Raw genomic sequence first — 57,671 nt, 5'->3', positions numbered from 1 at the left:
GATTTTCCTGGCCTGTGACCGTAAGAGTCCGGCAGGAAGATGGATTCCAGTTCCGGCTCAATCATCCGTTTGACCACCATCCGATCGCTGATAGTGGGCACACCTAAAGTCCTTTCGCCGCAGGTCTTCTTTGGAATGGAGACGGCGAGCACCGGAGGTGGAAAGTACACCCCCGACGACATCCGATTCCAGATCTTGTAGAGATTCCCTGCAAGGTCTTTCTCGAACATCTCGAAGGTCTGTCCGTCCACTCCAGCCGCTCCGCGATTGGATTTGACCGCCTTGTACGCTTCGTACACTCGCCGCTTCTCAATCGAGAACGGCTTGTTTATCGCACTGTTCGAAGTCATCCTGTTTCCAGTTGGTCCAAGAGTACGACTACCTGACCCGATCCCTTTGCTCCGTCCCCATTACAGGGCCCTCAACGCTCCTACGGATCGGTCCGCCCCAGTCTCTTGCATCGGTACTCCCGCCTCGCGGTTGGCACCGCTTGCGCTTCTCCCTTGGCATCAAGAGCCTGGTTCCTGCAGTTCCACGCGAAAGCCTGTGTCCGACTCACGCCCCCTCTACGCCGGTCGCCGCCCGCCCAGTCGTCAGGCATCTGGCGGACGTGTCCCAGGTTGACGAGACGGTCCTGGTTTTGACGACACTTGAATTAATAACGACGCGTCTCAGGAGGGTTCACTTTCGTTCGTCTTTCGGACACTCACCTGCTCGGTATATTCCGAACTTCTGATCCGACGCTCACCACCACAGCTCTTTACCGCAGCAGCTCGGATTGGTTTGAGACCCGCCCCTGAAAGCTGATCTCGGGGGCCCGCCCCCATCTTTCTCGCAGCTTCACCATCGGTCTTAGTTCATTTGAACTCCTTCCGCTGTCTGCAGCACACTCTCATCGATGAAGACGAGCCGGCCCGGATCGAGCCCGGCCTGCCAAGATCGCCAACGCAGGCGCCTACGAGAGACGTCGGCGCGAGCCTGTTCGAGGGCGAACAGTGTTCTTTTGAACCGCAGCCCCTCCCGGCGCAGGAACAGCCAGACTGCGTTGTGTGAGACCTTGACCCCACGGGCTGCCAGCTCTGCCTTCAGACCATGCAGCGTCAGGTGCGGCGTCTCGGTGATCCGCTCGACGATGAAGGCCCGGTGCGGATCAAGCACAGGCTTGCGGTGACCACCCATCTTGCCGGGGGCTACCGAGCCGGTCGCTCGATAACGCTGAGACCACTTCACGACTGACGAGACCGCAACGCCAAACCGTTCCGCCACAGATCGGCAGCTCTCACCCTTGGCAACAGCGGATACCGCGCGCTTACGCAAATCGTTGGAAATTGGTCGGACCATCAGATGCTGGCCTCCAGCCCAGCCAGCATCTTGAATCATATTCGCCCCAGATCCGGGATCCCTTCCGATTCAATAAATCTGTGAACCGCTCTAGGTCGGAGTTCGACCCGTACGGAGCCTCCGTTTCCAACATCCTCCAATGCGGCTTTCCAGACCCGCCGTATTGCCCGGCCGAGTGTGGCGGGATCAACTGGACAGTCTGTGACGAGCGGAACCATGACATTGCCGGTCACGCCGGCCGCTTCGTAGGCTTTGATGATCGCGAGGGTGGCGCGAGAGGCGGCGACCACTGACATCGCTTCGACGAGATCGAGGGGGACGATGCCGTTGGTTTTCGGTGTCCGGACGATGGGGATTGTGGCTGTTTCGATCGTCAAGTTCGCGTCCGCGCTCGATTGGTCTGCATCCTAGTATCGGTTGGCCATAGTGGTGCAACAAATCTTTGCGTGTCAACCCCCGGTAGTGATACCGCCCTGCGCAGTAGGGCCGCGTGATGCTGATCGATCGCGCAATGATGTATTGTCGTGTGGATGCGCCGTCGGCGGCTCCATCACCGGGGCACCGAAGGTGCGCTCGATGGAAATTATTGCGGAAATCGAGCGCGTGGCGCGAGAGGTATATTGCGGGGCGATCGGCTTCAACGGGCACATGGACACGAACATTGCGATCCGCACTGTCACGATCGACGACGACCTGGCCGTATTTCATGCCGGCGGTGGAATAACGGTGCTGTCGGACCCAGAGGCCGAATCGAGGAGACGCTCGCCAAGGCTCAGCGGATCTTTGATGCATTTCGTGCTGAAGCAGCTGGTGCACTTTGATTGCCATCATTGACAACTACGATTCCTTCGCCTTCAACATTGCCCGCTATTTCCGCGAGCTTGATCAAGCAACGGAGGTCGTCCGAAACGACTTGGCGAGCATCAGCGATCTTGTTGGCCTCAAGCCGCGCGCGGTCAGCCTTGTACTCAAGTTGCCGGTCCTGAATTTGGATCCGCAAGGAACATCGCCGCTGCCGGACCTTCAATTCGCTGGACTGATAAGCGTTCACAGGGTAAGTGCCGGCAAAGGGGGCAAACGTGAACGAAGACTCACCGGCACCGCGTGACATTCATCTGCTTACTACCGACACACTGCTCGCCGATTTGATCGGCGGGCGAGCCGTCGCTGTCGCCGCGGGCGACCATCTTTCGATAGACTCAGACGATGCCCGCGCGGTGTTGGATTGGTATCGCCGCAATCGGGGCAAGTGGGCCGGTAATCTTTCCGCAGGCGACGTCGAGGCAATCATCAACGTCATTGGGACGGAGCCGCCGACGCTGGAGACCGCGGCTGATGATGGTCAAGCTCGCACTGTCAAAGTGTTGCGGCTGGTAAAGGTCGTCGCACACCGGTTTGCTGGGCTGCACGTTTACGGTCGTTCCACCGCGCCTCCCGACACGTTCGTCTTCGAATCTGGCAAGACTGTCACCTAGGGCGCCGATGGTTCGGGCAAGACGTCCATCGCCAACGCCATCGTCTGGTGTTTGACCGGTCACCTCATCCGCTCCCAGCGCCCACCCGAGGAGGGACCGACCGAGTTCGTTTGCGAGGCCGCGCGCAACGACGACACGGTAACGACGCACCCGATGTCGGCAATCACGCCTATGCCACACAAAGCTAGCGATCTGCCTGCGGACGGCGAGGCGATTCCAGCCGACAGTTGGGTCGAGCTAACCTTCGTCGACGCCCACGGTGACCCGCTGCCACCCCTCCGCCACCAGGAGGGCCGCACCCCGCGCGGCAAGATCACCGAGACACCGCCCGATCTCGACGCAATCGGCATCGACCCAATTGCCTCGCGCATTGCGACGACCATGCCCGCGCTGCTGCCGTTTCTGGCGGTCGGCTCTACGTCGCAACTCGGCGAGGCAGTCGCCCGCCTGACCGGCCTCGCTGACCTCGTCGATCTCGCCAAGCATGCCGGTAAAGCGTCCGAGCGGATTGCCAAGCGCACGACCAAGGAACTCGAAGCCCAACGCATCAGTCGTAGAACGCTACCAGCAGGCTGCCGACGACCTCGCCGGCGCCGTCGCGGAATTTCCCGCCATCGCATTCGAAGGAGATGCACCTGCGGTCGATGCTGAGGATTCCAAAGGCGGAATCCAGAAGATCAATGAGCATTTCGCGGCCCTGAAGGCGACGGCACTGGCCAAGGCGCGCGAAGTATTGGGCGAACAATTCAACCCCGAGGACAAGAAGGCCCGCGACGACCTCGAGGCGAGCATTCGGCCAGCCATCGAACAGCTATCGAAGCATCTCAGCGAGTTGCCCTCCATCGCGCGGCTCTCGGCCCTGTCGGCGAGCGCCGACGAGATCGCGGTGGTCGCCAGACTGTTGGCGCAGATCGATGCCGAGGCGGCGACGCTGGCCGCGCTTGCTGCGAGCCCCGACCGCGCGCGGCGGGCGCAGCTGTACGCTAGGCTTTCCGCCTGGATGCACGAGCATGGCCATGCCGATGACGGCATGTGCCCGGTTTGCGTCGGCCCGCTCCACGGGGAATGCGATCCGGTTACTGGTAATACGGTCAGCGACCACCTAGCGGAAGCCACGCGAGACCGCGAGGTTATCGCGCGCACCGTCGCCGAATGTCGTCGCACTGGTGCAGTCGCCTCCTCCAAGATCTTCCGCCTACCCTCGCGAAGGAAACCCGCGGCGACTTGCCAGGGTCACCCATCGACTTATTGAGAGCTGGATTGATTGACGAACTGTTCGGGACGGAATCGTTCCGCGGTGCGCTATCGGCGCTTCGCGCCGATGCTTCGGCGCTCGTGGATGAGCGCCTCGCGACTTTGCCTGCCTTCGAAGAACCGGACACTCGTGTGCTGCCTGCCGTATTGGTGACTGGAACGACGGCGTTGCAGCGGATAGTCGACCGCACTGTGCGTGCGTTGGCGTTCGCCGAATGGCGCGGAGCCAACGCCGCAGCACTGAAGAGTTTCCTCCAGCCGTTCGGCGCGGCCAGGACGGTGCCGCCGACGCGAGCCGGGCGATCGGCCGCCGATTGTCATCGCTGCTCGCGATCGTTGAGGGCGTCGCGCCGCTTAATACCGCGATCGAATATGTTCGCCGGATAGAAGCCGCCCGCGTGGAACATGCATCGAAGCAGGCGCGTATGGACGCCTGCTGCAGGGCCGTATCCGCGCTTGATCTGCTTGTGCCACTCGCCGAGCTCGCCCAGTCTCAGGTTGAGGCGCTACGGGCGAAGCTGCACAACCGGTCGGAGCACTGGCGGCGCGCGATCTACCGCAACGCGACCGGCTTTGCTCCCGACCTTACCGGAACTGGTATGGACGCACGGGGCGTACTTGAGCTCAAGGTCGGCCGCGAGGGCGTGACCGCACCTGCCCAGCATGTCTCCAACGCTTCTGCGCTGCGCGGCGCGCTGCTCGGCTTCTTTCTCGCCTTCCGCGAGCACGTCCTCACAACCCGCGGCGGTCTGTCATTGCTGGTGCTCGACGACCCGCAGAATGCTCGACAACGACAATCGCGAGCGCCTCGCGCGAGGTTTGGCTGGGCTCGCCGAGGCGGGCGCTCAGCTTCTAGTGACCACCCACGATCGCAAGTTCGCCCGCTCGCTCGTTGCCGAGAATCGTGCCGCCGACCGCGTTGAGCATCTATCTGTCCACCCGGTGAACGCGGTGCGGCCGACTCTCATCGTCTCGCCAGCGATCGAGGAGATCGATCGCGGGCGCCACGCGTTTCATATGAACTCCGATTCCGCTTCTGACGCACAGAACTATGCGGCCTGCGCGTCTTCCTCGAATCGCGGCTCGGTGATCTATTCGATGATGTTGCTCATCCCGCGTATGCCACATCGACGAAGCCGCTGACGCTCATCCCTCTGATGGACAAGCTGCGCGGGCTCGTCTCGATCGGGACAGGCGAACTGTTTGCCAATCCGGTCGTCAAGCGGTTCGCGGAGGATACCGCCCTCGCCGAAGGGGCGGAGCCGCGGCGTGTCCTCAACACGTCGCACCACGACAAGGCGTCGATCAGCTACATGGACGTAAAGGCTGTCGAAGCCGACTTCGCGCGGCTGCGGACCAGCATCGAAAAGGTCCACGAACAATTTCGCTTGTACCGGTGGCGCGAGCCACTCGCGCCTTCCGAGAGCAGAACGGACGTCGCGCCCTTGCGGCCGATCATCCGCCCCACCTTTTCCGTTCCGCTCTGCCCAGAAATCGCCGCGTTCGTCGGCGAATTGCCCGTGGGCGGGACGCAAGATGTTGCTGTCGAACGGCTTAGTGGCGAATGGTTCGAGGGCAAAGCGCTCTTCTACGTCCGCGGCGACACGTTGGGCTTTGCTATCCCCGGCGGCGCGGTCGCGATCGTCGAGGTTGAACCTTATCCTGGCCGCGACCAACATCTTGTGATTGCTCAGTATCGCAATCGAGTGCTGGCACGACGGCTGGTGACGTCACGTGGCGCAATCGGTGTCTCGCTAGCTGCGCAGATGCCCGACCCGCGGACCTCGCGCCCGACACTGACGTTCGACGAGAGCAAGCTGCGCGTGCACCGCATTGTCGGCGCAATCTTCACCGATATGCCGCCGCCGCCTGGAAGTGGCGAGGCAACGCCTGTCGATATGGTGCCGGAGCTTGCGCACGTCGTCGTCGCTTACCGCGTCAGAGAGGACAGCGCCGTTCCACTCGCGCTTCCCGGTCAGATCATTTTGGGCGGCGCCGAGCTAACAATTGGCTATCTCGATCGATGGGAGAACACACTTGTCGCAGTAACGCTCGATGATGGTACGAGCATTCTCAAGCGGGTCGGTGCCCGTCTGCCCGGTAAGTTGGCTCACCTCCGCCAATTCGAGACGATCGGCGGCCTCGGTTCGTCGATTGTCCTCGCGACCGAGGCGACCGATATCTTCGGCGTGATACCGACCTTGGTCACTGCGCGAGGAGTCGTTGGCGTGCTGTATGATTGCGCGTGATCAGGCGACGGAGTCGTTCGGATCGTTCGCAGGTACACCGAACGCCCGTTTTCTAACAGAGAGTGCAGATAGTCGCCTCACTGCTATCGGCCAGTCTTTGCAGTTCCCGAAATTGAAGTCGCCCGCAATCTCATCCAATTTCAACCTCGCCCATCGAGATCCTAAAGAAGATCAACGCCGCTGCGGTGCTTTGTCGGCGATGCGATTACCATCGGCAAGGCCCCTGCATAGCCGATGGCGGCTTGAGGAATAGCCTCGGCAGCGCGCTCCGCGTGCTGGCTCACCGGCCGGGCTCGTGAACGAGCCCACCCGCCGTCCGGCTTCGATCCCTCGCGCTGATGCCGTCTACCCGTCAGGCCACGTTCTTTATCGGAACCCCGCGGGGTTCGAGAACCGCGGTCGCCACATGCCCGTCGAAAGCTGTGCGGGCAACGCCGACCAGATGCTGATGATGAGTGAAGAAGAGCACTTGCGTCTTTTCCGCCAGCTGTTGCAGGACTTTGAAACCAGCCGCAGCCCGCGCATCGTCATAATTGATGAAAAGATCATCGGCGATAAATGGCGCTGGCGCGGAATGCGTAAGATACTCTTCTACGGCAGCGATGCGTAAGGCCATCAACAACTGATCGGCCGCGCCTTCGCTCAGTCCTGATACTGGGACGGCGCCTCCATCCCCGCGCAGACCCGCTAGGTGCGGAACATCCTTCTCATCGTATGCGAGCGTAAGCCGTTCGAAGGAACCGGCGGTCAGGATCGAGAACAATTCCCCGGCTCGCTTGAGCAGCGGCGCCTGCTTTTCACGCCGGAACCGCTCGATCGCCCATCTGAGGATCACCGACGCCGAACGAACGCGCGCATATTGCGCGGCAGCGTCGCCGCCGACGGCCTCGAATACGCGCTCGGTATCTTTACTGTGCTGGATATTGGTCAGTTGCCGCTCCCGGACCTCTTCGAGCGATTTCTTCAAAGTCTGTTCCCGCGCCGCAGCCTGGTCGGGATCGTTGCTGTGGCACTCCTCGGCGAGAACCACTAGGCCAAGACCGTCACCATCGGCTTCGAGCGTCGCGCAACCGCGCCCGTTCATCCTTGAGCGCGCGTTGTTGGTCAGACCGCTGAATAGCTTCGCGCAACGCGTCGATCGTTCCAGCGCCGGCCGCCCGTTGGAGCCCTGTCATAATGACCCGCGCGTCATTTCTCGACCTGTCGCAGTCGTCCAGCTTCTTCTGAAGATTTTCAACCGCTTCACTCTTCTCGTTAAGTGAGTCACGCGCCTGCTTCGACGCATTCAATCGTGCATGAAGCTTGAGGGCGGCCTCGTCTGCGTCCTCACCCGCCAGCTGCACCGACACCGATGCAACGAGCCTTTCGACCTCCGTTGCAAACGCCTTGATGTCGCGCTCGATCTTTCCGATTCGCTCGTGCTGCAAGTCCGCAATCTTAACTGACGTCTCGCGCATCTGGTCGATCGCGTCGATTTGCTCCTGAATGGTCTCAATGGGACCTTCAGCCGAAAGACTGAGCGCCGCCAAGGCGTCCTTCCACTGCGCATTCCAGGCGGCGCGTTCTTTCTCGGCGCCCTCGACCACACCGCGCTTGCGCTCGACGTCGGCCTTGAGCTTCCGCTCATCGAGCGCAAGCTCGGTCCGCTTTTGCGCATTCGCCTCTTCCGTGCGGATGCGCACTTCCGCCGTCGCCAAAATGCCGTTCAGGGGCAGGCTGCCTGCCGAGGCCGCAATCGCCGTATCCTGCAGCAAGCCCACTAGCTGTCGCTTGGCTTCTGCGATTTCGTGTTGCAGCGACGTTGCCGAGCGAGCTGCGCCGTCGCGCTTGGCGATCTGATCCAGCAGATCGGCCCTCGCGTCGAGCCAGTCGAGCATCTCGTCAGGGGGCAACGGGCCATCCGTGACACCGTTCCACATGCCGGCCCAGGCATGGCCAAGGCGCTCCGCTCTGCAGCTAACGAGGCAAGTTCTTGCTTGTTGGAGTCGAGAGCGTCTTGCTGGTCGGCGATCTGCCGAGCCAGCACCATGGCCGCAGCCGTCGACTCTGCGTTCTGAAACCGCTGATCCGCCGCCGCATCGGCATGGCCGACAGCCGTTTCATAGGCGTGGAGCAGCGCGTCGCCATCTGCGAAGGCGCGCTCTTCCGATTCCGGCACTGCGATATTGTCGACATGCCGACGCCTGATGATAGGCCATCCTGCGTCCCGGCGTTCCCGCAGCTTCGTCAAATCCTCGGCCGACACGATCTTTTCATCGGATACCAACCGCGCGTAGGACTTTCGATTGTTCTCGACAGCCCGAGTCGGATCGCGGATAGCCGCTTGCTGGCTTTGAGTACGGCCTTCAAGATCGCGCACCGCGTCGCGATGTGCCTTCACTGCGGCTTCGACCAGGATTTTCATGGCGCGCAAACTCGTCTCGTCAACGACCGCGGGATTCATCATCGCCATTTGCTGCCGACATAGTTCATCCGCGTCCCGATACTCTCGCTGGGTAGCCAGGAGAGGAGCGTCAAGATCGCCCAAGGCGGAAGTGGATTTGACCACGCCCGCCAAGCCCGACAGATCCTGGGGGGTCCCGATCGCCTCAATGCGAGCCTGGAGATTGGCCAGCTTTTCGCCCGCGTCTTCAAGGGTCTTCTGGGCATTCTCGACGGCCGCAAAGCGGCCGCCGCGAGAGGTCAGCAAGCCTTGCACGGCCGAAGCTTTGGCACGCGGCGGGATTCTATCAACCAGCTCGGCGGTCTCACCCGTCCAAGCCAGTTCGGACGCGGCCCACTTGAGAGCGTCTTCCGCCGCTGCGAGCTCCGCCCGCCGCTTTGGCAATCAGCTCTTCCCGAAGCGAGCTGGATTCTGAGCTTGGACAGGCGTTCGATCTCCGCCTCATGGAGCAGAACGTTATCGTCTATCGCGATCGCGGCGCGCTCAGCGCTGAACGTTGCTATCTGTTTCTGAAAGGCTGTGATGCGCGCCTCCGCGGCGGCGTTATCGGCCGACGCCTTGTCGAATTGCTTCGCGGCATCAGCGGGCAGATCGGCAACGACGCCGAGGGCCGTTATCTCGTATTCGATTTCGCCGAGACGCCGTACGTTGCGATAAACGCGCCGGACGCGCACGATTTTGGCGAGCTCGGCGACTTGCTCTTCGATCTCTTTCTCGATCTGGACACAGCGTCGCGCGCCTCTTCATAGGCGGATTTCAGCTCCTGCCATTTGGTCGCGGTGACCGTGTGTTGGCGCAACGTCGCTTCGGCCTCTTTGAGACGTTCCTCCGCCTGGTAATATTTCCGGTGCCCCGCCCTGCGGCTGCCCCACAGCCCGTCCGCTTCTTCCTGCATCGCCGCCAGTCGATCGCGAAGACCGGAGACGCCCGCCCCCGCGGCGAACAAGGTCGCGCCGACATCGTCCTTGGCCTGGATGATGTCCCGGCCGCCATCGCGCAGGCGCTCATGGGCGAGACAGAACATCCGGCAGAAGAATGCGCGATCTATCCCGCCGACCAACGGTCCAAGCAGCCCGTCGCCCGCAGGAAGAGGCAGCTCGTCAAGGCCGAGCAGCGTGTCCTTGTTGCCCTTGCGCCGCCGGATCGATAGCTCCGTTCCCTCACGTTCCAACGTCGCGCCGATGCGCAACGCCGCGTTCTCATGAAGAACGTTTCTTGCAGACTGACCCGGAATCCCGAACAGCAGCTCTTCAATCGCCGACATCGTCGTCGACTTGCCGGCCTCGTTCTCGCCATACACGATATGAAAATCGGGCCCTTCAGACGGAATATGAAGCGAGGCTTCGGTGAAGTGTCCGTACCGGATCAGGTCAAGGGAACGGACACGCATGGATCACCGCCTCTCTCGCAGCCAAGCGCGCGCTCAGATATGCGCCTGCCTGCTCAATCACCGCGCCAAAGTCTTTGTTGATCGCCGCCTCCAGAAGCGGATCGTCGATATCCAGCGCGGCATCATGCGGAAGCCTGCGGACGAGATCGCCCAGATCGCTCGCGATCTCCGCCTGCAAGTCAGCGTCGTCCGCAGCATGAGCCAGCAGGACAGGGAGATCGTTGATCGCGCTCCCATCCGACAGAATGCAGACCGCCGATGCCGATCTGGTCACATTGATAACGCGTTCGATCCAGGCGACCTCTTCACCGAGCGCGAGGGCTGCGGCGCGCGCTTCCGCCAGCAATTGCAGCCCGGAGGCCAGCAACTCGCCATGGAGAGCGGTCGCGCCGCTCAGCTGGATGCGGCAGGCCAGCAACCGGCCCTCTGCGTTTCTGGTGGCCTCGCCGATGATGCTCTTGATTTGATCGATGACGTCCCCAAATCGTGCGCGTTCGCCAACCGGCACGTCGAGATATATCCATCGCACGACGTCGGTATGCAATGGCTCAATGCCTTGCAGCGCGCCGTCCCTCACCGTGATCAACTGCGCCGACTTTGCGCCGGCTTCGCGGATATGGCGGCCTTGCAGGTTGCCGCAGAGACGTGCGGCTGCTCGTGCAGCACGCCGCCCTGATGCACGTGTGCAAGAGCCCAGTAGTCGTAGCCCTTGTTTACCAGTTCATCGAGCGTACCCGGTGCGTAATTCTCATGGGGGCCTTTCGGTCCTCCACGGGCGGTGTGTAGAACACCGATGTTGAAATACCCCTTCACGGGCGGTGGATAAGCCGCCGCCGCGTTATCCGTCGTCGCCTGCATACGGAAGCTCTGACTGTGGATCGCAACGCGAGGATCGTCGAGTTTGAAGGTCTGGGATTTGCGATAGCTGAACACCTGCACGTTGTCCTGGAGTGGCAACCGTTTAGTGATCTGACTTTCAACGTCGTGATTGCCGTGAAGAACGAAAGCCGGGATGTTCGCCGCGCGCAGGCGCCCCATCTGCCGGACGAAAAGGAGCCCGGTCTGAAAATCGCGCCAGTCGCCATCATAGAGATCGCCGGCGATGATCATGAAAGCAACCTGTCCGTTGATCGCTTGGGTGACAAGGTCCTCGAAGGCTGCTCGGGTCGCCGTTCGGATTCTTTCAGCCGCGGGACCTTCCTGACCGCTCAGACATCCGACGCACCGTTTGGATCTCAGCCGGTCGGCGTCGAGGATGCCGCATTCAGCCTGTCGGACAACGATAACAGCGAACTTGCGCTCAGCCCCTGGAGATGGCCGATCAGGATGTCTTCGCCTGAGAGAGCGATTCTCGAAATGCTGGATGAGCTCCCTGCGGATGAAAGCTTCCAAAAGGTCGATACGCTGTTCGAGGGCTTGGTGAGCCTGCGACCAAAACTGCTGAACCAACTGCTCGAGGAGTGCCGCAGCATCAAAGTCAAGCGCTTGTTTTTCATTTATGCGGACAAGCATGTACATCCGTGGCGAAAGCACATCGACACCGCCCATATAGAATTGGGCCGCGGTGACCGCAGCCTTGTGCAAGGCGGGCGGCTTCACCCGACCTGTCGCATGACAGTTCCGGCCGAGCTCGTGCCACAGGAAACGGTCGATGGCGCGTGAACGATACATGCGCCAGGTGGAGCTGCTGGTCCGGACATTGCCCTACATCGCGAGTCAGGACAGCTTCGCTCTGAAAGGCGGCACCGCGATCAATCTCGTTTATCGCGACATGCCACGACTGTAGGTCGATATTGACCTCGTCTACTTGCCGATCGGCGACCGCGACGCAACCCTCGCAGGGATCGACGCCGCTCTTGATCGCATTCGCGAGGATATTCAGCGTGATCTCCGCGGCGTCAGCGTTCAGCGCATCGCCGGCAGCGACAATAACGACACGCGGCTCCTCGTCCGGCAGGCTGGCGCCGAAATCAAAGTCGAGACGTCACCTGTCGCATGCGGCAAGGTTCACGCTCCCGAGCTTCGCGTCGTCAGCGATCCGGCCGCCGAAGCCTTCGGATTTGCGGAGATGCAAGTGGTGGCATTCGAGGATCTCTTCGGCGGCAAGCTCAATGCTGCTGTCGACCGACAGCATCCGCGCGACCTCTTCGAGGTGAAGTTTCTGTATGACAATGAAGAACTGACCGACGCGCTCTACCGCACGTTCCTCGTCTACGTCGCAAGTTCGGGGCGTCCTCCGCATGAACTCGTCCGTCCGTCATTGTCAGAACTTGATGACATCTTTGCCAAGGAGTTCGAGGGAGTGACGGTGCCGCCCGTCGGCCTCAACGAGCTCAAGGCAGCGCGGTCGCGGTTATTGTCCGATATGCTTGCACGGCTCGACGACGCGGCGATGCGCTTTCTGCTAACGCTCCATGACGGCGAGCCGGACTTCGAGGCCTATCGGCTTACCGCAGGCCGCGCAATTACCGGCGGTTCGGCGGAAGCTGCTCAATATCGCAAAATTGAAAACGCAAAATCCTGAAAAACATGCGCAGTTGCGTTCGGAGATCGAAAAGCTGCGGTCATAGCCCCTATAGCGGGTGTCTCTTCGTGCCTCGGCGAGATGCATTTCGACCAAGGCGTGACCAAGCCATATAAATGCGCGACCCACCCTGAGACGAACTAGTGGTCGCCGCCGACAAACTTGGGTACACCAAAGAAGGCGTCCCATTCGAATGACCTTGGCCGCGTAACTGACCTGGTCCCGGTTGTCTGAACAGCAACTGCGCGTCGATAAGTGGAGCCTCTGCCGGGTTTAGGCTGCCGTGCGAAGCGGCAGCGAGGTGAAGTAGGCTTGATCCGGTGTGCCGCCGTCAAGGCTCGAATGTGGACGGCGGCAATTGTAGAAGTCCAAATAACGGCCGATCGAGGCGCGAGCTTCGCTGACGCTGTCGTAGGCCCGCAGATACACCTCCTCGTATTTGACGCTGCGCCACAGCCGCTCGACGAACACGTTGTCCCGCCAGGCGCCGCGGCCTCCATGCTGATGGCGATGTCATTGTCAGCGAGCACTCCGGTGAACGCCGCGCCGGTGAACTGCGAGCCCTGGTCGGTGTTGAAGATCTCCGGCTTGCCGTGACGGGCCATGGCATCTTCCAGTGGCGCGACGCAGAATGCGGCCTCCATGGTGATCGACAGCCGCCACGACAGCGCCCGGCGGGTCGCCCAGTCCAGCACCACGGCCAGATAAACGACGCCTCGTGCCATCGGGATGTAGGTGATGTCCATCGCCCAAACCTGGTTCGGACGCGTGATCTCCATACCGCGCAGCAGCTATGGATAGATCTTGTGCCCGGGCTCGGGTTGGGTGGTGCGCGGACGGCGGTACAGCGCCTTTATCCCCATCCGCCGCATCAGCGGTTTGAAATGCCGGCGGCCGATCTTGCACCCCTCTGCAGCCAGTAGGCGTCGCAACATACGCGAACCGGCGAATGGAAACTCCAGGTGCAGCCGGTCGAGCCGCTGCATCAGCGCGAGGTCTTTGGGCGACACCGGACGCGGCAGGTAATCGACGCTGCCGCGGCTGATGCTCAGGGCTTCCGCCTGCTTGCTGATCGGCAGATCGTGTTCACGGTCGATCATCGCTTTGCGCTCAGCAATCCCGCCTTGGTGAGCGCTCCTTCTAAAAACTCGTTCTCCAGCGTCAACTCGCCGATCTTGGTGTGCAGCGACTTCACGTCGATGGTGGGTTCGGCGATCCGACTCCCGCCGTCCGGACCGAACACATCGGCAGCGCCGCCTTCGAGCTGCGCCTTCCACGATGTGATCTGATTGGGGTGAACGTCGAACTGCTCCGCCAGTTGTGCCAGCGTGCCGTCACCCTTGAGGGCGGCAAGCGCCACCTTCGCCGTGAAAGCCGCAGTGTCGTTCCGCCGTGCTCGTCTGCTCATCGTCGCTCCTGATTCGCGGGTCAATCTTGCCCGCCGTCAGGCAGAAACTCCACTTATCGCGCTGTTCAGATTTGCGGGACCAGCTCAAACCTCGCAAACTCATGCTGATATCGGATTGATCACTCAAATCGTCAGTGTCATCGAGGGTCGCCGACCTCTGCCCAGAGGAGGCGCTCCTGCTCGGCCTTCAGCTCTTCGAGAGATACCGGGATCGGATGGAGGTCGAGATTGTACATCGGCAATGGCCAATGCCGATACAGTACATTGACATGATCCTGGGTTACGGATTCGTCCGGCAAACTTTCGGAAATCAGCCGGTCCAGAAGTTGCTCGGTTAGACGTTCCGCGTCTTGCAGCGTCTCCTTCTCCCGACACTCAAGCTGCTCCCAAACCTCTGATGTGGCTCGTAGCCCCTCTACTGTGAACATTCCGCAGGCGGAGCAGCCCGGATCACGAGCAATCAGTTTGTCAAAGCCTTCTATCATTTCGGTCATCGACAATGATCCATCCGTTCGCAGTGCAACGAGCAATCTTCTGGCATCGTACGGATACGCGGTCCTTGCCTTTGCCTCCGCCGAGGAGTTCCTGCGCGCTGCGGCATTGGCCGAGACGACCTGCGTGATTACCGACGTCCAAATGTCCATGATGAGCGGAATTGACCTGCTGATGCATATGCGAAGCCCCGGTCATCGTATGCCGTTCATCTTCATCACGGCGATGGGGTGCGCGCACGAGCGATCAAGGCTGGCGGGATCTGCTTTCTTGCCAAACCGTTTTCCACGGCTGCGTTGATCAAGTGTTTGACCATTGTACTGCCGGGGTCAGGCGACACACACGCGTGAGGACCTTGGCCCCCTCCCCACGGCCTTCAGTCCCAAAGCGGGGATGCATTGCGAGATTCCCGTAGGTTGCGCTGCCGCGGTTATTTTGAAGGTAACCGGCATGAGCTCCCACGTCCGCAGTGATCAGTGAGCGCGGGCGTAGCGGATCGGCATCCAGTATTGCCGCAAGGCTTCGACCGCCGTGGGAATATCGGCGTGGGCGTTACGCAGAAGTTTCTTGGTCTCGCGGCCGCTTCGTGGCGGTCCAAGCAGCGGTCGGCCCTGATCGTCGCGACAGTGCAGCAGGATAGGTAGAAGTAGGCCGTGATTGACGTTGCCGATGTCCAGCAACGGTGCCCACGCCAATAGCTTGAGCCGCATCGCGGCGTAGAAGCCTTGGCACCATGGTCGCGGATCGACGTCTCCACTGGGTTTACGCCGGTGCATCGGCGCGAACCTGTCGGGTGCGGTCGAGAGGGTGTTGCTGATGTCGTTGTGACGCAGGACGACAGCCGATATGGCTGCAAACTCCGGGGTGCCGCCGTGGTTGAAGGCATCGGCATCGATGGCGAGCAGCGGGCAGATCCAGTCGAGTGGGCTCATCGACACCGGTCCGGCCACGATTGCGGCGACGTAGCCGTCGAGCATGGGGAGATTGGTGGCGTCAGGATGCTGATCGACCCTAGCCTGCAGCCATCGCTCGAGCTCCTCGAGTGGCATCGCGGCTGCCGTCATTGACGACGCTGCTTTATGACGACCCGGGCTCATGCCGCGGCCTGTGCGGTGCGCTGGCGCGCCGCCTTCCAGTGCCAGGCGAGCAGTTCGCGCAGTTGATGGCTCTTGGTTCCACCGGAGACAATGCGCTCCAGCACGTCGGTCAGATAGGCTTGCGGATCGAGCTCATGGAGCTTTGCGGTGTTCATGAGCGACGCGAGGATGGCCCAGCTCTCGGCACCGCCTTCGCTCCCGCTGAACAAGGAGTTGCGTCTTCCCATGGCAATCGGGCGCATGGAACGCTCGACCGTGTTGGAATCGACCTCGACGCGGCCATCGCTGAGAAGCAGCGTCAGTCCGTCCCAGTGATTGAGCGCATAGTTGATCGCCTCTGTCAGCTTCGATTGGGAAAACAGCTCATCTCAATCAGTAGCGCATTGAGCGCCACCATCAACGGGGCGCTCCTGGTGCGGCGGGCGGCCAGCCGCTGCTCCGCACTGCTGCCGCGGATCTCTGCCTCGATCGCATAGACCGCCTGCAGCCGTTCAATCACGTCGCGCGCGAATGGCGACTGCGTGGACTTGTACACCTGGACGAATTTGCGTCGAGCATGGACGAGACAAAAGGCGAGCTGGATCGCGCCGCCATGACGGCGGGCCACGGCCTTGTAGGCGGCATAACCGTCCACCTGCAGAACGCCGCAAAAGCCCGTCAACTGTCCGGCGATCTCCTCGGTGCCGCGGCCGTCGGCGAATACGTAGGTAACCGCCGGCGGCGAGGGGCCACCCCATGGCCGGTGATCCATAGCATGCGCCCAGAACTGGCAGATGCGGGGACGATGTCGTCCTGGATCAAGCACCGGCATCGGCGTCTCGTCGCAGAACACGCGCGGCGCAGCCTGAATGATCCGCAGCTACAGCTCATAAAGGCTCCTGAGCCACCAGGCGGTACGTTTGACCCAACCGGCGAGTGTCGCGCGGTCAAGATGGATGCCGTGGCCGGCCAGGATCTGAACTTACCGGTACAGCGGCAAATACCAGGCGAACTTCGAGACCACCATATGGCTCACGAGGGCCGTCGAGGCCATACCGCCCTCAATCAGGCGCGGCAGCACTTTGGCTGGACCGCGCCATCGGTGCAGCCGCGGCAGCCGTATTTGGGACGGATCGTGCGCAGCACGCGCAGGAGCGCCGGGATCACGTTCAACACCTCGCTGACGTCCTCGCCGATCTTGTGAGGCTGGCCCTGGCAGCACGGGCAGGCCGTCACCTCCGGCTCCAGGACCTGCTCACAGCGCGGCAGATGCTTGGGCAACGCGCCGATGTTGCGGCGCGCCTTCTTACGTAGCTTATCGGACGGCTTCACCGCAGGTGCATCGTCGTTGGCAGCTGCAGGCGGCGTGACACTGGTCTCAAGATCGTCAAGCTCAAGCGCAAGCTGTTCGGCCACGAGCGTGGCAAGGCGTTCCGAGCGCTTCCCGAAGATCATCTCCTTGAGCGTCTGCACCGCAACACGCAGCTTCTCGTTCTGGGCGTCGAGCGCGAGCACCATCTCCGTTAGAGCGGCTGGATCAGTCGGGAAACGTCCCGGGGCGTATCGCCATAAATGGACCATACCTCCGCGCGCCGCAGGCTCCAGCGAAATCCTCTCCTCTCAGCCGACAATTGCCGGCTGCTTCACGAGCTTGGCCGAGACGCGCGTCCACTCGAGTCCGTCGAGCAGCATTGCGAGCTGTGTCGCACTGAGATGCACCACGCCTTCGCGGATCAGCGACCAGGTGAAGTGCCCCTGGTGCAACCACTTCGTCACCAGCACCATGCCGCTGCCGTCCCACGCCAGAAGCTTCACTCTGTCCGTGCGTTTGCTGCGGAACACGAAGACGTCACCACAATACGGATTCGCACGCAGCGCTTCGCTCACCAGTGCCGACAGTGTATGCACCGACTTGCGGAAATCGACCGGCTGTGTCGCCAGCACCACCTTGAGGTCAGAGCGTAGCGCAATCACCGGATACCCCGAAGCGCCGCCAGCACGGTCGACAGCGTCGCCAGCTCAACGCCCGGCTCGACCCGGATGCGCGCCCCGTTCACCTCGATCTCGACAACTCCGCAAACCTTGGCCGGCGGCGCGGCGATCTCCAAAGGCCTCGTCTGTAGCCCGGAAATACGTTCATGCTCGCCCGCTGTCCCGCTATCGATCCCGGGACCAATTTCGATTGGCTCGAAGTTCGGTGCCTTGCCCCCCACCGCCGCCGCAACTTGGCGGCGCCACACCGTAAGCAGCCCGCGCGAAACGCCATTGCGCCGCGCAACCTCGGAGATGTTCGCACCCTCCTCAAAGCTCTCTGCCACGATCCGGGCCTTCTCCTCGCTAGTCCACCGACGCCGTCGGCGCTCCCCGGTGATCACCTCGACGCGACGATAGGCGTCATCTTCCTGCCTGGCATCAAGCATGGCATTTGCCATCGTTCCACCTCCACCGATCAGCTCATGCCAGGCTTTATCGAGCGCAAACCGAGCGGCGGCTCGGTGGGGGCCACATGCCGGTTACTGTTCAGTTACACACCGCGCCGTCGCCGCAGATGAAGAGAGCAAAACGGTCCCATTCTAGGCCGCGCTCTTCTTGATCGATATCGACTGATGTCGCCGGTGCTGCAAAGGGGACGTTGAGTTTCCGACTTATGTCGCGATGCTTCGACCGCTAAGGCGACGCAAATCGATCGTCCGCCCTTTCTCAAGCATTTGTCGCCTGATTTTCTCAAGCCCCCAACTGGCATGCGGCTTGCTGGTTAGAGATTGCGATCTGGTCGTAATACGGAGCGCCTAAAACATGAACCACGATACGTCAGTGAAGCTATCCGAGCGCGAAAAACAATGCCTCCAGTTGGGGGCAGAAGGGAGATCGTCATGGGGAAGGAACTGAAGATCACCGAGAATACGGTCAATTATCATGTTAAGAACGCCCGGCAAGAGCTTGATACGAGGACCCGCGTCCTGGGTATCATCAAGGCGATACGCCTCAAGCTGATCTCAGATCCGTCGCAGGAGCGCGACGAGGATAAGGACTAGCGCGACGTCGAGCTTTCGCGACGGCCTCAAGTCCCGGGAATGCTGCGTGGATGGCATCATGCGAGCCTTGGCAACTAGTTCGCGTCGGCTCTCACCGGGGCCTTCATACGCGACACCCGGGACGCCCGCGCTGACGAAGTTCTCGTGCTAGCAGGCGCGCATTATTGAAATTGCCGAAGGAGCCATCACCGTGAACGCGCACAGGCCGTGCGGTCGAGTCGACGATCCGCTCGACCATGTCGATGAGTTGGCTCCATGATCCTTATTGGCGTCTCGCGAGCCGAAAGAGCAGGCAGAATTGGTAGGCCCGCCGCCCACGGGCTTCGAACCCTGCGTTCTTGGGATCACGCTGGAGAGCGCATCGTGAGCTTCCATGGAAAAGGAGAGTTCGCTGGTGGAGCATATCTGAGCGCGCGGCAGTTCTGTAGGCGACGGCTCAGCCCGTCGATCACGGCGTTTTGGGCGGATCGTGTTCCGTGGCGTGGTGTAGCTGGCGGCAGGTCACCGCCGATGTTCCGGCGGGTCGGAAGGCATCAGCCTGCCACAGCGGGCAGAACGACGATGATCGCTCAATGACGCGATGGTTTCCAGTGTCATGTAGCGGGCGCGCTGGAGGACCCATTGGTCGTTTTGCTCGAGCAAAAACGCACCAACGAGGCGACCGATGGCGTCTTCATTGGGAAGATGCCGACGACTTCGGTCCACCGCTTATTCCGCCGTTGAGGCCCTTGATCGGATCGGTCGAGTGGAGCTTGGCGTGGTGCGGAGCCGGGAAGCTCATATAGGCTCGCACGCCGAGCTCGGCTTCGTCCATGAGGGTCGCGAGCTTGGACAGTTTGAGGCCGGAGCTGATCGGCGACCTTGCGCCACTGCGCCCTGGCCGCTTCAACATTGTGTTGGGCGAACGCGGTGGCGATGAAGGCGGACACGACGCGCCGGCCGGCTCTTGCCGCATGCGCGAAGACGTTGCGCATGAAGGGGACGCGCGGCAGCGCTGCCGGGTCGCGTTGAGCGCCTTGCTGACGGCGGCCTTGATGCCCTCATGGGCATCGGACACAACCAGCTTTACGCCACGTAGGCCGCGGTGGGCGAGCTTGCGCAGAAAAGTCGTTCAGAACGCCTCGGCTTCGGACGGGCCCATGTCCATGCCGAGGATCTCGCGCCGGCCGTCGCCGTTGACACCGGCCGCGAGGAACACCGCGAGCGAGACGATGCGGCTATTCTGGTGCACCTTCAGGTGGGTGGCGTCGGTCCGCAAATACGGCCAGTCGCCTTCGATCGGGCAGGCGAGGAAAGCCTTCACACCTTGTCTTCGATGTCACCGCAGAGCCGGCTGACCCGGCTTTTGGAGATCCCGGTCATGCCCATGGCCTGCACGAGATGATCCACCGAGCGGTTCGAGACGCCCTGCACGTAGGCCTCCTCGTCACTGCGCTCAGCGCTTTCTTAGCCATGCGGCGCGGCTCCAGGAACCCGGGAAGTAGCTTCCTTGCGCAGTTTGGGAATGCGTAGTTCAACCGCTGGCACTCTGCTCGCCGTAGGCCGCTCCGGTCTGTACGGCGACCTCCAGCTTCATCAGCCGTTGGCGGCAAAGCCAATCATCTCGCGCAGGTCTGGGGCCTTCTCCACGGGCGCGCGAAGCTTCATCATCTCGTCGTTTCGGAAGTTGCGGGTGGTCGTGCGCAAGTGAATCCCATGTTCGGCTAGAGAGCCGTAGAAGGTTAGCAGCGCGGCACGATTATTGATAGACAATCTGATCACCTGGCCCTACTTGGCGCGGTAATTTTCCACTAAGACGTCGATCGCCGCTTCGCCGGACGCCGGTTCGGCGCCAGACAAACCTCACGCAGGAATCAGCTCGCCATCTCGAGCCGCCCCGCGGTTGCGACATTCGGCCGCGCTACTTCGATCGGGCCGCTGCCGGCCTGATCGTTCGCGACGGACCATAACCATGCCACAGGACACGGCGCTTTCGTCGGCTTCAACTCCTTTTACCGTGGCAAGATAATTTCGTGATAGCTTGCCCAGAAGTTGCCGCGGCGCGCAGGACATTGGTCACTGGGTCGTCGATCTCGTCGGGCTGACGAAATGGGATATGTTTGCAATCTCCTTCGCGGCATATCGCTCTCCTTGAGAGCTTCTGGCATGCTTCGGCACTGGCCTCGTTACCCCGCTTTTCTCATGCCGTGCGTAGCTCCCTTCTGCATGCCTTTAAACCTAAGACGTGCAACACAACGAAGTCGCGCGCTGGTCGGAGCTATCGAAGCAAGCCATGCTGGCGGACACACTGTTCGTCTTTGTCGGACCATCCGTCTAGCTCACCAGCTATACTTGTAAGTCGGCTCACAACCGCCACACCAGTGTTTGTAGGCGGCGCAAGGCGCGATCTGTGTCTAGTTTGTGACATTGGCGCCAAACGCGTCTGGTTCAGAACACTGCCCGAATTGGGCGCCGGGGGGTTTTCAAAAGTGCGATCATAGGCCTAACGCGCTCCGACCGCTGGCACACTCATTGCAAACACGCAGTACTAAGAGTGCTGAGTGCACGCACGCGATCGATGCTCTCCACCCGTTTCTTAGAGACAAGCGGTCAAAATAAGTCGCGTAGGGTTTGATAATATGTCGGACAGCAACGTGGCGCTGCGCATGGAATCTTTGGCTCCTCCCATCAAGGTGGGGAGTTGGCTGCGTGGCCAGCCCCTTGCGAACTTCGAGTGCGGGAAAGTCTACATTGTCGAATTTTGGGCAAGTAGGTGCGGACGATGTATGACGGCGGCGATGCCCTATCTCGTTCAACTGCAGGAGAAATATAAAGATTGCGGAGTTGAGGTCATCGGAGTCGCATGTGGCGAAGAAGCACCAACGGCGGACGAGGCCAGAACCAAGTTGGAGGCGTGGTTGACCGAAACGTCTCCGAAACTGAACTATCGGATTGCGTTCGACTTCACAGGCGAGATGAAGCAGCTTTGGGGAGACCCCAGTTTTGCTCCGGGATTCCCATCTCTTTCGTCGTCGATCGCGACGGCCACATCGCGTTCATAGGACATCCAATGCAACTCAATGATGTTTTGCCGAAGGTTCTTCAAGGGGTCTGGCGAACCAGCGAAGAAGCTAAAGCCGCCGACGCGAAGCGGATTGAGCAGAACCAACGGGTAGCCCGCGAGCTAACGCCCACCTCGCCAATCTACGCTAAACTTCGGGCGGCGCTGTGGGCAAAGGATTGGACGACGGCGCTCTCGGCGGTCCAAGAGGGGCTCGTCTTGATGCCGGACGAAATCGACCTTCGTGAGATTCATGTCAATCTGTTGCTTCACAAAATTCGCGACTTACGGGCCGGCTTGCCCGTCATGCGCCAATTGGTTCGTGACGCGATCGATAAAGGGTCCGAGGAATTGATGACGGTGGCTCTAACCCAACTCTTCGATCCGGCAAATGATGCCTCGCACCTCCCCCTTGCCGAGCGCTTTGCAATGGGCAGGGATTTGGCTGAACACATTTTATGGCTGAATCCACCGCAAGCCGATGGCTATAAGTTCCGGTCTTATGGGGCGATCGCTGAGTACTATTACGAGAGCGGCAACAAGGAACGGGCGATCGAGTTGATCGAACTGGCACTGACCTCGCTGAGCGATTCGAAGCTCATACAGGAAGAAGAGAGACAGTATTATGTGCGGCCGTTAATTCAGGCCCTGGCCAAGTACAGCACTGAGAAGGCTTTAGAGGCGCTTTTGTTTGGCTCCGCCTCACCGCCAAAGCTAAGGGCGAGTATTCAGACGCGTGAAAATGACGCATGAGCGACAATAAAATCACAGAGGCCGATCTGGCGCAGCTCGCCGGCACCGGGCATCGCCTGATGTACCAGATCGTCGAAATGCCCGCCCCCGGGACATTCGTGCCGTTCGTCGACGGTGCCAGCAAGGCGGCGCTAACCATCGCAGAGACGCGGGGGTCGAAAAAGATCGGGCTTTCCAATACCCTCAACCGTAAACTGATCCCGCGCAAGGGACCGGACCCGAACTGGCGCTGCCGCGAGCAGGCCCGCTTCGACCGGGGCGAATATCAAAAACCATTCTTTGCGTCCGGCGTCTGGTGGGCCGACCAGATTCCCAAAGACCATTTTCTGCATGTTTCCAGGAAGGACAAAAGCAAGATTGCCTTCACCGAGAGCGTGGAAAATGGTGAGCGAGACCTCCACACTCAGATGAAGGTCGGAACCTACCTGCAGAAGTACCTTGCCGACTTCGTCGGCGCGGACGAGATCACCCAACTCGCCAACCTGTTCGCGGCCGATCAGCAGGGCCTCGAACTGAAGCTAGCGCGAACACCGGACGAGATCGAGCATGTCTATATTGTCGGCCCGTCCAGCTGCATGTCAGGACCGGTCGAAAAGCTCGGCAAGTATGGCGGCTACGGCAATGCCACGGAGCACCCGGCGCGCGCCTATGGCGCCGGCGATTTGGCCTGCGCCTATGTGGAACGCAAGAATGAAATCATCGCCCGGTCGATCGTCTGGCCGAAGCGCAAGATCTTCACCCAGATCTATGGCGAGGATCACATGCTGCTGCGCTCGATGCTGATTCGTGCCAGCTACAAACCAGCCCATAGCGGCAAAGACTTCGAAGGCGCTCGCTTCCTCGAGCTTACGGTGATGCCATACCTCGACTTCGACATAAGCATGGAGCCACTGTACGAGGACGGCAGCACCGGCCGGCAATCCGCCAAGAGGCGGGCGCGGCTCCGCAACTACAAGCTTTACGTCGGCCGCTATAGAACCACCAAGTGGCTGTTAAGGGAGTATGCAAGCGGGCAGCGCTCGAGCGGCAGATCGGCGAGTTAATCAGGGCAGGTGCGATGTTAGGGCTTAACCGAACTCCCCGAAGTATCCCACAGCGCTCGCCAATAATTTGGTCGTTCGGTCAACTGCCACGTCTAAGCATTTATCTAGATAATGCATGTCAGCTATCGCTTGAGCCACACGAGCGCGATCGGCTTACCTCGATCGAGAACTGGCAGAACATCCCGAGAATGTCCGCCGGTCACATGTCCCAACAAAGGAGTCGCGATGCAATCACAGTCAGTTCTCGGCAACCGCCCTAAACCATGCGCCTCACTTGCAGAAATGCTGCGCGCTCAGATCTGCTCCAACCGCGACCTCTCCTTCCTCATGGAAGCTCACGATGCGCTCTCCGGCGCAATCGCCAAGCGCGCGGGATTCAAAGGTCTGTGGGCGTCGGGCCTCGCAATCGCCTCCTCTCTTGGCTACCGAGATGCCAACGAAGCATCATGGAGCCAACTCGTCGACGTGGTCGAGCGGATCGTCGACTCGACCGAACTGCCTGTGCTCGTTGACGGTGATGGCGGCTTCGGGAACTTCAACAATGCACGCCTGCTGGCACGGAAACTCCGTCAGCGCGGCGCTGCCGGCGTCGCGCTTGAGGACAGCTGCTTTCCGAAAATGAACTCGTTCATTGGCGATCGGCATCCGCTCGCAGATATCGATGAATTCTCCGGCCGTCTGCGGGCAGTGAAGGATACAGTGGCGGAAGACTTGGTCCTCGTGGCTCGGATCGAAGCCCTGATCGCCGGCCATGGAATGGACGAAGCACTGGTACGCGCTAGTGCTTACGCCGCTGCGGGAGCCGACGCGATCCTCATTCACTCGCGTAAGAGCACGGCGGACGAGATACTCTCGTTCGCGAGTTCCTGGCAGAACCACCGACCTGTCGTAATCGTTCCAACAAAATACTATCGAACGCCGGTCTCGTCATACCGTGATGCCGGCATCTCTACCGTGATCTGGGCCAATCACTCCATGCGAGCTGCGACTGCGGCAATGCGGCACGTCTGCGGCCGCATTATCGCTGAGGAAGGCGTTGCCAGCATTGAGCCAGCTATCGCGACCCTTGAAGAGATCTTCGAGTTATTAAGGTACGACGAACTCGCTCGCGCGGAAGAGCGATATCTTGACCCAGGATAGGTCTTCATCCACCCGATATCTCGTTCTCGATCGATTGTTGCGGTTCAATCGCCCTTGTCGATAGTCCCGCTTAAAGTATCTGATGATCGGCCAGGCAACGGATGTCGCCGCAGCAGCTCCGTTAATGAAAGGGTCGATCGTTTCTCCTGTCGGATCGTGGCTCGATTTCCGGGTTTCCGCACGAAACAAACCGCGGCAACCCTCTCGCCAATAGACCACGACCATTTAAGACGATGAACCAGGTGCAATTCTGGGCGCTACCCCGAGGTCGACAATCGTTGCGGCCCTGCACGATATCATCGAGTCCGGAGCTACAAGGCCCGCACAGAAAAGCTTCTTGCTTGTCTGTTCGAAAGTTGCAGCTCGCAGCCATGCATGCGACGATCTCAGGCGTTACGCCATCGACAGCACCGAAGATCTTTGAATTGCAGAGCGCATTCCACTGAAGCCAATGCCTTACAGGTTGTGCGATCAACTACCACACTTATCAATTGATATGGTGGCGTCGGTGCATCAAATATTTGACCGACGTGCGCCCGACTGCTCACACGTCACTTGCAAGGAATTCCGCATGCGACCCGAATCACAGTCTGTTCTTGCCAATGCACGTGATCAATGCGCTGTACAATCGACCGCAGAAATGCAGCACGGTCAGTGCGTCCTCTCCTTTAGCGTGGAAGGGCGTGATCGGCTCGCTGACACGATCATCCGGCGCGCAGGTTCCACATTCCACCGATGTGCCACGCCGATTGGCCACGACGGAGTCGCTCGCGCGCTGTTGGTGAACACCGCCTCAGTAGCGGTTTCGAGCACATTGGTTTGGCGTTGCGGTTTCCGATACTCCGGCGGGAGGACGTTCTGCTGCCCTTTTCAATCGAAAGGACGCATTGCCTGGATTGAGGAGGGAGCGCCTATCTCGAGTGGCTATGAGGCTTCATCTGCTGCGGAGTTCGCCGTAATCGAAGCGCGACCTATGACTGAGCAGATCGCGAAATGCGGCCGAGTGGTTCGATCGTGAAAGACCACAATCAGCTCAGGAGGAGCGCCTGCTGGCGCAACCACTGTCTTTGCTTTTAGGTTCGGGCACTGCCGCCGCTCGTGACGCAGCTAAGTTAGCTGCCGATGGCGCCGTCCGATCATCGATCTGGCGGCGGGTGAAGTGATCATCGATCCACCATCATCGGCCCGCGAGGGGGCAATTGCCGCCATCAAGGCCAAGATAAACCGCTATACGGATGCCATCGGCCTGACGCCGCTTCGCAGCGCCGTTGCCGAAAAGCTGTCATCGGAAACCGGCATCGGCTGGCATTTGAACGATATCGTTATAACTGCTGACCTGCCACTGAATGTTCATCCAGCGGCAGTTAGAGTCTCGAAGCGGATGCAAAACAAGGGCTGCTCAATGTTGCGTTGGCTCTGCTGGATCCGGGTGACGAGGCCATCGCCATTCGTCCCTGCCGGCCGACATTCCCGTCCCAGGTTCTTCTCGCTGGCGCAAAACCCGTGTTCGTTGATGCCCGCCCGCCCCGATATAATTCCGATATTGACGCAATCCGCGCCGCTGGTACACCGCGCACGAAATCCATTATCGTCAACTCGCCCAACAATCCTACTGGTGCAGTCTATGATCGAAGTACCCTTCGAGCTATCGGAGGCCTCGCATCAACTACCAGTTATGGATCTTTTCCGACGAATGCTATTCCAGCTTCGTATTCACTCGTGAGCGCCATGAATCGATTGTCATGGCGCAGCCCGGCGTACGTTCACGGACGATCCTGGTCAACGCTTTCTCCAAGGAACTGGCGATCACTCGCTGGCGACTGGGCTATTTAGCAGCCCCCCGGAGATCGTTTCTGCGGCCAGGAAGTTGCAGGGACATATGACCTCGAACGCCAATGTGATCGCGCAGCACGCGATCATGCACCACCTCAAAATCCATGACGGCTGCTCTGAGCGGCTGATGCATCGGCGCCTTTCTGACGCTCGTGAGATAGGACTTCTGCACCTCCTCCGAATAAGTGGACACCTGTAGTAGCTCAGAGAGCCCGGAGGTATCGAATGCCAGAACGTCAACTTCGATGGTTCACAGAGGACTACAAACGCTAGGCCGTTGAACTGGCGGTATCGAGTGGTCGATCGATCGGATCGGTCGCCAAGGAGCTCGGTCTGCGCGGTGCTGCGCCGCTGGATAGACAAATTCCGGCAGGAGCCGGCATCGGCGGCGTGGCGGCCCACCACGCAGGCGACGCCGATGCCGAGATCCGGCAGGTCCATCGCGAGAGCAGCCAGCGGCAGTTCTCGAGTCCACGCCGCCCTGCGGACGCGGGGACGTGGGCCAGCCGTGGCCGGATCGAACGGCTGATGCGACGGCATGGCATTCGGGCGATCATGGCGCCGCCATGTCGCGTCCGCACCACCGACAGTCGCCACAATCTGCCGATCGCACCAAACCTGATCGCGCGCGACTTCACCGCCGCGGCCCCAAACCGGGTCTGGCTGGCCGATATCACCTACGTCCCACGGCGGAGGACTGGCTGTACCTGGCAGCCGTCATGGACCTCTTCAGCCGCAAGATCGTCGGTTGGGCGATGCCGGATCACATGCGGGTCGAACTCGTCTCCTCCGCACTGACGATGGCGCTTCGCCAGCAGCGGCCGGACGCCGGATTGGTCCATCATTCCGATCGCGGAGTGCAGTACGCTTCACACGAGTATCGCGCGGCCCTTACCGCCGCGGGCCTGACGCATCGACTGCTACGACAATGCCCCGATGGAGAGGTTCTTCCACACCCTCAAGACCGAGCTCGTTCATCATCGTCAGTACCAGACCCGTGCCGAAGCCCGGCGCGACATCTTCGCCTTCATCGCGGGCTTCTCCAATCGAACCAGGCTCTATTCCGCCATCGGATATATCCCTCCGATCGAGATGGAGCTAAAAGCCGCTTAAACCCGTCCGCTTTCTCGGGGGAAGATCAGAGCGCAAAAAGAGGTCAGTCTGACGCACTATCGAGATTGAAGACCGCGTTGAGCGGGGCGACTAACGGCGAAAATCGAAGCATTGTTGCTGATGGATGTTAGGCTCCGAACCACATCTTTCGTCTTGTCTGCAATGTTCTTTGTCCGTCACTTGCGCTCGCTGTCGTGACAATCGGCATTTCTTCTCTCCGCACAGCCGGGACACCCGAGGACCCAACAGCATACAACCTATCGCCACGGCCGATTCAACCCTCATGCGAGCCATCCTGGTGTGAGATAGTTGCAGTAGCTACGCTATCGCCTTGTTTGCTACCTTCAAACTCGCGTCACCAATCCTCTCAAGGTGATGCGGGGGCGGACTCGGCGTATCCCCCGATCCAGTCGTGTGCCGCCCCCACTCTTCGCGAGCGGTCTGAAGAAGATGCGGTGAAACCGGGGGCGTTGCATCTCGTTGCCTCCCCGGAAGCCCATCTCGTCGCAATATAAGACGCGAGAAGCATGCGTATACGATCATCAGCATCACCGCGGAAGAAGGGCGGACGAAGCGCGATTGAACTTTGCGTGAGCGCTGATCTCGTCTTGATTCAGTTCTCCCGCGCGGGCGTTTCGTTCAGCTCCTTGAAGAGGTCGCCGCCGGCCCCTGGCCGCTTTCATCCAGCTCCGGTCAACTGCCAAGGTTAGCGATGGAGCGAGATGAAAAAAGGCGCTATTTTTCAAGATCGGCTTGCCTAGAACGAGACGGCATCCCGAACCTGTTCACACTCCTTGGCTGTTGCGGATGTCGCGGCTAACTCGATGAGAATTCCGTCCACTGAAGCAAGCCCGGCGAACTCCTGTTACGTCGCGCGTTCATCAGCGCTAGGGTTCGTTTCGGCCGGAGCCGTATCCGAGCAGTCAATGAGACCAAGAATGGCTTTAGCAACTACTAAGACTCTCGAGCGCACCAATGTCTGAGCGTTCTTCCAGGCCAAGAGCATCCGCCGCGAAATCGTGCAGACCTCGGCCGAGCAGGGCAACCTCACACTGCGCTAATAGCGGCCGGGCCAGTTAGCTACGATAAATGATTCTGGCAGAGACGACTTCTGAGTGTGATTTTTTGCTGGAAGCTCTTGCTCCTGTAGAAGCCCCGTCCTATTTCAGCTGCGTCTGCGCTAGCACTCGTAGGCATCGATTGCTCACAAGGTTGAAGTCTCAACTCGTGCAAATATTAGGAGGACTGCATGAAATTCCGTCCGCTTCACGACCGCGTCGTGGTCAAGCGCATCGACGCAGAAGAGAAGACCGCTGGCGGCATCATCATTCCCGACACTGCCAAGGAAAAGCCCTCCCAGGGCGAAGTCGTCGCCGTCGGCCCCGGTGGCCGCGACGAAGCTGGCAAGCTGATCCCGATCGACCTGAAGGTCGGCGACCGCGTGCTGTTCGGCAAGTGGTCCGGCACCGAGGTCAAGATCGACGGCCAGGACCTGCTGATCATGAAGGAGAGCGACGTGATGGGCGTTCTCGAGGTCGCCGAGTCCAAGAAGAAGGCGGCTTAAGAGCCTCCCTCCTCCCTCCAGTCAAACACCTTAAGGAAAATTCCAGATGGCAGCCAAAGAAGTCAAATTCTCGGTTGAAGCGCGCGACAAGATGCTGCGCGGCGTCGACGTCCTCGCCAACGCGGTGAAGGTCACGCTCGGTCCGAAGGGCCGCAACGTCGTGCTCGACAAGTCGTTCGGCGCTCCCCGCATCACCAAGGACGGCGTCACCGTCGCCAAGGAGATCGAGCTCGACGACAAGTTCGAGAACATGGGCGCCCAGATGGTGCGCGAAGTCGCCTCGAAGTCCGCTGACGCGGCCGGCGACGGCACCACCACCGCCACCGTGCTGGCCCAGGCGATCGTGAAGGAAGGCGCCAAGTCGGTCGCCGCCGGCATGAACCCGATGGACCTCAAGCGCGGTATCGACCTCGCGGTCGAGGCTGTGGTTGCAGACCTCCAGAAGAACTCCAAGAAGGTCACCTCGAACGACGAGATCGCCCAGGTCGGCACCATCTCGGCCAACGGCGACCAGGAGATCGGCAAGTTCCTCTCCGACGCCATGAAGAAGGTCGGCAACGAGGGTGTCATCACCGTCGAGGAAGCCAAGTCGCTCGAGACCGAGCTCGACGTCGTCGAGGGCATGCAGTTCGACCGCGGCTACATCTCGCCCTACTTCGTCACCAACGCCGACAAGATGCGCGTTGAGATGGACGACGCCTACATCCTCATCAACGAGAAGAAGCTCTCCTCGCTGAACGAGCTGCTGCCGCTGCTCGAGGCCGTGGTGCAGACCGGCAAGCCGCTGGTCATCGTCGCCGAGGACGTCGAAGGCGAGGCCTTGGCCACGCTTGTTGTGAACCGTCTGCGCGGCGGCCTGAAGGTCGCGGCCGTCAAGGCTCCGGGCTTCGGCGATCGCCGCAAGGCCATGCTGCAGGACATCGCGATCCTGACCGGCGGCCAGGCGATCTCGGAAGATCTCGGCATCAAGCTCGAGAACGTCACGCTCAACATGCTCGGTCGCGCCAAGAAGGTGATGATCGACAAGGAGAACACCACGATCGTCAATGGCGCCGGCAAGAAGGCCGACATCGAGGCGCGCGTGGCCCAGATCAAGGCGCAGATCGAGGAGACCACCTCGGACTACGACCGTGAGAAGCTCCAGGAGCGTCTTGCCAAGCTCGCAGGCGGCGTCGCGGTGATCCGCGTCGGCGGCGCGACCGAGGTCGAGGTGAAGGAGCGCAAGGATCGCGTTGATGACGCGATGCATGCGACCCGCGCGGCTGTCGAGGAAGGCATCGTCCCGGGCGGCGGCGTCGCCCTGCTCCGTGCCTCCGAGCAGCTCAAGGGCCTGCGCACCAAGAACGACGACCAGAAGACCGGCGTCGAGATCGTGCGCAAGGCGCTGTCGGCTCCCGCTCGCCAGATCGCGATCAACGCCGGTGAAGACGGCTCGGTGATCATCGGCAAGATCCTGGAGAAGGACCAGTACGCCTACGGCTTCGACAGCCAGACCGGCGAATACGGCAACCTGGTCTCCAAAGGCATCATCGACCCGACCAAGGTGGTCCGCACCGCGATCCAGAACGCAGCCTCCGTTGCAGCGCTCCTGATCACCACCGAAGCCATGGTCGCCGAGCTGCCGAAGAAGGCCGCTGCCGGCCCCGCGATGCCCCCCGCCGGCGGCATGGGCGGCATGGACTTCTAACGACGAGTCGTCCCGGACGCGGTGCAGCGCGCAAGCGGTGTACCGCCGATCCGGGATCTCGCTGAGCAAAATCCAACAGCACAAACCCTGGCAGCAATGCCGGGGTTACCCTTTTTTAGGCGTGGACCGTCTAAACGGCCGGCACGATTGGTTCCGTTGCGCATTGCCTTCGTGCCTTGGCTGATCGTCAGATCAGGTTTTTGTTTACCCACACGGCAGGTCGCAGATGAGAAACGTTAGCCTTATAATTCTCGGACCTGAGCATTTCGTTTAGACTCGCGGACGCATGGTCGCGCGGCTTATAGAGCTATGCTCGAGCGCGGCGCAGCATTATCGAGGCATATCACTCGGCCAAAACTCGTGGGCGCTGGCGGCGACGAGATGCCCGACGACACGGGCTGATACCGCAACAGGTGTTTACCTGGCGCCGGCAACAAAAGCGGACGTTCCGCAGTTCGTACCGGCGGTGGTCGACGCCATGGCGCCAGCCGTGGCTGCGCGCCATGACGTAAAGACAGCGATGCAAGGCCAAGACAGATTCGAAGGGCTTAATTGGCGGCGGATAATTGCTGCGCTGCGGCGAACGAATCAGGCGCCTTGAGGTCGTTGCAAAACGACGGCGCATACGATCTAATCTGTGGGTGTCACCGCTCATTAGCCCGTACGCAATGTTGGCCTGACGTTTCTTGAGGTGCTGTCGCCTTCGCGCCCAGTCCGTTAGCCAAGACCTCTTCAAATTGAACCTCAACATCAAACCTGCGACGGCCCGAGCCGCTGGGCCCAAGAGACACTTACCTAGACTAGCCGTTAGGCCCTTCGTTTTTCGTGCAGTCGTGAGTTGATCTGCGCCATTAGGATTGGCCCGAGCGAGAATTCGCCGGCCTCGGCTTTTCGCGTCAGCCCCCGCAGATATCCGCCGGCTGAACGGATGACCTCCCCTCGCTGCAGGATGCAGCCGACCACAATTGCAGCCTGAGTCTCCCCCATGACGCTCTGCGCCTCCTCCCACGCGCTGGGACTGATGCCAAGCATGGATCGAACGACCGCCGCAGTCGCAATGAAATCGCGCCAGTTTGAAATCCCTCCCTTGGCGTAGTCGACGATGTCTGGACATGCGCTCAAGACCATACCCAAAGGATAGGAGCCTTCCGCAAATCGCGCCGGTTGTGGTTGCGGCTCGGTACTCGCCGCCCTGCCTTCTTGGAGGCTAGGTTCAAGTTCAGTAAGAGTGTTTGGGTTTGAATTCTGTAAGTGACGCTCAGTATGGGACTCATTGGCGCTCATATTTGCTGCTTGGACGTGAGTTTCCAGCAGATTGAGGACGTCGTCGGCAAGCTGCGATAGTTCGTCGGCGATCGCCTCAAGTTCTTGGCAGGTCGCCCGGCGTGGAATCGTCTCGACGATCGAACGGAATGCCCGATGCACCTCGTCCCAATCAGCCGGCCCCTTCCATTCCCTGTGGGTCGGCACGTTTTCCTCGATGCCCGTTGCAATCATCTTGGCGATGTCACGACGGCAGAGTGTGATGCGCTCGCGCGCATGTTTGATAGCACGAGCCTCCGCTTTGATTTCCTCAGCCAGCCTCTCGAACTCTTCGGCGCGAACGACGAGTGGCGACAAGTCAAAGCCAAAGGCGCGCTCGATGTCACCGCCGCTGCCTTTGCGAGCGTAGCGCTTGCCGTTCGGACTATCCCTGCGAACGATGAGCCCGGCGTCGACAAGCACAGCGAGATGACGCCGCAACGTGGACACCGGCATGCCGTGAGCTCGCAGCGTCAGCTGATTGTTTGACGGAAACACGATGAGGTCACCCTCACCCGTGAGCGTAGTCTCGGGATGAAAGCTGAGCAGAGCATCCAGCACCGTCAGCGCACGCTCAGAGATACCGAGGCGCGGCCTTGCGATGCAGATGGCCTGAAAGATCTTCCATTTATGGACGATCTTTTCCGATGGCCTGGTCGATACTGCGACTTGTGTTGCCACATGGGCAAGCTTCAACGAGCGCCGCCCAAAGGGCGTCGTTGGGGCACGTGATTGCATGTCTTTGCCTTATGCGGGCAAAGAAAATCTGCTCGCCGAAACGGCGCCGTCTCTCACAAGACTCTTGACTATGGTGCGCGGAAGTGATTCTCTTTAGTCGCCAAACTACGAAGAGAGGCTTCCGGGACGGTGACGTTGCGGGGGCCTTTTTTCTTTTGCCGTGCTGCTCCTGGTTCGCGGTTGTTCATGAGGCGGCTAAGCCCCGGTGGTCTCCTCGGATCTGTCCGATTTGCAAAACGTCTCGAACAGGTTCGGAAGCTGGGTGATAAGAAAGTCCGCGAACAACGCCGGGACCTTCTTGTCGATGGTCAACTTGAGTTCTCGATCGCCCTGACGGACCTGAGCGATGCGCTGTCCATCTGAGGCGAGCACAGCAGACGATCGCGCGAATTGGCGAGTTGCAGCAGGTTTATTCGCGGCCGAGAACACCGTCAGAAATCTGTCGTCTGACTCACGGCCGGCGAACTTGTCGTCCCCGATCGCCGCCCTTACGCGGTCGATCACCGACGCATCCGCCAAGAGATCAGCAAAGCTCTGCCATCGCCCGCGGCCAACCTTTGGGGCCTTGCCAATAGCATCGATAATGTCGGGCGGAATGGATCTCGCAACCGCAATCAGTTTTGACGCTTCGGCCCTATCGACTGCGAGCGCGTCTTGAACGACTGCGCGCTTGTGCCCGGCATCTTCGATGCGCATTGCGAACATCGCGCGCTCGATGAAGCTCAAATCCTCCCGCGGCGCGTTCTCAAGGCCTTGTGCCACGACGAGGGCTTCGTCGGAGAGCGGTTTTAGGATCGCTTTGACGGCAATACCCAGCTCGCGCGCGGCACGCACCCGGCGATGACCATAAGCGCTCTGATATCGTCCCGGCATTGTCGGATGCTTGCGGACGAGGACAGGAACCTCCTGGCCGATCTGCGAAATCGATTGCTTGAGAAGTTCGTAAGAAGCCGTGTCGTCGTCGCGAAAACGATCAGACACGGGCGAGGGATCTATCAGACCGGGATCGATCTCTACGATCGTCGCGCCAGATGTGAGCTTGTCCCGAAGCTCCTGATTCTCCTTCTCAACTTCTGAGAAAGATTCCTTCAGCGAGCGCACAGCACCTGACGACACCCGCGCCAGCGGCGCTGGTGCTGTGTTGTCAGCTGACAACGGACTCGTCTGAGGTGCGGCAGTAAAAAGCCCCCTGATAGCATCCGTGCGCTTGCTCATCGTCCCCACACCTTCTTCAGCAGCTGCACGATCTCCGCATTGATAGCATCGACAGATTCAACCGCCCTGTCATAGGCGCCGCGTCCGACGGATCCGCGGTCAAGCTCATAGAGCGATTGTTTTGTCAGGCCAGCATTGGAGATCGCAGTGGATTTCCAGGCTGTCGCTTGCAGCACGTTTTCGCGGAACAGATTGCGCAGCAGCGCAACGATCTGAGCCTCAGGCACGTCATTCGGATCATGGCGCGTGATCACATAGCGGATGAAATCGTGATCGAGGCGGCCGCCCGCCTCCTCGATGACGGACATCAAATCCGACGTCATCAGAAGGAATTGGCTCATCGATGCGACATCGACCATCTGCGGGTGGATTGTCACCAGCATCGCCGTCGCCGCATTCAAAGCGCCCATCGTCAGGTAGCCGAGCTGAGGTGGGCAGTCGATCACCACGACATCATAGTCGTCGCTTACCTGATCGATTGCGCTCGCTAGGCGGCGAAAAAAAAGATCATGTCCACGTTCGCGGCGCTCGACCATGGCGCGCGGCGTGTGATGCTCAAACTCCATGAGTTCGAGATTGCCAGGCACTAGGCCTATACCCTCGAAATAGGTCGGCCGCACAACTTCACGCATGGGGCGGCGCTGGTCGTCATAGCGGATGGCGCCGTAAATGGTTTCGCTTTGCCCAATGTCGAATTCCGGCTGATAGCCGAACATGGCCGACAAAGAGGCTTGCGGATCGAGGTCGATGGCCAGAACTCGAAAGCCGGAAAGGGCGAGATATTGGGCCAGATACAGGGCGGTCGTTGTTTTGGCCGAGCCGCCCTTGAAATTAGCGACCGTGATGATTTGAAGCTTTTCGCCGGGGCGCCGCCGTGGGAGAAAATCAACTGCCTCCCGCGGGCGGGCTGCAGCCAGATAGGCCCGCAGCTCATTCACTTGAGCTAAGGTATACGACCGCCGCCCGCCATGACCGATCGCGGGGGCAGGTCCCAGGCCGTCGAGGGAAAGTTGCCGCAAATAGCCGTCTGACACGCGAACGATCTTGGCCACCTCTCCGGAGGAGAACGGGCGAAGAGTCTTGGCAGCCGCTGGTGGAAAAAGGGCGGCGCCCAACGAGCGGAGTTGACCAGAGAGTAGAGTGGCATGGCAGGAAATGCGCGCGCTCGCTGTCTCCGGCCACCCCTCCTCTGTCTCAAAAACTCTCATCTTTCCAATCCAAAACGGTTTTTGCAGCTCAGACGGCGGATTACCGTCTGCAGACTCAACACGATTCCCGAGTCGGCGCAAGAATGAAAGGATTAACTTTGCGCGCTCGCTCCTCCAGACCCATTCATCGCCGACCCCCCGCCACCCACAGCCACCTTAGCCGTCGAGGCATTGTGCGCGGCAGCGCCAGCGATCAAGGTGTCACCGGCCGGCGTTGGCCGCATCCTGCCCCGCTTTGGATTAAGCCGCATACGGATCTGGAACTGGCGGGCCGGAGCGCCGCTCAGCCCGGCGGGGCTTCCGTACCGACGTTAGAGGCTTCGCCAGATTCTCAGTACCGGCTATCGCATCACTCATGATTCCCAAAAGGGGACAGCCGCGGCGCCAACCATGAGTTCATCCGCGTCGCGACGCGAAGCTTCGTGCCTGGCTTTTTCCCAAATCCGCCGTGACGAGGAAAGGTGCGGTGCCTTTCTCAACACGATGTCATCACCTACTTTTGCGGCCTCAACATCCGGCATGAGCGACAACGGCTTTGTTATCGCGCCAAGCCTTCGCCAAGGGAGAGAATGGCGGTCACTAGGCCCGGCCACAAAGAAACGGGAAAGACCGAGCGCATTGCAGGCTTCGCTACGCGAGCGGCCACGCGCCTAGGACCCGCTATAACATGGTACCGTCCGCACGCGGCCCGAGGCCAAACCACCCGCCATGACCACGGATGACCTCCTCACCGCCTTAACTCCGGAAGAGGTCCGAGCGGTGAATTAGTTGGCGGGTTTTCTGATGCTCGCCGTTGGTTCAGGGCTACCTGGGCCACCCCGGACTCCTCCTTGGTCGCTCGGGGCTTCTGAGCCTAGCGAAACGAGCGGCAGGTGAACGGACCCCACGCTCCACGGTTGCCACGGCACTGTTGTCAGCTGACAACATGCGGGACAACTAGCGGCAAGGGAAACGGATGACGCCTGGAGACGGCGAATGGCGCTAGCGTTCGCGTTGCGCTGTCCAATCCATCAAGCGGGCAATGGTGCGGCACGAGCGAGGAATGCGCCACCCGCTGCTTGCATGCCGGGCGGGGGGCTGGATGGGTACAGACCGGGCTGAGTGCTGACAGATTAGACCGGGTTGATTCCTGACAGGCAAGGCTCGTCTGATTCGAAGGAGGATCAGGCGATGCCTTTCAGGGAGAGCAGTCCTGTGGAGGAGCGTGTCGCGTTGTTTCGAGAGTACGAGACGGGGGCATTTTCGGTGACGGAGCTGTGCGCGCGGCACGGCGTCAGCCGAGAGACGTTCTACGTCTGGAAGCGGCGTCGGGAGAGCGGGGAGCGGCGCTGGTTCGAGGAGCGCAGCCACGCGGCGGCGAGTTGCCCGCATGCGACGGCGGGGCGGCTGGCCGATCGCATCGTCGCGACGCGGCAGCGGTTTCCGCATTTCGGCCCGAAGAAGATCAAGGCATGGCTTGAGCATGAGCGGCCGGAGGTCGACTGGCCGGCAGCCTCGACGATCGGCGACATCCTGAAGCGTGAGGGCCTGGTCGAGGCGCGTCGGCGCCGACGCCGGGCGATTGCGCAAGGCGAGGTGGCGGCGCCGGCAAGCGCACCCAACGAAGAATGGGCGATCGACTTCAAGGGCTGGTTCCGAACCCGCGACGGCAACCGCTGCGATCCGCTGACCATCACCGATGCGGCGAGCCGCTATCTTATCGAAGTGCGCATCGTCGATCCGACGGGGGCGGGCGTCAGGAGCGCCCTGGAACGTGTTTTCAAGGACATCGGCCTTCCCGCCGCGATCCGCTCCGACAATGGTGCACCGTTTGGATCGACGGGGGCGGGCGGCCTTTCGGCGCTCTCGGTATGGTGGCTCAAGCTCGGTATCGAACCGCGCTACATCCCCCCGGCGAGCCCGCAGGACAACGGCCGGCACGAGCGCATGCACCGCACGCTGAAGGCCCAGACCACGAAGCCGCCCGCGGCAACGGTCGCCGAGCAGCAACGCCGCTTCGATGCCTTCCGCCACCACTTCAACCAGGAGCGGCCACATGAGGCGCTCGACCAGATGCCGCCCGTCAAACTCTGGCAGTCGCCCTCGCGCACCTTGCCACGCCGTCTCGATGACCCTTGGTACGACGCCGATCACGAGGTTCGCCGGGTGCGTCCCACCGGCGATATCAAATGGCGCGGCGAGCACGTTTTCGTTGGCGAGGCGCTCGCAGGTGAGCTCGTCGGCCTCTGTGAGCACGACACTAGCGGCCACCTCGTGCGCTTCTGCGGTCGCGATCTCGGGCTGATCAATTGCGAGCGGCGTTTCCTGCGCTTTGCTCCGCCGCGCGCGCGGCTCCGCATCGCGCAGGAAACGCCGCAGACAGGAGAACAATGATCGAATATTGTCAGGCATCAGCCCGGTCCAAAATGTCAGGAATCAACCCGGTGGACCATGCAACCCGCGCGATTGAAGTACTCGCATACCACGCCACTGCCCCCGAAGGGGCCTCCAACTTTTGGTCGAGCCTCGACAGTCCCAGCGGGGACTAGACTGCACCCCAAACCGACACAGATGGACTGGTCGGGTAAGGCGCTTGAGGAAACTACATTGTTGATCCGGCAATTTACCGCTCGGATGGATCCATCCCGCTCGAGACGATCCCCGCTCGGAACCGGCTCAAGAGCCTTTGTCTCGTAGTCTGCGGTCGGCCCCCGTACTGTTGTCAGCTGACAACATCTTGTGCGATGTGGGGGAGGGCAAAAGAGGCGCGATGAGAAAGCAGGCGAGTCGGCGTTGTCAGCTGACAACACCTCCTAGGTGATCTGCAGAATTCCGACGGGTCGCCCATTCGAGCACTTGTAGCCCGCGCGTCCGGCGAAACATGGTTAATGCATTTTAATGGTGAATCCGACACCAACACTTCGCAGCAAAACGTTGTCAGCTGACAACACAGCCTAGCTCAATCTAGGCCTTTGATACAGGCGTTCTCACGACTGGCCAGAGCGAGTGAAGGCCCGCGAAGCTCCAAATCGAACTACGGTTGGCTAATCGTTCGAACCCTTCTTGAAGAAGTCTCGTAACCGTTCTTTGACCATCCGCCGATACGCCGTTAGCTGGTCGGAACTGAACTCTTCAAGACGACCGTTGCCACGCCTACTCGCCAAATCTGGCTGCTATCTCCGCGAGGGGTAGTTCTCGATATGACCTTCGCACCGCCGCTACAGACTGCCTAATCATGCGCCAGACTCATGCGGGGCCCAGTGGGGGGCCATCGCCGCTTGTAGATGAGCCGCCCAGCAACTGCCCCCGCCGGTAGTAATGATGCCAACCGGGTTGCTCTACAGCTCTACAGGCGGACGGCCGAGGAAGGAGAATAGAGGCTAGGACTCCGACATCGGTTTAAAGACCGATCGGCACTAACGCTTGCACGCTCATCATAGCAGTTGAAGCTATGTCGCTATGACGGAAATTAGCGACATGATAGCTTCCGTGTCGCCGATTCTCATCAAAGTTATCAAGGCGTTGTCTAGTAGCTACAAAATACCAGAACCGTTGCCCTGGTCGGCGATTGCACTTCCGCTCGCAGCCGCGGAAGATGCTTTAGCCCGTCTAGATGAGCGCCTTGCGAAAAGCCCAATCCGAGACGGTTGGATTAGTCGGACGCACTTCACCGACGCATGCGCCACTCTATGGCTGGAAGGCGAACTCGTCCACCTCGAAGATCTCGTTCTTCATGACGCTGGCATGGATGTTCGTGCGCCAACTCACGAGCTGAGCCGAGCTCGCGATGTACTCCGCGCCCGCCGGCGCATTCACCGCGAGGGCCCCGACTGGGCTCTCTCGTCCGTCGGGATCACCGATCTGCGCGGGTTAGCCGGCACAAATGGAATAGAAGAGGAGGACTGCGAACCGCCGAACATCGGAACTACGCATCATGAGGCGGAGCAGGACAGCCATGTGCCGAGAACCCACGACTACTCTTCTGTAACTCAGAGCAATGACGGACTCGCGCAGGCTTTCGCAGAAATCGACGCCGCGATCGCCAAGACCGACCAGATCTTAACCAGCGATCTCCGTCGAATGACCGAGCGGGATCCACTGGTCTACGACCCCGATTGGGACGAAGAAAAGCGTCTTGCCGTCTGGAGACGCGGCCTTCAGCAAAGCAGGAGCCTGCCTCCGACGCTCGCGGCGGCCATTGCCGCGGACAGCTGGCGCAGTCTCGAGCCCCTTCAGCACCGACCCTGGCTTGGCCAGCTGCTTACGTCTGCGCTGCTAGGTCATCGGAGAAAAGCACGCTCACACCTGGCTTGCCTGCATGAGGGGCTGAAGACGATCCCGCGTGAGCGACGCCGCTCGCGCGACCTTGCAACCCGTCTCGTCGCGGAGCTTGAGGCCATCACGGCCGCTGGTGAGATTGGCCTGAAGACGCACGACAGGTGGCTGAACGAACGCACTCTGATGCTTCGAAGGGTGGCCGGCCATCGATCGACGTCGAAATTGCCGGCGCTTATCGATTACGTCTTCAGCCGGCCAGTCGTTTCTGCCGGCATGATCGCAGAAGAGCTGGATATCACACCGCGTGCAGCATTGAGTCTCGTAAATGAGCTTGGTCTGCGCGAGACCACTGGACGAGGGCGTTACCGAGCCTGGGGTGTTCTCTAAAAAAGATAACCTACCCGAGTGCCAGCAGACGACCAATCTGCCGGTTCCTAATGCCCGCAGGATCAACCCCGCCATCGAGAATTCCCGAGACTCTTGAAAAATACAGCTTGCGCCCAAGCGGGCCTCCGCACCGATTGATCCCCTCCTCCATGACTCGGACTCAACAAGAGAGATGGACAAACGGCCGATCTGCCGCAGGCTTCGTTCTCGTGACCTTGGAACGGCCTAAAGTCCTGCTGCCCATGCCGTTGCGGCGCTTGAGCTCGGCGGCTCTCCTAAGCTCAGCCTGCCGCGAACGGACAGGGGACTCGATGCTCGTGACCACCCACAGGCGAAAACGATAGCGGGTGGTGGGCTTGTCGATGGGGCTAAGGCCCATGTATCATCTGCATCCTTTCCTTGGGCTCCGGCGCTACGAGAATGACAGGGTATCCCGACCGCGGCAATCGTATCCCGTTGCGTGGTGTCGCTGGCGGCGATCACCGCGATCGTAGGCAGGAGCCGGGCAGATCAGCTGGCGATTGCCGGAGGGCTGAAGGCTGAAGGCTGCATCATTCATTGGCAGCGGTTTACAGAGTCATGCAACAGCCGCGTTGGACGGCCCATTCATCATTATTTTGCTCGAGCGGGATCGCGCCGATCAGGCGTACGATGGCGTCTTCGTTCAGGAAGATGCCGACCACCTCGGTGCACCGCTTAATCTCGTCGTTAAGGTCCTCGATTGGGTGGTGGAGTGCTGCTTGGTCCGGGGCTGCGGCGAGAAGGTCACATAGGCCAGCACATCGGTCCAAGCCTCGCCAGCAAGCGCGCAAGCTTGGGCAATTTTGGCGGAGCTGGTCGGCGACCTTGCACCATTGCGCCTTTTCTGTCTCCGCATCGTCTGGGCAAACGCAGTAGCAATGAACGCTGAGACGACGCGGCGTCCACTTTTTTGCCGGCATGCGCCGGGGCGTTGTTAGAGGCAATGCCGGAGACGCCGATGTCAGCGTCCGCCGAACGCCCTGAAATAGTGTTCGATCAAAAATTGCTGCAGATCCTCGTCTGCCCGCTGACTAAGGACCCGCTGGAATTTGGCTCGGCCAAGCAGGAGCTGATCTCGCGATCGCGCAAGTTCGCTGACCCGCCCGTTTTCATAATCCGTTAGGCAAAGCGGCGATCTGGCACGGGATTTGATCTCAAGAGCCTGGGTGCTCGGGTAGTGAAACTTTACCGTCGTGGCGAACAAGTCGAGAAACGCCCGGCCACTTCCGGGCCGGGCCCAAGCGGGGATAGAACCCATGAAAATGGTTATGGCAATTATCAAGCCATTCAAGCTGGAAGACGTCCGTGACGCCCTGACCGACATTGGTGTTCACGGTCTCACGGTGACAGAAGTCAAGGGATATGGCCGTCAGAAGGGCCATACGGAAATCTATCGCGGCGCCGAATATGCCGTGAACTTCCTGCCCAAGATCAAGATCGAGGTCGCTGTCGCTTCTGATCAGGTCGACAAGACCATCGAGGCCATCACGTCCGCTGCGAAAACCGGGCAGATCGGCGACGGCAAGATCTTCGTCATCAATCTCGTCCACGCGGTCCGCATCCGCACCGGAGAGACCGACGCCGCGGCCCTTTGATTTCGCGGCCTGGATCTACCTTTCGATAACCCGAGCTTCGGTGTGGTGCCGTGCCAGTTCGCGCGCAGTTCTTCCGGATCGGAACCGTGTTTTTCGCGAGATGCACCGCGGCCTATCGACAGCGGCTCGGGTCGCTGTAGTCCGATCGCGCAAACCGGCGCCGCACTCGCTAGAGCTGGCCCTCGATCGCTTTCTCGGAACCGGAAGCATCGCGTCGGGAGCATTCCTTCAATGCGGCGGAGGAACTCGGGCCGATTGCTGAGCAGCACGTCGTGCTGTTCAGCAGATCGCCTATGCGCCGCATTGCGGACCGTGTCACTAAAGGTACCGTCGCGTTCGCCAACAGTTTGGCACGTTCCAGACAGTAGGCGCGTTTGCGTTCCGACGGAAACGGGGCGGCCGTGTGGCGGTCGGCGATGATGTTTTTGAGCGTTGGGCATTCTCGTGATGAGCGCCACATCTGACCGCTTCCCGCGACAATGAGGCGCGGGAGAAGAATGCTTCGACCATGAGATTGTACCCTCGCGAGCTCCCGGGCATGCATGTAGAGGAGAGTGCCAAGCTACGATGGTCAACTTCTTGCAAAGTCCTTCGAACAACGTCGGCGCGTTTCGACATTCAGTCCAGGCGCCAGAGCATCACGCGGCGAAGTTTTCACAACTTATGCCGTCCCGCTGCAGCGAGCCTCGGGCTTTGACAGCTCGTAGCCGCCGTACTGCCTGAGCTCTTAAGACCAAGCTGCGCATCTGCGTAATCTGTATGCACGGGCTCAAGTGCACTTGCTGCCTGGAGAGCTTTATGCGGATCATCGCAAACCGCCGCTTAAGGAAGCGGGGCTGTCGATGATCTCGCTCGGCGCGACGGGCTATCATGGCGGCCGCTGGAGGCCAACCCGAGGCAATCTTTCCGGCAAATGCGGGCCAAATGTAAGGGCCAAGTACCTCGCGGCTCAAGACAATCCACCGCATCCAGACAAGTGCTAACGTCGCGGGCATTTCGATGCCGGCCGGTTGGCCGAGAATGGACGACGAGCAGGCTAGCAAGGGCTATTGCCTCTACAAAATGGCTGCAAGGGGAAACCACCTAACGCTTGCTCGACCAGAGTGCGCAGCAATTCGGTATTGAGAACACCATGGCGACGTTCGTCCATGCGGCATGTGATGGGGCTGAAATGCCTTACGAGCAAGCGCGGAAGCGCCGCCCACGAATTCAGTCGAACTCAGAGAGTACAATGATGGGCATTCAGACGCCCAACCGATTCACGCTCGGTAACTCCAGCGAGGGCGATCTTGTCGATCCGCTGACCAGGATCGAATTCACCTGCTTATCGAGGTGAATGTCGATTCCGATAATGTGATCCGCAACGCGGTCTCAACGAGACGATGCGGCGTGGTATTGGGCGCGCGATGCCTTGGCGTTCACCGAGCGAATTTGCTGGGTCTGTACCGGCACGCACGCGCCGGCACCTGCGCGCAGTAGTGAACCGCTTGGCATCGTCATCCGGGAGATTCCCAGTTTAAACCTGTTACATCATGCAACTATGCATGACTATCTCGTGCATTTTTTGTCACGTGCATGCTCTGGATTGGGCTGGCTTCGGTCGGCGCGGTCTTCGCAGTCGAGGCTGACGCCAAGGCGGCCTCAGCACTTGCGCAATCGATCTCATTCGTCGCGTTACTGCTCACCAGGCTCACCAGGCTCGTGCAAACAAAGAAACTCGATCCATTCAAGAGCGCATTTTCGAGGCACCCAGCGTACAAGCTTTCGCCGTAGGCGAACCTAATGGCGGTGGCACATTGCCTGCAGGCGCTCGATCTCTAGAAGGACGTCGACAAACTCCACGTGCTGTTACGGCGGCAAGAACCCGCATGCGAACTGGCTAGTTGGAGTGCACCCAATGTCGAAAGAGGAATACAATGAACGGGTCGCAATTCGAGCGCGGAAACATCGTGGCAGAAGAGCTGTCGGCGACGGTCGCCTCGAAAACGACCGATCCGATTCAGGAACACAATTCCCGCCCCAAAGCCGAAGGCCTGTACGATCCGAGCCTGGAGAAGGATTCCTGTGGCGTCGGCTTCATCGCCAACATCAAGGGCCAGAAGTCGCATGAGATCGTCTCGGATGCGCTGAGCATCCTCTGCAATCTCGAGCATCGCGGCGCCGTCGGCGCCGACCCGCGCGCCGGTGACGGCGCCGGCATCCTGGTGCAGATCCCGCACGCCTTCTTCAGCCGCAAGGCCAAGGAGAACAAGTTCGAGCTACCCGCGCCGGGTGAATACGCCATCGGCGCGCTGTTCATGCCGCGCGACACCGCCTGGCGCAACGTCATCAAGAGCATCATCGCCGACCAGATCAAGGCGGAGGGCCTGACCCTGCTCGGCTGGCGCGACGTGCCGACCGACAATTCCTCGCTCGGCGTCACCGTGAAGCCGACCGAGCCTGCCTGCATGCAGGTGTTCATCGGCCGCAATGGCGTTGCCAAGACCGAGGACGAGTTCGAGCGCCGGCTCTACATCCTGCGCAAGTCGATCTCGCAGGCGATCTACCAGCGCCGCGACCGCGGCCTCGCCGGCTATTACCCCTGCTCGATGTCCTGCCGCACCGTGATCTACAAGGGCATGTTCCTCGCCGACCAGCTCGGCAAGTACTACCCTGATCTGCACGAGAAGGATTTCGAGAGCGCGCTGGCGCTGGTGCATCAGCGCTTCTCGACCAACACCTTCCCGGCCTGGTCGCTGGCGCACCCCTATCGCATGATCGCGCATAACGGCGAGATCAACACGTTGCGCGGCAACACCAACTGGATGGCGGCGCGCCAGGCTTCGGTGAGCTCCGAGCTGTACGGCAAGGACATCAGCCGGCTCTGGCCGATCTCCTACGAGGGACAGTCGGACACCGCCTGCTTCGACAACGCGCTGGAATTCCTGGTGCAGGGCGGCTACTCGCTGCCGCACGCCGTCATGATGATGATTCCGGAGGCGTGGGCCGGCAATCCGCTGATGGATGAGAAGCGCCGCGCCTTCTACGAATATCACGCCGCGCTGATGGAGCCGTGGGACGGCCCGGCCGCGATCGCCTTCACCGACGGCCGCCAGATCGGCGCCACGCTCGACCGCAACGGATTGCGGCCGGCGCGCTATCTCGTGACCAAGGACGACCGCATCGTGATGGCGTCCGAAATGGGCGTGCTGACCATCCCCGAGGACCAGATCATCACCAAGTGGCGCCTGCAGCCCGGCAAGATGCTGCTGGTCGACCTCGAACAGGGCCGCCTGATTCCCGACGACGAGATCAAGGCCGAGCTCGCCAAGAGCCATCCCTACAAGGAGTGGCTGGAGCGGACCCAGATCGTGCTGGAAGACCTGCCGAAGGTGCCGACCACGGGCGTGCGATCCAACCTCTCGCTGCTCGATCGCCAGCAGGCGTTCGGCTACAGCCAGGAAGACATCGCGATCCTGATGACGCCGATGGCGGCCACGGGGGAGGAAGCCGCGGGCTCGATGGGCAACGACACGCCGATCTCGGCGCTGTCGGACAAGGCCAAGCCGCTGTTCACCTATTTCAAGCAGAACTTCGCCCAGGTCACCAATCCGCCGATCGACCCCATCCGCGAGGAGCTGGTGATGAGCCTCGTCTCGATCATCGGGCCACTGCCGAACCTGTTCGACCTGCAGGGCATGGCCACCACCAAGCGCCTCGAAGTCCGTCAGCCGATCCTGACCGATGCGGACCTGGAAAAGATCCGCTCGATCCCGGAAGTGGCCGAGTCGCACTTCAAGCCGCGCACGCTGGACACCACGTTCCACGCCGGCCTCGGTGCGGCGGGTATGGACCAGGTGCTGGACGAGCTCTGCGCACGCGCGGAAGTCGCCGTGCGCGAAGGTGTCAACATCATCATCCTGTCCGACCGCATGGTCGGCACCGACCGGGTGCCGATCCCCTCGCTGCTGGCCTGCGCCTCCGTGCATCATCATTTGATCCGCACGGGCCTGCGCACCTCGGTTGGCCTCGTCGTCGAATCCGGCGAGCCGCGCGAAGTGCACCACTTCGCTTGCCTTGCCGGCTACGGCGCCGAAGCGATCAATCCTTACCTCGCGTTCGAAACCATCATCGCGATGAAGGACCGCCTGCCCGGCTCGCTCGACGACTACGAGATCGTCAAGCGCTACATCAAGTCGATCGGCAAGGGGCTGCTCAAGGTGATGTCCAAGATGGGCATCTCGACCTACCAGTCCTATTGCGGCGCGCAGATCTTCGACGCGGTCGGCCTCAAGGCGGATTTCGTCGGCAAGTTCTTTGCCGGCACGCATACCCGCGTCGAGGGTGTCGGTCTTGGCGAGATCGCGGAAGAGGCGGTGCGCCGCCATGCCGACGCGTTCGGCGAGGCTCAGGTCTACAAGACCGCGCTCGATGTCGGCGGCGAATATGCCTATCGCAGCCGCGGCGAGGACCATGCCTGGACCGCCGAGTCGGTCGGCCTGCTGCAGCATGCCGCGCGCGGCAATTCGCTGGAGCGCTATCGCGCCTTCGCCAAGATCCTCAACGAACAGTCGGAGCGTCTGCTGACGCTGCGCGGCCTGTTCCGGATCAAGAACGCGGAGGAAGAAAAGCGCAAGCCGGTGCCGCTCGACCAGGTCGAGCCGGCCAAGGACATCGTCAGACGTTTCGCCACCGGCGCGATGAGCTTCGGCTCGATCTCGCGCGAGGCGCACACCACGCTCGCGATCGCCATGAACCGGATCGGCGGCAAGTCGAACACCGGTGAAGGCGGCGAGGAAGCCGACCGCTTCAAGCCGATGCCGAACGGCGATTCCATGCGCTCGGCGATCAAGCAGGTCGCCTCGGGCCGCTTCGGCGTCACCACGGAGTATCTCGTCAACTCCGACATGATGCAGATCAAGATGGCGCAGGGTGCCAAGCCCGGCGAAGGCGGCCAGCTGCCCGGCCACAAGGTCGACGCCACCATCGCCAAGGTCCGGCACTCGACGCCGGGCGTCGGCCTGATCTCGCCGCCGCCGCACCACGACATCTACTCGATCGAGGATCTGGCGCAGCTCATCTACGACCTCAAGAACGTCAACCCGACGGGCGACGTCTCGGTCAAGCTGGTCTCCGAGATCGGCGTCGGCACGGTCGCCGCGGGCGTCGCCAAGGCGCGCGCCGACCATGTCACCATCGCGGGCTTCGAGGGCGGCACCGGCGCTTCGCCGCTGACCTCGATCAAGCACGCCGGCTCGCCGTGGGAGATCGGCCTTGCCGAGACCCATCAGACGCTGGTCCGCGAGCGGCTGCGCAGCCGCATCGTGGTCCAGGTCGACGGCGGCTTCCGCACCGGACGTGACGTCGTGATCGGTGCGCTGCTCGGGGCCGACGAGTTCGGCTTCGCCACCGCGCCCTTGATCGCGGCCGGCTGCATCATGATGCGCAAGTGCCATCTCAACACCTGCCCGGTCGGCGTCGCGACCCAGGACCCCGTCCTGCGCAAGCGCTTCACCGGCCAGCCCGAGCACGTCATCAACTACTTCTTCTTCGTCGCCGAGGAAGTGCGCGAGATCATGGCCTCGCTCGGCTTCCGCACCTTCAACGAGATGGTCGGCCAGGTTCAGCTGCTCGACCAGACCAGGCTGGTCGCGCACTGGAAGGCCAAGGGCCTCGACTTCTCCAAGCTGTTCGTCAAGCAGAAGGAAGAGAAGGGCCAGAAGATCTATCACTCCGAGCGCCAGAACCATCATCTGGAGGCTGTGCTCGACCGCACGCTGATCGAGAAGGCGACGCCTGCGCTCGACCGCGGCGCGCCGGTGAAGATCGAGGCCAAGATCAACAGCACCAACCGCTCTGCCGGCGCGATGTTGTCGGGCGTGGTCGCCAAGATCTACGGCCATGCCGGGCTGCCGCACGACACCATCCATGTCGGCCTCAAGGGCACTGCCGGCCAGGCCTTCGGCGCGTGGCTGGCGCAGGGCGTCACCTTCGAGCTCGAAGGTGAAGCCAACGACTATGTCGGCAAGGGGCTCTCGGGCGGCAAGATCATCGTCAGGCCGCCGGCCAACAGCGGCATCGTGCCGGAAGAGAGCATCATCGTCGGCAACACCGTGATGTACGGCGCCATTCAGGGCGAGTGCTACTTCCGCGGCATCGCCGGCGAACGCTTTGCCGTGCGCAATTCCGGCGCGGTGGCGGTGGTCGAGGGCGCGGGCGACCATTGCTGCGAATACATGACCGGCGGCATCGTGGTCGTGCTCGGCAAGACCGGGCGCAACTTCGCGGCCGGCATGTCCGGCGGCATCGCCTATGTGCTGGACGAGACCGGTGACTTCGACAAGCTGTGCAATCTGTCGATGGTCGAGCTCGAGCCGGTGCTGTCGGAAGAGCTGATCAACGCCGGCACCTACAACCACTCCGGTGACCTCGAGGCGCATGGCCGGGTCGACGTCTTCAAGAACCTGCTCGACTCCGACGTCGAGCGGCTTCACGTCCTGATCTCGCGCCACGCCAAGGCGACCGGCTCCAAGCGCGCCGCCGATATCCTTGCCAACTGGAAGGAATGGCTGCCTAAATTCCGCAAGGTGATGCCGGTCGAGTACCGGCGCGCGCTGCGCGAACTGGCCGCCAACGCGGACGCCGAGCCGAAAATCTAAATCGGGGCGTAAGAAAACGATCTCATGGTGAGTGGGGCGCGAAGACCGCCTCGTAAATACACAAGGCCGTCGCCGACAGCTTTAATTACCAAATCAAACTGATCGCGATGCAACATTGAGGCGTGTTAGGCCTCGCCAGACGGACCGTGTTTCTTGGCGGCGGATCGAGGTCAAGCGACTGAAGACGCTGGAGGAGGAGAATGCGAAGCTGAAGAAGCTTCTGGCCGAGCAGATTCGATGCGGCTGCCCTTCGCGAGCTCCTTTCAAAGAAGGGGAGGGGGCCCCCCCGCCACGCGCGCTGCCGTCTGCAGGCTGTCATGAGCCTGTCGGTGCGGAGCGCCTGCTCAATCATCAGCGCGGACCGGAAGATGATCCGCTATCAGTCCAGCCGCCCGCTGGATGCGGAGCTGCGCGGCCGGTTGCGCGATCTCGCCACCGGGCGGCGGCGGTCGTTCGGCTACCGCCGGGTGTTCGTCCTCTTACGACGGGAAGCAGAGCCATGGGGGATCAGCCGGATCTACCGGCATTATCGGGAAGAAGCACTCGCGTCCGCAAGCGGTGAGCTCGCCGCAAGGCCGTGGGGACCCGGCCCCGATTCTGGTGCAGGCCAGGCCCAATGCACGCTGGTCGCTGGACTTCGTTCATGACCAGTTCGGCATGGACGGCACTTCCGCATTCTCAACATCGTCGATGACGTGACCAAAAAGTGCCGGGGGGCTGTTCCGGATACGTCGGTCTCGGGCCAGCGCGTCGCCCGCGAGCTGACGTTCGTCGAGCGACGGGGCAAGCTACGGATGATCGTGTCCGACCATGGCACCGAGTTTCACCTCCAATGCCATGCTGCCTGGTGCAAAGGACACAATCATCGACTGGTACTTCATTGCGCCCAAAAAGCCGATGCAGAACGGCTTCATCGAAAGCTCCAACGGCTCGATGCGTGACGAACTCCTGAACAAGACCCCGTTTTCGATCTTGACGACACCCGCGCCAAGATCGTCCGCTGGGTCGCTGACTACGATATCCGGCGCCCTCACTCGTCGCTAAATACCTCACCCAGCGGCCTATGCCGTCCAACTCACCGCAAGGACGACCGGTTACGCAAACCCGACCAGCTCCGCCGATCGTCCGCTGCTACACACGCGCCGCTCAGCGTACAAAACCCTGAGCCTCTAACCGCTGCCGGATGAGTGGCAGGTCATGCCGATTATACAAGGATTGATCTGTCCAGGATCAACTTATCGCCCCGCCGCTCGGGGTACTGCGATGCGTCTCGTTTGGATGCCGAGCCACGAGATGCTTGCGGATTTCCAGGCTGTTATGGCTCAAGCCGAAGGTAAGAACTGCTGAATCGCGCGCTGTTGGCATGTGATCACCAAACAGTTGCGGGGAGACTTGATATGAATGGGCTGCTTCATCAGGTCTGACAGCTGTTTAACTGCATCGATGATCATCACTGGTCGACTCCCGGCGGACCTCCTGATGTGAGGCGGCCTAATGGGCACGTCACCTACGACTCGCTGGAGAGTTTGATTGATTGTCTCACTAGCGACGCGCCGATCAGACGAGTGACTCCTCGCCTTCCGTATTTGAAAGGAACAATCAGGCGTTGGTACGACAGCTGAACTTTGTCGTTCAAATGGGGGCGAAGAATCTTGGCATCGACCTCATCTAGGCGAGGTTGGTGCGTTTCTAGGACGGACTCGTACATACGATGCACCCATCGCCCATATTCATAATCCGGTTGTTCATCAACCGGAATGCCGGGCGCATTCTCCCGCCAGGTCTTGCTGAAGATTTCGAAGCCGGCTCCGAGATCGATAATGGTGAGGCGACCAGCCACGGCCTCAATTGCGGCGAACCTGACCGCGGCTGGGGAGCACAACGCCTTCTTCAGAGCTGTCAGATCGGCGGTTCGGTCCGAACAGTCCCAGTAGGACAAAAGCATGGATAGTGGACCTTGGCAGCCTACCAAAGTCTCAATCGGCATCTGCCTGTATCGAATGTTTGTCGCCGCTCGCTGGCAAGGCTCGCCTAGCCGCTGATTTATATATGTGACCGCTTGCGAACGAGTTGAAAACAACTTGTCGGCGAGGTCTACCGAATTTGAAATGACCATTCGCTCCACCCCAAGGTCGCTGACAAGATTGATCGCCGCAGCAACGCTGACTGGGGTGGCAGTCTCAAACCGGATTCGTATCTGTGCCGACCCGGGGCGGAACAGAGCAACTGTCACGAAACCCATATTATTGATGAGATAACTCAGGAAATCGAATTCGGTCACTGGGTAGTGTAGAAAACATTTACGCAGAGCTGAAGAACATGCGTCCCAAGCGTGGCCGCGATCGTCCAGTACGATTGTCCGCATGAGGGCCTCACGGCAAATCTGAGTGCCATTGTTTGCGCCAACTATGCGACTACAAAACATCGCGCCCGCGCGCTTGCACAGTACCGCCGGCAGCTGGCAGCTGCGAAACAAGATGCCAATCCAATGCAAGCATCAACCTGCCGAAGTTGGTAGCCCAGAATGGGCCCGCACGACGGGACCTCATTGGCTGCGGGACATTCCTACCAGGGCTGGTCATTGATCGTCTGTAGCGGTCGTGTATCAACTCGTGAATGATGAAAACGGTCGGGAAATGGTCGTCTGATACTGAAATCAGTCGCCGAACAACCCGCAGAGAGTTCTTATGCATTTCCAGTCAATATCGCTCATCCCCGACACTCACGACGATCTGATTCTAATCCCCAGGGTCGAGGCGGAGATCGCGCGATATGGCATGAATGAGAGGCTGAGTCGCGCCTATACCGTCCCTTCGACGATCAGCCCGATCCAAGGCCGCTACCGGAGACCAGGATCATTACCGGCGCTGTTGCAGACATGTTTGACGCGCTGGTTGCGTCATTGAGCGATACCCGGCTGGAGCCCGACCTCGATGATCTCCTCTGGCCGACGGTCAACCTGTTCCATCGCGCCGTCGAACGCATCGAGCGCCAGCTCGACGTCAACGAACAGGCGCAGCAGAAGAGCCAGCGCGAGCAGAACGGCTCGGAAGTGCGCTCGGTCGAGCTTGAGCGCCTAACCGCCGAGGGCATCTCGCTGATCGAGCGCCGCAACTGTCTCGAACTCTTCCGCGACCAGGCGATCGAGCGCTTCGAAGTCCACACGGGGTCTGCTTGGCGCCCACGGTCGGGATCACTGGTCAGCCATCGCACGCTCACCGCGGCGATAATCGATTCCCGCGACTTCATCGCAGCCAAGCGCCGCTCGGAAACCGAGATCATGGTGCCGCCGGGTCCGAAGATCGCCCTGACCGGTGGGCTCGACTTCAACGACTATAGCCTCGTCTGGGATCGGCTCGACAAGGTGCACGCCAAGCATCCCGACATGGTTCTGCTGCACAGCGCTTCACCGAAAGGCGCCGAGCTGATCGGCTCCAAATGGGCAACCAGCAAGTGCCACAGATCGCATTCAAACCGGATTGGACCAAACACGCCAAGGCAGCGCCCTTCAAGCGCAATGACGCGATGCTCGAACTGCTGCCGATCGGCGTCCTGCATTTCCCCGGCACGGGCATTCAGGACAACCTTGCCGATAAGGCAAAGCGGCTTGGCATTCCGGTCTGGAAGTTTGGCGGCGCGTGAGCGCCGTCTTGCCGTCAACCGACGAGTGGCGAGGCCGCACCCGCCGTAACTCCGCCTCGTTTTGTTTATACGTCGGCGGCTGGGCTGCGGTGGTGGTGGAAGGCGCGAGCGCTCACACGCGTGCCTTGGAGCCACCACCATGCTCGCCCTCGGGCTTCTTCTCAATATTGCTGGTATCGGCCTATTTGCTGGCTGATCGTTGTGCTAGCGGTCTATGCGCTGCGCTTTTTGTTGCGATCAATATCGGATTGATGGCGTTCAACAGCGGTGCGGGCATTGTCGGCGCACTGCTCGTCGGCACAGTTTGCGCTGTGCTCACACTCGCAGCCGGCCAGCTGGCCATTACCCTTAGCCGCCACGTGGCCCTGCGACTTGCAATTGCGGCCGTGTTCGTCGTTCCCGCGGCCGTTGCCGGCTATCACGTGGTGTTCGCGCTCTCACAGATCGGAGCGCCGTCGCTGGCTTGGCGCGAGGTCTTCGCATGGCTGGGCGCGGTTTGCATCGGCTCGTCAACATTCACGCGCTTGACGCTCATCTCGAAGACCCGCCCGATCGAGCCGGAAAGGACGGGCGGAGAGCCGTCCCGCCCCGTTCTCACGGCCGCGGCAAACGAGGGATGAACTTTCCGCGCTTTTGTCGTCGAACAGGTCGCAGAATAAGCACCCTCGACGATGGATGATGCTCACCAGAGCAGAGGAGGCGGACGGTCCTCTCAGAAACCTTCGAACACGTGCTGGAGATTTCCGATCCGGCACACATAGCTGCCACGGCTGGACCCGCCGCACCGCTTGACCGCTTTGCCGGGACGATGCCGCCCATTCCCGCAGATTGTTTCTCTTCCTTCCCGAACCGTTCCGACCTCTTGTGCAGAGGAACCGAAATTCGCCAAGCTTCTCCCCGGGTTTGAGGTTCAGCACGCGGACGCACGAGGCCTCTTTGATGGCTCGATCTGGCCGAAGACCGGCTGCGCCTCGATCGGCTGAGCCGCAACGCCGTTGCTGCGACTTTCTTCCCCTGGGCTCACGCCCATTCCTCGCGAGACAAGAAAGTCTCTTCAACGGCGTCCTCCGCTGCGCTTCAGCCCGCGAGCGGGTGCGTCGCCGATCGTCCTCGCCCTTGAGATCGCCATCGAGGCCGCGGTGGTCGCGGGCTCGAAACACAACGGAGAAGCAAGATGGCTAATATCGGAACTTTCAAGAAGGTCGGCAATGATTTCCAGGGCGAGATCGTCACGCTGAGCTTGCAGGCTAGGGGCGTCCGCATCGTCGCCGAGACCAACCGCTCCAACGAGAACGCGCCCAGCCACCGCATCTATGTGGGTCGGGCCGAGATCGGCGCAGCCTGGTCGAAGCGCTCCGAAGAGGGCCGCGACTACCTCTCGATCAAGCTTGACGATCCCTCCTTCAACGCGCCGATCTACGCGAGCCTGTTCGACGACGAAGGTGGCGAGGGCTACAACCTGCTCTGGTCCCGGCCGCGCAAGAACGGCGAGTGAGATCCTCCGCCAAGCCCCGCCCGGTTCGCCGGGCGGGGTAATATCTCCATCGGAGAAGCATCTCGCTAATACGCGACACTGCGGTCGCATCCGCCGGTTGTCCGCAACTGCGGGCGTCAAGCTATCCCCGAGCAAAACCCTCGATCGTGCGGCGGACACGCACTTTGCCGGGACCAACGTGGTAGTCTTTTATCACAGCGCCTTCCAGAGCTTGCTCGGCCATGGTGGAGCGGTTGCGCTGGCGCAGGTAGTCGTGCCAGGTGTGGAAGTGATAGCGCTCGATCCACGCTTCTGGGTCTGCCATGTTTTGTGCGATCGACCAACCGTAGGCGCCATTGCGCTGCCTGACGAGCCGAAGCTCTTGCATGGCCTCCCGAAAGTCCGGAGCGTTTTTCTGCTCCACCCGATATTCGATCTCGATCACCACAGGTCCGTCGCGCCCCCTGACCGGCAACCGCACCTGCGGATCTTCGAGGAGGCTTCCCTCTTCGGCACCCTCACCAACAGAAGGCATCCGCAATCGTAGGCCGACCAGAGGAGATGCCAGCATCAGCGAGGCTGCGACAAGCAGCGCTGTTTCAACGCCGGCGATGTCGGTGAGATGTCCCCACCCCCAGCTGCCTATGGCAAGACCGCCGGATGCGGCGGCCTGGTACGCCGCCAGAGACCTCGCGGCAACCCAGCGGGGTGCAGAAAGCTGTACGCCGATGTTCAAGAGCGTCCAAGACAACGTCCACCCTGTACCAGCCAGAACCAATCCGAACGCAGCCATCAACGGATTGTGGCTTAGTGCCAGAGTTGCAATACCCGCTGCCATGGACAGCGTGCAGCATCTCATGGCGGCTTCGCTACTTAAGCGCTCGCGCACCAGCGAGATATTGATCGCTCCCAAAATGGCTCCCAGGCCAAAGGCGCCCAGCATCACGCCGTAAGTTGGCGCGCCACCGAGAAGGCGATCACGTACGACCACTGGCAACAGCGCCAGGATAGCTCCGCTGACCAACCCGAATATGATCGTTCGGACCAACACGATCATAATAGGTGGCGAGTTCGTGATGTACCGGACGCCCAACAGGATGGCATGGCCGAGCCGTTCCGGTGGGAGACGCGACCGCTCACTTGCGCGCTTCCATAGATAGAGCGCGGCGATAAGTGGCACGAACGAGATCGTGTTGAATGTGAACGCGGCTACGGTCCCGGCGGAGGCCACAATGATACCCCCGACTGCCGGACCTACGCTCCGCGCGATGTTGTAGCTGATGCCATTCAACGCAACTGCGGCGGGCAGGGCTTGTGGAGGCACTTGCTCGCCCACTGCCGCCTGCCACGCGGGTCCCAACATCGCGGTGCCACAGCCTGCTGCAAAGCAGAGACCAAGCAAGAGGTCCGGCGTAAGCAATCCCAGCAAAGCGAGTACCGCCAGCGTAGCGCTGGCGGTCAGTGCAATACCGAGTGAAATCAATGCCACGATGCGCCGGTCATGCAGGTCAGCAATTGCGCCGGCCGGAATCGCAATGAGCATCACCGGCAATCCGAGAGCGGTTTGGACCAGCGCGACCTTGTCCGCTGACGATGACATTTCGGTCATAGCCCAGGCCACCCCGACTCCCTGTACCAAACTACCGAGATTTGACACCAGGCTGGCGGTCCAGATGCGGCGGAACGTGCGGTGCCGCAGAGGGGCGGTAATGCGATCGGCCTTGGCAGAGTGGAGGCGAGCTTCAAGGTCAGGCGAGGTTGGCTCAGCTTCCTCGGTCGTCGACCGCTCTTTCGGCTTGCCCGGAGCCAGGACAGGGCCGTTCAATGAGCGAAGCGAATTATCTGGACACACGAAGGTCTGCCTTTCGGCGGACCTTTTCGCGGTCCTACCGATCCCTTAGAATCACACATTATACCCATGCCCGCCGAAGAATTGCAGTGACGAAGTCCTACTTCGCGCCGGATTGCCGCACCGAGAACAAATGCCCGTGAGGCGGGATAAAACATATCTGACATGTGCAGTGGCTCGACGATGAGCTGAGGGCCGCGATATCTGGTTCTCGGCGTCCGGGGGCCGTACTGATCAGTTCTCGCAGATGTCCTGCGGTACGTGCACGCAGCACTGGCCTGGGTCATCACCTGAATGGCCTTAATCTGCAACGGTGAGGCAGCGTTCACATGGATGACGCTGCTAGGATAGACGTACTCGACTGGACGGCCGAGGCGGTGAACTACCGACTCACCCAGTTATTGCGGCCGCGATGCGCAAAGCCGGACCGTTAGGACGTTCCTCATCGTCATACAGATTTCTAAGATTGGTAGCCGACGAGGCATGATGTCGTGTGAGCAGCTTAACGGCTTGCCTATGAAGTGCTACGAACAAGCAGCACCGATTATCACGTCTCGCCCCACATAGCTCCGGCGCCGGGACGAAGCGCACCGCTTGACCGGCTTTGCGGGGACGATGCCGCCCATTCCCGCAGATTGTTTCTCTTCCTTCCCGAACCGTTCCGACCTCTTGTGCAGAGGAACCGAAATTCGCCAAGCTTCTCCCCGGGTTTGAGGTTCAGCACGCGGACGCACGAGGCCTCTTTGATGGCTCGATCTGGCCGAAGACCGGCTGCGCCTCGATCGGCTGAGCCGCAACGCCGTTGCTGCGACTTTCTTCCCCTGGGCTCACGCCCATTCCTCGCGAGACAAGAAAGTCTCTTCAACGGCGTCCTCCGCTGCGCTTCAGCCCGCGAGCGGGTGCGTCGCCGATCGTCCTCGCCCTTGAGATCGCCATCGAGGCCGCGGTGGTCGCGGGCTCGAAACACAACGGAGAAGCAAGATGGCTAATATCGGAACTTTCAAGAAGGTCGGCAATGATTTCCAGGGCGAGATCGTCACGCTGAGCTTGCAGGCTAGGGGCGTCCGCATCGTCGCCGAGACCAACCGCTCCAACGAGAACGCGCCCAGCCACCGCATCTATGTGGGTCGGGCCGAGATCGGCGCAGCCTGGTCGAAGCGCTCCGAAGAGGGCCGCGACTACCTCTCGATCAAGCTTGACGATCCCTCCTTCAACGCGCCGATCTACGCGAGCCTGTTCGACGACGAAGGTGGCGAGGGCTACAACCTGCTCTGGTCCCGGCCGCGCAAGAACGGCGAGTGAGATCCTCCGCCAAGCCCCGCCCGGTTCGCCGGGCGGGCTTTCCGCACATCGGCGCGAATTCCATGGGCTCGGAATGCGAATCTTAATTTTGCGATGGATTCAGCACTAGCCACAGGTCGGCGCCACTGAGATCGGCAAACCCCTTCGCACCGGCCTGTTACGATCAGGGCCATCTCGCTCCAAAGACGGCCCACGCGTTACACAAGCGACGTAGGCGTATATCCCGCGATTGTCGAAACAGAGGGTGTTATTTCTTCTTGCGGTCAAGTCGGGTCGATTTGCGCCCTTTAGGCAATGTTTTATGGATCGTAGCGCCCTTTGGTAATGGAAGGAATAACTCGTTGAGTTGGACACCGAGGGTGTCAGCCAACCGGTCAAGCAAATCAATCGTAGGATTTTCCAACTTCCGCTCAAGACCACTCATATACGAACGATCTATTCCCGCGTCATAAGCCAATTGCTCCTGCGGAATACCGCGATCGACGCGTATCCGGCGTATATTCCAGGCTACGAGTGCGCGAGCTTTCATTTGCGCAGGCAGCCATTTGGTGGCCCATTAAACCACTGGATATGGCCCGACTATTTAAGTAGGCTCTCGATAGAGAGACCGTTCAGCACGCCATCACCAGAACATCCCGTGTCTCCCAAGGAGGTTGCTGGCGCAGCTGAAACGGTAAGACTTTTGTAGGCCGTTGGAGCCGTCGACGTGCGAACAGTGCTGTCCGAACCATCGTCGCACCTGTGGGAAGCGTCCTACCCTCACTTGGGGCAGGTGCTTTGGCTTTTTCGGAAACAGTTACTTCCGCTTGGCCAGTTTTCCTTCGTTTCGCGCCTCCTCGTCCGGCGCGATGAGATCAACCGGAGTGACGCCCAACGCACTGGCGAGCTGGAACAGGCTTACGACGGTTGGATTGCGGCGGCCGCGTTCCAAGTCGCTGATGTATTGTTGAGTAAAGCCGGACAGGTCGGCGAACTTCTCCTGCGTAAAGCGCTTTTGCTTCCGCAGCTTTGCGAAATTCCGGCCGACCAACTTGCGCATGTCCATTCGCGCAAGTTGCGTCTTACATACTATGAGGTTTATCTCCTATAGTATGTATCTGCACCGACCCCGGAATACGACTAAAATGAGACCGCTCGTCAATCGCGCGTCCAGGAACCTTGCAATTATTCGATGTTTGTTGTC

At 60.7% G+C, this 57,671-nt stretch carries 47 protein-coding genes and 13 pseudogenes (1 of these 60 running past the window's edge); 35 read left to right on the top strand and 25 right to left on the bottom strand.

Going from position 1 to position 57,671, the window contains the following annotated elements; all coding sequences use genetic code 11:
* From ltrA to XH89_RS40570, 3 genes and pseudogenes are all read right to left on the bottom strand, one after another.
* Positions 1 to 350 (bottom strand): annotated as a pseudogene (ltrA, locus tag XH89_RS40580) (group II intron reverse transcriptase/maturase); its annotated part reaches 465 nt to the left of the window's first position; the annotation flags it as partial.
* Positions 351 to 876: 526 nt separating this feature from the next.
* Positions 877 to 1,341, bottom strand: a pseudogene (locus tag XH89_RS40575) (helix-turn-helix domain-containing protein); the annotation flags it as partial.
* Between the two features lie 35 nt (positions 1,342 to 1,376).
* Entirely contained in the window at positions 1,377 to 1,718 is a 342-nt protein-coding gene (locus tag XH89_RS40570; RefSeq protein WP_128929782.1) for a hypothetical protein, read from the bottom strand.
* Positions 1,719 to 1,872: 154 nt separating this feature from the next.
* On the opposite strand from XH89_RS40570, the pseudogene XH89_RS40565 reads away from it, so the two are divergent.
* From XH89_RS40565 to XH89_RS41740, 3 genes and pseudogenes are all read left to right on the top strand, one after another.
* A pseudogene (locus tag XH89_RS40565) lies at positions 1,873 to 2,162 on the top strand (chorismate-binding protein); the annotation flags it as partial.
* Complete coding sequence (locus tag XH89_RS42350; RefSeq protein ID WP_347339917.1) at positions 2,159 to 2,449, top strand: hypothetical protein; 291 nt, start codon at positions 2,159 to 2,161, stop codon at positions 2,447 to 2,449. The pseudogene XH89_RS40565 and the gene XH89_RS42350, both read left to right, overlap by 4 nt.
* On the top strand, positions 2,421 to 2,816 hold the full coding sequence (locus XH89_RS41740; protein ID WP_206733205.1) for a hypothetical protein: 396 nt from the start codon (positions 2,421 to 2,423) through the stop codon (positions 2,814 to 2,816). Before XH89_RS42350 ends, XH89_RS41740 begins: the two co-directional genes overlap by 29 nt.
* A gap of 237 nt (positions 2,817 to 3,053) precedes the next feature.
* Here XH89_RS41740 and XH89_RS41735 read toward each other — a convergent pair whose 3' ends face one another.
* Positions 3,054 to 3,359 carry a hypothetical protein gene (locus XH89_RS41735; RefSeq protein ID WP_206733204.1) on the bottom strand — a complete coding sequence of 102 codons (306 nt, stop codon included), beginning with the start codon at positions 3,357 to 3,359 and terminating at the stop codon, positions 3,054 to 3,056.
* 4 nt (positions 3,360 to 3,363) lie between these two features.
* On the bottom strand, positions 3,364 to 3,504 hold the full coding sequence (locus XH89_RS41730) for a hypothetical protein (protein WP_206733203.1): 141 nt from the start codon (positions 3,502 to 3,504) through the stop codon (positions 3,364 to 3,366).
* A 45-nt stretch (positions 3,505 to 3,549) separates the two neighbouring features.
* Here XH89_RS41730 and XH89_RS41725 point away from each other — a divergent pair, with 45 nt between their 5' ends.
* The 4 genes from XH89_RS41725 (at position 3,550) to XH89_RS41710 (ending at position 6,319) form a co-directional block, all read left to right on the top strand.
* Positions 3,550 to 4,068 carry a hypothetical protein gene (locus XH89_RS41725; protein WP_206733202.1) on the top strand — a complete coding sequence of 173 codons (519 nt, stop codon included), beginning with the start codon at positions 3,550 to 3,552 and terminating at the stop codon, positions 4,066 to 4,068.
* A gap of 8 nt (positions 4,069 to 4,076) precedes the next feature.
* On the top strand, positions 4,077 to 4,457 hold the full coding sequence (locus tag XH89_RS41720) for a hypothetical protein (RefSeq protein ID WP_206733201.1): 381 nt from the start codon (positions 4,077 to 4,079) through the stop codon (positions 4,455 to 4,457).
* A gap of 393 nt (positions 4,458 to 4,850) precedes the next feature.
* Positions 4,851 to 5,213: an ABC transporter ATP-binding protein gene (locus XH89_RS41715; protein WP_206733200.1), complete on the top strand. Its 363-nt coding sequence runs from the start codon at positions 4,851 to 4,853 to the stop codon at positions 5,211 to 5,213.
* Between the two features lie 14 nt (positions 5,214 to 5,227).
* Positions 5,228 to 6,319: a hypothetical protein gene (locus XH89_RS41710; protein ID WP_206733199.1), complete on the top strand. Its 1,092-nt coding sequence runs from the start codon at positions 5,228 to 5,230 to the stop codon at positions 6,317 to 6,319.
* Between the two features lie 352 nt (positions 6,320 to 6,671).
* Here XH89_RS41710 and XH89_RS40550 read toward each other — a convergent pair whose 3' ends face one another.
* Together XH89_RS40550 and XH89_RS40545 are read right to left on the bottom strand one after the other, a co-directional pair.
* Complete coding sequence (locus tag XH89_RS40550) at positions 6,672 to 7,403, bottom strand: ATP-binding protein (RefSeq protein WP_128929783.1); 732 nt, start codon at positions 7,401 to 7,403, stop codon at positions 6,672 to 6,674.
* Positions 7,363 to 8,211, bottom strand: a complete 849-nt coding sequence (locus tag XH89_RS40545) for a hypothetical protein (protein WP_128958633.1) — start codon at positions 8,209 to 8,211, stop codon at positions 7,363 to 7,365. Before XH89_RS40545 ends, XH89_RS40550 begins: the two co-directional genes overlap by 41 nt.
* A gap of 104 nt (positions 8,212 to 8,315) precedes the next feature.
* On the opposite strand from XH89_RS40545, the gene XH89_RS40540 reads away from it, so the two are divergent.
* Entirely contained in the window at positions 8,316 to 8,786 is a 471-nt protein-coding gene (locus XH89_RS40540; RefSeq protein WP_128958632.1) for a hypothetical protein, read from the top strand.
* 589 nt (positions 8,787 to 9,375) lie between these two features.
* Here the strand turns inward: XH89_RS40540 and XH89_RS40535 are convergent.
* The 3 genes from XH89_RS40535 to XH89_RS40525 are packed head-to-tail and all read right to left on the bottom strand — an operon-like array spanning position 9,376 to position 11,262.
* Complete coding sequence (locus XH89_RS40535; protein ID WP_128929785.1) at positions 9,376 to 10,152, bottom strand: AAA family ATPase; 777 nt, start codon at positions 10,150 to 10,152, stop codon at positions 9,376 to 9,378.
* Positions 10,133 to 10,738: a hypothetical protein gene (locus XH89_RS40530; protein ID WP_167506286.1), complete on the bottom strand. Its 606-nt coding sequence runs from the start codon at positions 10,736 to 10,738 to the stop codon at positions 10,133 to 10,135. The genes XH89_RS40535 and XH89_RS40530 overlap by 20 nt, the downstream gene beginning before the upstream one ends.
* Positions 10,735 to 11,262, bottom strand: a complete 528-nt coding sequence (locus XH89_RS40525; RefSeq protein WP_167506287.1) for a metallophosphoesterase — start codon at positions 11,260 to 11,262, stop codon at positions 10,735 to 10,737. The genes XH89_RS40530 and XH89_RS40525 overlap by 4 nt, the downstream gene beginning before the upstream one ends.
* A gap of 24 nt (positions 11,263 to 11,286) precedes the next feature.
* On the opposite strand from XH89_RS40525, the gene XH89_RS40520 reads away from it, so the two are divergent.
* Together XH89_RS40520 and XH89_RS40515 are read left to right on the top strand one after the other, a co-directional pair.
* A complete protein-coding gene (locus XH89_RS40520) occupies positions 11,287 to 11,814 on the top strand; it encodes a type IV toxin-antitoxin system AbiEi family antitoxin domain-containing protein (protein ID WP_232995616.1) in 528 nt (175 codons plus the stop codon).
* Positions 11,804 to 12,722, top strand: a pseudogene (locus XH89_RS40515) (nucleotidyl transferase AbiEii/AbiGii toxin family protein). Before XH89_RS40520 ends, XH89_RS40515 begins: the two are co-directional and overlap by 11 nt.
* 227 nt (positions 12,723 to 12,949) lie before the next feature.
* Here XH89_RS40515 and XH89_RS40510 read toward each other — a convergent pair.
* Together XH89_RS40510 and XH89_RS40505 are read right to left on the bottom strand one after the other, a co-directional pair.
* Positions 12,950 to 14,084, bottom strand: a pseudogene (locus tag XH89_RS40510) (IS3 family transposase).
* A gap of 137 nt (positions 14,085 to 14,221) precedes the next feature.
* Positions 14,222 to 14,578 (bottom strand): hypothetical protein, encoded by a 357-nt coding sequence (locus XH89_RS40505; RefSeq protein ID WP_128955101.1) that lies wholly within the window; start codon positions 14,576 to 14,578, stop codon positions 14,222 to 14,224.
* Between XH89_RS40505 and XH89_RS40500 the strand changes: the two are divergent.
* Positions 14,550 to 14,926, top strand: a pseudogene (locus XH89_RS40500) (response regulator transcription factor). The gene XH89_RS40505 and the pseudogene XH89_RS40500 overlap by 29 nt on opposite strands.
* Positions 14,927 to 15,049: 123 nt before the next feature.
* On the opposite strand, the gene XH89_RS40495 reads toward XH89_RS40500, so the two are convergent.
* The 4 genes and pseudogenes from XH89_RS40495 to XH89_RS42345 all read right to left on the bottom strand — a co-directional run bounded on the left by XH89_RS40495 (position 15,050) and on the right by XH89_RS42345 (position 18,084).
* Complete coding sequence (locus XH89_RS40495) at positions 15,050 to 15,640, bottom strand: YecA family protein (RefSeq protein WP_128955102.1); 591 nt, start codon at positions 15,638 to 15,640, stop codon at positions 15,050 to 15,052.
* Between the two features lie 29 nt (positions 15,641 to 15,669).
* A pseudogene (locus XH89_RS40490) lies at positions 15,670 to 17,233 on the bottom strand (IS66 family transposase).
* 39 nt (positions 17,234 to 17,272) lie between these two features.
* On the bottom strand, positions 17,273 to 17,626 hold the full coding sequence (gene tnpB, locus XH89_RS40485; protein WP_128929788.1) for an IS66 family insertion sequence element accessory protein TnpB: 354 nt from the start codon (positions 17,624 to 17,626) through the stop codon (positions 17,273 to 17,275).
* On the bottom strand, positions 17,623 to 18,084 hold the full coding sequence (locus XH89_RS42345; RefSeq protein ID WP_128929789.1) for a transposase: 462 nt from the start codon (positions 18,082 to 18,084) through the stop codon (positions 17,623 to 17,625). The genes tnpB and XH89_RS42345 overlap by 4 nt, the downstream gene beginning before the upstream one ends.
* Positions 18,085 to 18,525: 441 nt before the next feature.
* On the opposite strand from XH89_RS42345, the gene XH89_RS40475 reads away from it, so the two are divergent.
* A complete protein-coding gene (locus XH89_RS40475) occupies positions 18,526 to 18,687 on the top strand; it encodes a hypothetical protein (protein ID WP_232995617.1) in 162 nt (53 codons plus the stop codon).
* A gap of 501 nt (positions 18,688 to 19,188) precedes the next feature.
* Here XH89_RS40475 and XH89_RS41970 read toward each other — a convergent pair.
* Positions 19,189 to 20,337 (bottom strand): annotated as a pseudogene (locus XH89_RS41970) (IS256 family transposase).
* 968 nt (positions 20,338 to 21,305) lie between these two features.
* Here XH89_RS41970 and XH89_RS42340 point away from each other — a divergent pair.
* The 9 genes and pseudogenes from XH89_RS42340 (at position 21,306) to groL (ending at position 30,860) form a co-directional block, all read left to right on the top strand.
* A complete protein-coding gene (locus XH89_RS42340; RefSeq protein WP_308421721.1) occupies positions 21,306 to 21,728 on the top strand; it encodes a TlpA disulfide reductase family protein in 423 nt (140 codons plus the stop codon).
* Between the two features lie 8 nt (positions 21,729 to 21,736).
* Positions 21,737 to 22,480 (top strand): hypothetical protein, encoded by a 744-nt coding sequence (locus tag XH89_RS42335; RefSeq protein ID WP_308421720.1) that lies wholly within the window; start codon positions 21,737 to 21,739, stop codon positions 22,478 to 22,480.
* A complete protein-coding gene (locus XH89_RS40460; protein ID WP_128929790.1) occupies positions 22,477 to 23,523 on the top strand; it encodes a hypothetical protein in 1,047 nt (348 codons plus the stop codon). The genes XH89_RS42335 and XH89_RS40460 overlap by 4 nt, the downstream gene beginning before the upstream one ends.
* A 282-nt stretch (positions 23,524 to 23,805) precedes the next feature.
* Positions 23,806 to 24,663 (top strand): phosphoenolpyruvate mutase, encoded by an 858-nt coding sequence (aepX, locus tag XH89_RS40455; RefSeq protein ID WP_128930179.1) that lies wholly within the window; start codon positions 23,806 to 23,808, stop codon positions 24,661 to 24,663.
* Positions 24,664 to 26,073: 1,410 nt separating this feature from the next.
* Positions 26,074 to 26,253: pseudogene (locus XH89_RS41965) on the top strand (DegT/DnrJ/EryC1/StrS family aminotransferase); the annotation flags it as partial.
* Positions 26,254 to 26,324: 71 nt separating this feature from the next.
* Positions 26,325 to 26,546 (top strand): aminotransferase class I/II-fold pyridoxal phosphate-dependent enzyme, encoded by a 222-nt coding sequence (locus tag XH89_RS41960; RefSeq protein WP_308421724.1) that lies wholly within the window; start codon positions 26,325 to 26,327, stop codon positions 26,544 to 26,546.
* Positions 26,547 to 26,953: 407 nt separating this feature from the next.
* Positions 26,954 to 27,609, top strand: a pseudogene (locus XH89_RS41680) (IS3 family transposase); the annotation flags it as partial.
* A gap of 1,249 nt (positions 27,610 to 28,858) precedes the next feature.
* Positions 28,859 to 29,173, top strand: coding sequence for a co-chaperone GroES (locus XH89_RS40435; RefSeq protein ID WP_128955103.1), 315 nt, complete (start codon positions 28,859 to 28,861; stop codon positions 29,171 to 29,173).
* 46 nt (positions 29,174 to 29,219) lie between these two features.
* Positions 29,220 to 30,860, top strand: a complete 1,641-nt coding sequence (gene groL / locus XH89_RS40430; RefSeq protein WP_128955104.1) for a chaperonin GroEL — start codon at positions 29,220 to 29,222, stop codon at positions 30,858 to 30,860.
* A gap of 807 nt (positions 30,861 to 31,667) precedes the next feature.
* Here the strand turns inward: groL and repC are convergent.
* From repC to repA, 3 genes are all read right to left on the bottom strand, one after another.
* Entirely contained in the window at positions 31,668 to 32,900 is a 1,233-nt protein-coding gene (gene repC / locus XH89_RS40425; RefSeq protein ID WP_128929792.1) for a plasmid replication protein RepC, read from the bottom strand.
* Between the two features lie 195 nt (positions 32,901 to 33,095).
* Complete coding sequence (repB, locus tag XH89_RS40420) at positions 33,096 to 34,115, bottom strand: plasmid partitioning protein RepB (protein ID WP_128929793.1); 1,020 nt, start codon at positions 34,113 to 34,115, stop codon at positions 33,096 to 33,098.
* Positions 34,112 to 35,323 (bottom strand): plasmid partitioning protein RepA, encoded by a 1,212-nt coding sequence (gene repA, locus XH89_RS40415; RefSeq protein WP_128929794.1) that lies wholly within the window; start codon positions 35,321 to 35,323, stop codon positions 34,112 to 34,114. Before repA ends, repB begins: the two co-directional genes overlap by 4 nt.
* Before the next feature lie 1,170 nt (positions 35,324 to 36,493).
* Between repA and XH89_RS40410 the strand changes: the two genes are divergently transcribed.
* Positions 36,494 to 37,696 carry an integrase core domain-containing protein gene (locus XH89_RS40410; protein ID WP_128929795.1) on the top strand — a complete coding sequence of 401 codons (1,203 nt, stop codon included), beginning with the start codon at positions 36,494 to 36,496 and terminating at the stop codon, positions 37,694 to 37,696.
* A 1,083-nt stretch (positions 37,697 to 38,779) separates the two neighbouring features.
* Positions 38,780 to 39,967, top strand: coding sequence for an RHE_PE00001 family protein (locus XH89_RS40405; RefSeq protein ID WP_128929796.1), 1,188 nt, complete (start codon positions 38,780 to 38,782; stop codon positions 39,965 to 39,967).
* Positions 39,968 to 40,557: 590 nt separating this feature from the next.
* Here the strand turns inward: XH89_RS40405 and XH89_RS40400 are convergent.
* Positions 40,558 to 40,908 (bottom strand): annotated as a pseudogene (locus tag XH89_RS40400) (transposase); the annotation flags it as partial.
* A gap of 38 nt (positions 40,909 to 40,946) precedes the next feature.
* Between XH89_RS40400 and XH89_RS40395 the strand changes: the two are divergent.
* The 8 genes and pseudogenes from XH89_RS40395 to XH89_RS42320 all read left to right on the top strand — a co-directional run bounded on the left by XH89_RS40395 (position 40,947) and on the right by XH89_RS42320 (position 49,408).
* Complete coding sequence (locus XH89_RS40395) at positions 40,947 to 41,111, top strand: Trm112 family protein (protein ID WP_128929798.1); 165 nt, start codon at positions 40,947 to 40,949, stop codon at positions 41,109 to 41,111.
* Positions 41,112 to 41,244: 133 nt separating this feature from the next.
* Positions 41,245 to 41,583 carry a P-II family nitrogen regulator gene (gene glnK / locus XH89_RS40390; protein WP_128929799.1) on the top strand — a complete coding sequence of 113 codons (339 nt, stop codon included), beginning with the start codon at positions 41,245 to 41,247 and terminating at the stop codon, positions 41,581 to 41,583.
* 1,132 nt (positions 41,584 to 42,715) lie between these two features.
* Positions 42,716 to 42,919, top strand: coding sequence for a hypothetical protein (locus XH89_RS41675; protein WP_232995619.1), 204 nt, complete (start codon positions 42,716 to 42,718; stop codon positions 42,917 to 42,919).
* A gap of 75 nt (positions 42,920 to 42,994) precedes the next feature.
* Positions 42,995 to 43,366 (top strand): nickel-dependent hydrogenase large subunit, encoded by a 372-nt coding sequence (locus tag XH89_RS41670; protein WP_232995620.1) that lies wholly within the window; start codon positions 42,995 to 42,997, stop codon positions 43,364 to 43,366.
* A 133-nt stretch (positions 43,367 to 43,499) separates the two neighbouring features.
* Entirely contained in the window at positions 43,500 to 48,221 is a 4,722-nt protein-coding gene (gene gltB, locus XH89_RS40380; protein WP_128955105.1) for a glutamate synthase large subunit, read from the top strand.
* Positions 48,222 to 48,538: 317 nt separating this feature from the next.
* Positions 48,539 to 48,868 (top strand): hypothetical protein, encoded by a 330-nt coding sequence (locus XH89_RS42330; protein ID WP_371746377.1) that lies wholly within the window; start codon positions 48,539 to 48,541, stop codon positions 48,866 to 48,868.
* Positions 48,869 to 48,916: 48 nt separating this feature from the next.
* Positions 48,917 to 49,162 (top strand): hypothetical protein, encoded by a 246-nt coding sequence (locus XH89_RS42325; RefSeq protein WP_371746376.1) that lies wholly within the window; start codon positions 48,917 to 48,919, stop codon positions 49,160 to 49,162.
* A pseudogene (locus XH89_RS42320) lies at positions 49,059 to 49,408 on the top strand (transposase). The gene XH89_RS42325 and the pseudogene XH89_RS42320 overlap by 104 nt, the downstream one beginning before the upstream one ends.
* A 320-nt stretch (positions 49,409 to 49,728) precedes the next feature.
* On the opposite strand, the gene XH89_RS40370 reads toward XH89_RS42320, so the two are convergent.
* On the bottom strand, positions 49,729 to 50,586 hold the full coding sequence (locus tag XH89_RS40370) for a hypothetical protein (protein WP_128929800.1): 858 nt from the start codon (positions 50,584 to 50,586) through the stop codon (positions 49,729 to 49,731).
* 438 nt (positions 50,587 to 51,024) lie between these two features.
* Between XH89_RS40370 and XH89_RS40365 the strand changes: the two are divergent.
* The 3 genes and pseudogenes from XH89_RS40365 to XH89_RS40355 form a co-directional block, all read left to right on the top strand.
* Positions 51,025 to 51,863 (top strand): annotated as a pseudogene (locus XH89_RS40365) (DUF2493 domain-containing protein); the annotation flags it as partial.
* A gap of 8 nt (positions 51,864 to 51,871) precedes the next feature.
* Positions 51,872 to 52,483, top strand: coding sequence for a hypothetical protein (locus tag XH89_RS40360; RefSeq protein ID WP_308421719.1), 612 nt, complete (start codon positions 51,872 to 51,874; stop codon positions 52,481 to 52,483).
* A gap of 554 nt (positions 52,484 to 53,037) precedes the next feature.
* Entirely contained in the window at positions 53,038 to 53,358 is a 321-nt protein-coding gene (locus tag XH89_RS40355) for a DUF736 domain-containing protein (protein WP_128929802.1), read from the top strand.
* A 121-nt stretch (positions 53,359 to 53,479) separates the two neighbouring features.
* Here XH89_RS40355 and XH89_RS40350 read toward each other — a convergent pair whose 3' ends face one another.
* Entirely contained in the window at positions 53,480 to 55,048 is a 1,569-nt protein-coding gene (locus XH89_RS40350; protein ID WP_232995657.1) for an MFS transporter, read from the bottom strand.
* A gap of 1,119 nt (positions 55,049 to 56,167) precedes the next feature.
* On the opposite strand from XH89_RS40350, the gene XH89_RS40345 reads away from it, so the two are divergent.
* Positions 56,168 to 56,488 carry a DUF736 domain-containing protein gene (locus XH89_RS40345; protein ID WP_128929802.1) on the top strand — a complete coding sequence of 107 codons (321 nt, stop codon included), beginning with the start codon at positions 56,168 to 56,170 and terminating at the stop codon, positions 56,486 to 56,488.
* A gap of 247 nt (positions 56,489 to 56,735) precedes the next feature.
* Here XH89_RS40345 and XH89_RS40340 read toward each other — a convergent pair whose 3' ends face one another.
* Together XH89_RS40340 and XH89_RS40335 are read right to left on the bottom strand one after the other, a co-directional pair.
* Positions 56,736 to 57,017 carry a helix-turn-helix domain-containing protein gene (locus XH89_RS40340; RefSeq protein WP_128955107.1) on the bottom strand — a complete coding sequence of 94 codons (282 nt, stop codon included), beginning with the start codon at positions 57,015 to 57,017 and terminating at the stop codon, positions 56,736 to 56,738.
* 267 nt (positions 57,018 to 57,284) lie between these two features.
* Entirely contained in the window at positions 57,285 to 57,533 is a 249-nt protein-coding gene (locus tag XH89_RS40335) for a helix-turn-helix domain-containing protein (RefSeq protein WP_128929805.1), read from the bottom strand.
* Between the last annotated feature and the right edge of the window lie 138 nt (positions 57,534 to 57,671).

The sequence above is a fragment of the Bradyrhizobium sp. CCBAU 53340 genome (genome assembly GCF_015291645.1).
Lineage (GTDB): Bacteria > Pseudomonadota > Alphaproteobacteria > Rhizobiales > Xanthobacteraceae > Bradyrhizobium.
Note: the sequence above shows the minus strand (reverse complement) of the source record. Positions and strands in the feature narration are given on the sequence as shown.

Coding starts and splice junctions, on each gene's coding strand:
- XH89_RS41730 (WP_206733203.1), bottom strand. CDS start 3,504: ATGCTCATTGATCTTCTGGATTCCGCCTTTGGAATCCTCAGCATCGAC.
- XH89_RS41715 (WP_206733200.1), top strand. CDS start 4,851: ATGCTCGACAACGACAATCGCGAGCGCCTCGCGCGAGGTTTGGCTGGG.
- XH89_RS41710 (WP_206733199.1), top strand. CDS start 5,228: ATGGACAAGCTGCGCGGGCTCGTCTCGATCGGGACAGGCGAACTGTTT.
- XH89_RS40550 (WP_128929783.1), bottom strand. CDS start 7,403: ATGAACGGGCGCGGTTGCGCGACGCTCGAAGCCGATGGTGACGGTCTT.
- XH89_RS40535 (WP_128929785.1), bottom strand. CDS start 10,152: ATGCGTGTCCGTTCCCTTGACCTGATCCGGTACGGACACTTCACCGAA.
- XH89_RS40525 (WP_167506287.1), bottom strand. CDS start 11,262: ATGATCATCGCCGGCGATCTCTATGATGGCGACTGGCGCGATTTTCAG.
- XH89_RS40505 (WP_128955101.1), bottom strand. CDS start 14,578: ATGACCGAAATGATAGAAGGCTTTGACAAACTGATTGCTCGTGATCCG.
- XH89_RS40495 (WP_128955102.1), bottom strand. CDS start 15,640: ATGACGGCAGCCGCGATGCCACTCGAGGAGCTCGAGCGATGGCTGCAG.
- XH89_RS42345 (WP_128929789.1), bottom strand. CDS start 18,084: ATGGCAAATGCCATGCTTGATGCCAGGCAGGAAGATGACGCCTATCGT.
- XH89_RS40475 (WP_232995617.1), top strand. CDS start 18,526: ATGGGGAAGGAACTGAAGATCACCGAGAATACGGTCAATTATCATGTT.
- XH89_RS42340 (WP_308421721.1), top strand. CDS start 21,306: ATGTCGGACAGCAACGTGGCGCTGCGCATGGAATCTTTGGCTCCTCCC.
- XH89_RS42335 (WP_308421720.1), top strand. CDS start 21,737: ATGCAACTCAATGATGTTTTGCCGAAGGTTCTTCAAGGGGTCTGGCGA.
- XH89_RS40460 (WP_128929790.1), top strand. CDS start 22,477: ATGAGCGACAATAAAATCACAGAGGCCGATCTGGCGCAGCTCGCCGGC.
- aepX (WP_128930179.1), top strand. CDS start 23,806: ATGCTGCGCGCTCAGATCTGCTCCAACCGCGACCTCTCCTTCCTCATG.
- XH89_RS40435 (WP_128955103.1), top strand. CDS start 28,859: ATGAAATTCCGTCCGCTTCACGACCGCGTCGTGGTCAAGCGCATCGAC.
- groL (WP_128955104.1), top strand. CDS start 29,220: ATGGCAGCCAAAGAAGTCAAATTCTCGGTTGAAGCGCGCGACAAGATG.
- repC (WP_128929792.1), bottom strand. CDS start 32,900: ATGCAATCACGTGCCCCAACGACGCCCTTTGGGCGGCGCTCGTTGAAG.
- repB (WP_128929793.1), bottom strand. CDS start 34,115: ATGAGCAAGCGCACGGATGCTATCAGGGGGCTTTTTACTGCCGCACCT.
- repA (WP_128929794.1), bottom strand. CDS start 35,323: ATGAGAGTTTTTGAGACAGAGGAGGGGTGGCCGGAGACAGCGAGCGCG.
- XH89_RS40410 (WP_128929795.1), top strand. CDS start 36,494: ATGCCTTTCAGGGAGAGCAGTCCTGTGGAGGAGCGTGTCGCGTTGTTT.
- XH89_RS40405 (WP_128929796.1), top strand. CDS start 38,780: ATGATAGCTTCCGTGTCGCCGATTCTCATCAAAGTTATCAAGGCGTTG.
- XH89_RS40395 (WP_128929798.1), top strand. CDS start 40,947: ATGTCAGCGTCCGCCGAACGCCCTGAAATAGTGTTCGATCAAAAATTG.
- glnK (WP_128929799.1), top strand. CDS start 41,245: ATGAAAATGGTTATGGCAATTATCAAGCCATTCAAGCTGGAAGACGTC.
- XH89_RS41675 (WP_232995619.1), top strand. CDS start 42,716: ATGGCGACGTTCGTCCATGCGGCATGTGATGGGGCTGAAATGCCTTAC.
- gltB (WP_128955105.1), top strand. CDS start 43,500: ATGAACGGGTCGCAATTCGAGCGCGGAAACATCGTGGCAGAAGAGCTG.
- XH89_RS42330 (WP_371746377.1), top strand. CDS start 48,539: ATGAGCCTGTCGGTGCGGAGCGCCTGCTCAATCATCAGCGCGGACCGG.
- XH89_RS40370 (WP_128929800.1), bottom strand. CDS start 50,586: ATGCGGACAATCGTACTGGACGATCGCGGCCACGCTTGGGACGCATGT.
- XH89_RS40355 (WP_128929802.1), top strand. CDS start 53,038: ATGGCTAATATCGGAACTTTCAAGAAGGTCGGCAATGATTTCCAGGGC.
- XH89_RS40345 (WP_128929802.1), top strand. CDS start 56,168: ATGGCTAATATCGGAACTTTCAAGAAGGTCGGCAATGATTTCCAGGGC.
- XH89_RS40340 (WP_128955107.1), bottom strand. CDS start 57,017: ATGAAAGCTCGCGCACTCGTAGCCTGGAATATACGCCGGATACGCGTC.
- XH89_RS40335 (WP_128929805.1), bottom strand. CDS start 57,533: ATGGACATGCGCAAGTTGGTCGGCCGGAATTTCGCAAAGCTGCGGAAG.